The 53,583-nt window shown below is 39.7% G+C and carries 55 protein-coding genes, 3 riboswitches and 1 other annotated feature (1 of these 59 running past the window's edge); of the genes, 32 read left to right on the top strand and 23 right to left on the bottom strand.

The features are described from left to right. The 3 genes from FLK20_RS21950 to FLK20_RS13180 form a co-directional block, all read left to right on the top strand. Window positions 1–593 (top strand): HNH/ENDO VII family nuclease (locus FLK20_RS21950; RefSeq protein ID WP_227995031.1); only part of this gene is annotated, 593 nt, incomplete at its 5' end. A gap of 29 nt (window positions 594–622) precedes the next feature. Then, complete coding sequence (locus tag FLK20_RS13185) at window positions 623–1,198, top strand: suppressor of fused domain protein (protein WP_152657041.1); 576 nt, start codon at window positions 623–625, stop codon at window positions 1,196–1,198. Between the two features lie 164 nt (window positions 1,199–1,362). Beyond that, window positions 1,363–1,941 carry a phosphotransferase-like protein gene (locus FLK20_RS13180; RefSeq protein ID WP_152657040.1) on the top strand — a complete coding sequence of 193 codons (579 nt, stop codon included), beginning with the start codon at window positions 1,363–1,365 and terminating at the stop codon, window positions 1,939–1,941. Window positions 1,942–2,336: 395 nt separating this feature from the next. Here the strand turns inward: FLK20_RS13180 and FLK20_RS22130 are convergent, their stop codons facing one another. Next, on the bottom strand, window positions 2,337–2,471 hold the full coding sequence (locus FLK20_RS22130) for a hypothetical protein (RefSeq protein ID WP_255473829.1): 135 nt from the start codon (window positions 2,469–2,471) through the stop codon (window positions 2,337–2,339). A 114-nt stretch (window positions 2,472–2,585) separates the two neighbouring features. Next, on the bottom strand, window positions 2,586–3,167 hold the full coding sequence (locus FLK20_RS13175; RefSeq protein WP_152657039.1) for a TetR/AcrR family transcriptional regulator: 582 nt from the start codon (window positions 3,165–3,167) through the stop codon (window positions 2,586–2,588). Window positions 3,168–3,338: 171 nt separating this feature from the next. On the opposite strand from FLK20_RS13175, the gene FLK20_RS13170 reads away from it, so the two are divergent. Next, entirely contained in the window at window positions 3,339–4,544 is a 1,206-nt protein-coding gene (locus FLK20_RS13170) for an MFS transporter (protein WP_152657038.1), read from the top strand. A gap of 145 nt (window positions 4,545–4,689) precedes the next feature. On the opposite strand, the gene FLK20_RS13165 is transcribed toward FLK20_RS13170, so the two are convergent. From FLK20_RS13165 to FLK20_RS13135, 7 genes are all read right to left on the bottom strand, one after another. Next, entirely contained in the window at window positions 4,690–5,349 is a 660-nt protein-coding gene (locus tag FLK20_RS13165; RefSeq protein ID WP_152657037.1) for a TerC family protein, read from the bottom strand. A 189-nt stretch (window positions 5,350–5,538) separates the two neighbouring features. Further along, window positions 5,539–6,744 carry a M20 family metallopeptidase gene (locus tag FLK20_RS13160; RefSeq protein ID WP_152657036.1) on the bottom strand — a complete coding sequence of 402 codons (1,206 nt, stop codon included), beginning with the start codon at window positions 6,742–6,744 and terminating at the stop codon, window positions 5,539–5,541. A 45-nt stretch (window positions 6,745–6,789) separates the two neighbouring features. Beyond that, window positions 6,790–7,662: a MetQ/NlpA family ABC transporter substrate-binding protein gene (locus FLK20_RS13155; RefSeq protein WP_152657035.1), complete on the bottom strand. Its 873-nt coding sequence runs from the start codon at window positions 7,660–7,662 to the stop codon at window positions 6,790–6,792. A 28-nt stretch (window positions 7,663–7,690) separates the two neighbouring features. Next, on the bottom strand, window positions 7,691–8,353 hold the full coding sequence (locus FLK20_RS13150) for a methionine ABC transporter permease (protein ID WP_152657034.1): 663 nt from the start codon (window positions 8,351–8,353) through the stop codon (window positions 7,691–7,693). Beyond that, window positions 8,344–9,369, bottom strand: a complete 1,026-nt coding sequence (locus FLK20_RS13145) for a methionine ABC transporter ATP-binding protein (protein ID WP_152657033.1) — start codon at window positions 9,367–9,369, stop codon at window positions 8,344–8,346. Before FLK20_RS13145 ends, FLK20_RS13150 begins: the two co-directional genes overlap by 10 nt. A 122-nt stretch (window positions 9,370–9,491) precedes the next feature. Continuing rightward, a riboswitch (SAM riboswitch) is annotated at window positions 9,492–9,606 on the bottom strand. A gap of 206 nt (window positions 9,607–9,812) precedes the next feature. Then, window positions 9,813–10,109: a DUF2653 family protein gene (locus FLK20_RS13140; RefSeq protein ID WP_152657032.1), complete on the bottom strand. Its 297-nt coding sequence runs from the start codon at window positions 10,107–10,109 to the stop codon at window positions 9,813–9,815. Between the two features lie 238 nt (window positions 10,110–10,347). Beyond that, the gene (locus tag FLK20_RS13135; RefSeq protein ID WP_152657031.1) at window positions 10,348–11,382 is read right to left on the bottom strand and encodes a S66 family peptidase; all 1,035 of its coding nucleotides are present in this window, start codon (window positions 11,380–11,382) and stop codon (window positions 10,348–10,350) included. A gap of 116 nt (window positions 11,383–11,498) precedes the next feature. Next, a riboswitch (TPP riboswitch) is annotated at window positions 11,499–11,602 on the top strand. Window positions 11,603–11,816: 214 nt separating this feature from the next. Between FLK20_RS13135 and FLK20_RS13130 the strand changes: the two genes are divergently transcribed. The 3 genes from FLK20_RS13130 (at window position 11,817) to FLK20_RS13120 (ending at window position 14,551) form a co-directional block, all read left to right on the top strand. Continuing rightward, a complete protein-coding gene (locus tag FLK20_RS13130) occupies window positions 11,817–13,085 on the top strand; it encodes an acetylornithine deacetylase (protein WP_152657030.1) in 1,269 nt (422 codons plus the stop codon). 46 nt (window positions 13,086–13,131) lie between these two features. Further along, entirely contained in the window at window positions 13,132–13,800 is a 669-nt protein-coding gene (gene tenA, locus FLK20_RS13125; RefSeq protein WP_152657029.1) for a thiaminase II, read from the top strand. Between the two features lie 163 nt (window positions 13,801–13,963). Continuing rightward, window positions 13,964–14,551 (top strand): YpjP family protein, encoded by a 588-nt coding sequence (locus FLK20_RS13120; protein ID WP_152657028.1) that lies wholly within the window; start codon window positions 13,964–13,966, stop codon window positions 14,549–14,551. 82 nt (window positions 14,552–14,633) lie between these two features. Here FLK20_RS13120 and FLK20_RS13115 read toward each other — a convergent pair whose 3' ends face one another. Then, entirely contained in the window at window positions 14,634–15,344 is a 711-nt protein-coding gene (locus FLK20_RS13115) for an NAD-dependent protein deacylase (RefSeq protein WP_152657027.1), read from the bottom strand. Window positions 15,345–15,499: 155 nt separating this feature from the next. Between FLK20_RS13115 and htpG the strand changes: the two genes are divergently transcribed. The 3 genes from htpG (at window position 15,500) to FLK20_RS21650 (ending at window position 18,263) form a co-directional block, all read left to right on the top strand. Then, window positions 15,500–17,377 carry a molecular chaperone HtpG gene (gene htpG / locus FLK20_RS13110; RefSeq protein ID WP_152657026.1) on the top strand — a complete coding sequence of 626 codons (1,878 nt, stop codon included), beginning with the start codon at window positions 15,500–15,502 and terminating at the stop codon, window positions 17,375–17,377. A 164-nt stretch (window positions 17,378–17,541) separates the two neighbouring features. Then, window positions 17,542–18,111, top strand: a complete 570-nt coding sequence (locus tag FLK20_RS13105; protein ID WP_152657025.1) for an NUDIX hydrolase — start codon at window positions 17,542–17,544, stop codon at window positions 18,109–18,111. Further along, window positions 18,111–18,263 (top strand): hypothetical protein, encoded by a 153-nt coding sequence (locus FLK20_RS21650; RefSeq protein ID WP_194165620.1) that lies wholly within the window; start codon window positions 18,111–18,113, stop codon window positions 18,261–18,263. Before FLK20_RS13105 ends, FLK20_RS21650 begins: the two co-directional genes overlap by 1 nt. Before the next feature lie 188 nt (window positions 18,264–18,451). On the opposite strand, the gene FLK20_RS13100 is transcribed toward FLK20_RS21650, so the two are convergent. The 4 genes from FLK20_RS13100 to FLK20_RS13085 are packed head-to-tail and all read right to left on the bottom strand — an operon-like array spanning window position 18,452 to window position 22,232. Next, complete coding sequence (locus FLK20_RS13100; protein ID WP_152657024.1) at window positions 18,452–19,528, bottom strand: ABC transporter substrate-binding protein; 1,077 nt, start codon at window positions 19,526–19,528, stop codon at window positions 18,452–18,454. Further along, window positions 19,525–20,328, bottom strand: a complete 804-nt coding sequence (locus tag FLK20_RS13095; protein ID WP_152657023.1) for an ABC transporter permease — start codon at window positions 20,326–20,328, stop codon at window positions 19,525–19,527. The genes FLK20_RS13100 and FLK20_RS13095 overlap by 4 nt, the downstream gene beginning before the upstream one ends. Before the next feature lies 1 nt (window position 20,329). Next, entirely contained in the window at window positions 20,330–21,133 is an 804-nt protein-coding gene (locus FLK20_RS13090) for an ABC transporter permease (RefSeq protein WP_152657056.1), read from the bottom strand. After that, window positions 21,123–22,232, bottom strand: coding sequence for an ABC transporter ATP-binding protein (locus tag FLK20_RS13085; RefSeq protein WP_152657022.1), 1,110 nt, complete (start codon window positions 22,230–22,232; stop codon window positions 21,123–21,125). The genes FLK20_RS13090 and FLK20_RS13085 overlap by 11 nt, the downstream gene beginning before the upstream one ends. Window positions 22,233–22,773: 541 nt before the next feature. Here FLK20_RS13085 and FLK20_RS13080 point away from each other — a divergent pair. The 7 genes from FLK20_RS13080 to FLK20_RS13050 all read left to right on the top strand — a co-directional run bounded on the left by FLK20_RS13080 (window position 22,774) and on the right by FLK20_RS13050 (window position 27,872). Next, window positions 22,774–23,388, top strand: a complete 615-nt coding sequence (locus FLK20_RS13080; RefSeq protein ID WP_152657021.1) for a TetR/AcrR family transcriptional regulator — start codon at window positions 22,774–22,776, stop codon at window positions 23,386–23,388. Between the two features lie 44 nt (window positions 23,389–23,432). Then, the gene (locus FLK20_RS13075) at window positions 23,433–23,843 is read left to right on the top strand and encodes a Spx/MgsR family RNA polymerase-binding regulatory protein (RefSeq protein ID WP_152657020.1); all 411 of its coding nucleotides are present in this window, start codon (window positions 23,433–23,435) and stop codon (window positions 23,841–23,843) included. A 73-nt stretch (window positions 23,844–23,916) separates the two neighbouring features. Then, complete coding sequence (locus FLK20_RS13070) at window positions 23,917–24,219, top strand: hypothetical protein (RefSeq protein WP_152657019.1); 303 nt, start codon at window positions 23,917–23,919, stop codon at window positions 24,217–24,219. Window positions 24,220–24,723: 504 nt separating this feature from the next. Continuing rightward, entirely contained in the window at window positions 24,724–25,437 is a 714-nt protein-coding gene (locus FLK20_RS13065; RefSeq protein WP_152657018.1) for a hypothetical protein, read from the top strand. 150 nt (window positions 25,438–25,587) lie between these two features. Further along, entirely contained in the window at window positions 25,588–26,718 is a 1,131-nt protein-coding gene (alr, locus tag FLK20_RS13060; protein ID WP_152657017.1) for an alanine racemase, read from the top strand. A gap of 22 nt (window positions 26,719–26,740) precedes the next feature. Beyond that, complete coding sequence (locus FLK20_RS13055; protein ID WP_152657016.1) at window positions 26,741–27,049, top strand: MGMT family protein; 309 nt, start codon at window positions 26,741–26,743, stop codon at window positions 27,047–27,049. Between the two features lie 265 nt (window positions 27,050–27,314). Continuing rightward, complete coding sequence (locus tag FLK20_RS13050) at window positions 27,315–27,872, top strand: NADPH-dependent FMN reductase (RefSeq protein ID WP_152657015.1); 558 nt, start codon at window positions 27,315–27,317, stop codon at window positions 27,870–27,872. Between the two features lie 58 nt (window positions 27,873–27,930). Here the strand turns inward: FLK20_RS13050 and FLK20_RS13045 are convergent, their stop codons facing one another. The 6 genes from FLK20_RS13045 to FLK20_RS13020 all read right to left on the bottom strand — a co-directional run bounded on the left by FLK20_RS13045 (window position 27,931) and on the right by FLK20_RS13020 (window position 35,070). After that, window positions 27,931–28,584 carry a lysoplasmalogenase gene (locus FLK20_RS13045; RefSeq protein ID WP_152657014.1) on the bottom strand — a complete coding sequence of 218 codons (654 nt, stop codon included), beginning with the start codon at window positions 28,582–28,584 and terminating at the stop codon, window positions 27,931–27,933. 357 nt (window positions 28,585–28,941) lie between these two features. Further along, window positions 28,942–30,537 (bottom strand): glutathione ABC transporter substrate-binding protein, encoded by a 1,596-nt coding sequence (locus tag FLK20_RS13040; protein WP_152657013.1) that lies wholly within the window; start codon window positions 30,535–30,537, stop codon window positions 28,942–28,944. 116 nt (window positions 30,538–30,653) lie between these two features. Beyond that, window positions 30,654–31,475 (bottom strand): MetQ/NlpA family ABC transporter substrate-binding protein, encoded by an 822-nt coding sequence (locus FLK20_RS13035; RefSeq protein WP_152657012.1) that lies wholly within the window; start codon window positions 31,473–31,475, stop codon window positions 30,654–30,656. Window positions 31,476–31,500: 25 nt separating this feature from the next. Further along, the gene (locus FLK20_RS13030) at window positions 31,501–32,601 is read right to left on the bottom strand and encodes an iron-containing alcohol dehydrogenase family protein (RefSeq protein WP_152657011.1); all 1,101 of its coding nucleotides are present in this window, start codon (window positions 32,599–32,601) and stop codon (window positions 31,501–31,503) included. A 106-nt stretch (window positions 32,602–32,707) separates the two neighbouring features. Next, window positions 32,708–32,824, bottom strand: a riboswitch (SAM riboswitch). A gap of 357 nt (window positions 32,825–33,181) precedes the next feature. Further along, window positions 33,182–33,964 carry a YibE/F family protein gene (locus tag FLK20_RS13025; protein WP_152657010.1) on the bottom strand — a complete coding sequence of 261 codons (783 nt, stop codon included), beginning with the start codon at window positions 33,962–33,964 and terminating at the stop codon, window positions 33,182–33,184. Continuing rightward, window positions 33,961–35,070 carry a YibE/F family protein gene (locus FLK20_RS13020; protein ID WP_152657009.1) on the bottom strand — a complete coding sequence of 370 codons (1,110 nt, stop codon included), beginning with the start codon at window positions 35,068–35,070 and terminating at the stop codon, window positions 33,961–33,963. Before FLK20_RS13020 ends, FLK20_RS13025 begins: the two co-directional genes overlap by 4 nt. A gap of 437 nt (window positions 35,071–35,507) precedes the next feature. On the opposite strand from FLK20_RS13020, the gene FLK20_RS13015 reads away from it, so the two are divergent. The 5 genes from FLK20_RS13015 to FLK20_RS12995 all read left to right on the top strand — a co-directional run bounded on the left by FLK20_RS13015 (window position 35,508) and on the right by FLK20_RS12995 (window position 39,124). Beyond that, the gene (locus tag FLK20_RS13015; RefSeq protein ID WP_152657008.1) at window positions 35,508–35,708 is read left to right on the top strand and encodes a helix-turn-helix transcriptional regulator; all 201 of its coding nucleotides are present in this window, start codon (window positions 35,508–35,510) and stop codon (window positions 35,706–35,708) included. Next, window positions 35,692–36,249, top strand: coding sequence for a peptide deformylase (def, locus tag FLK20_RS13010; RefSeq protein ID WP_152657007.1), 558 nt, complete (start codon window positions 35,692–35,694; stop codon window positions 36,247–36,249). Before FLK20_RS13015 ends, def begins: the two co-directional genes overlap by 17 nt. A 31-nt stretch (window positions 36,250–36,280) precedes the next feature. Further along, window positions 36,281–37,219, top strand: coding sequence for an aminoglycoside phosphotransferase family protein (locus FLK20_RS13005; protein ID WP_152657006.1), 939 nt, complete (start codon window positions 36,281–36,283; stop codon window positions 37,217–37,219). 141 nt (window positions 37,220–37,360) lie between these two features. Beyond that, complete coding sequence (locus FLK20_RS13000) at window positions 37,361–38,428, top strand: ABC transporter permease (protein WP_152657005.1); 1,068 nt, start codon at window positions 37,361–37,363, stop codon at window positions 38,426–38,428. Between the two features lie 6 nt (window positions 38,429–38,434). Next, entirely contained in the window at window positions 38,435–39,124 is a 690-nt protein-coding gene (locus FLK20_RS12995) for an ABC transporter ATP-binding protein (RefSeq protein WP_152657004.1), read from the top strand. Window positions 39,125–39,191: 67 nt separating this feature from the next. On the opposite strand, the gene FLK20_RS12990 is transcribed toward FLK20_RS12995, so the two are convergent. Continuing rightward, a complete protein-coding gene (locus tag FLK20_RS12990) occupies window positions 39,192–40,040 on the bottom strand; it encodes an SAM hydrolase/SAM-dependent halogenase family protein (RefSeq protein WP_152657003.1) in 849 nt (282 codons plus the stop codon). A 92-nt stretch (window positions 40,041–40,132) separates the two neighbouring features. Further along, window positions 40,133–40,402, bottom strand: a binding site (T-box leader). A gap of 428 nt (window positions 40,403–40,830) precedes the next feature. Between FLK20_RS12990 and FLK20_RS12985 the strand changes: the two genes are divergently transcribed. The 9 genes from FLK20_RS12985 to FLK20_RS12940 all read left to right on the top strand — a co-directional run bounded on the left by FLK20_RS12985 (window position 40,831) and on the right by FLK20_RS12940 (window position 49,847). Continuing rightward, window positions 40,831–41,793 (top strand): PstS family phosphate ABC transporter substrate-binding protein, encoded by a 963-nt coding sequence (locus FLK20_RS12985; protein WP_152657002.1) that lies wholly within the window; start codon window positions 40,831–40,833, stop codon window positions 41,791–41,793. Window positions 41,794–41,873: 80 nt separating this feature from the next. Beyond that, window positions 41,874–42,818: a phosphate ABC transporter permease subunit PstC gene (gene pstC, locus FLK20_RS12980; protein ID WP_152657001.1), complete on the top strand. Its 945-nt coding sequence runs from the start codon at window positions 41,874–41,876 to the stop codon at window positions 42,816–42,818. A 1-nt stretch (window position 42,819) separates the two neighbouring features. After that, window positions 42,820–43,710: a phosphate ABC transporter permease PstA gene (gene pstA / locus FLK20_RS12975; RefSeq protein ID WP_152657000.1), complete on the top strand. Its 891-nt coding sequence runs from the start codon at window positions 42,820–42,822 to the stop codon at window positions 43,708–43,710. 65 nt (window positions 43,711–43,775) lie between these two features. Beyond that, entirely contained in the window at window positions 43,776–44,597 is an 822-nt protein-coding gene (pstB, locus tag FLK20_RS12970; protein ID WP_370453193.1) for a phosphate ABC transporter ATP-binding protein PstB, read from the top strand. Between the two features lie 143 nt (window positions 44,598–44,740). Next, entirely contained in the window at window positions 44,741–45,154 is a 414-nt protein-coding gene (locus FLK20_RS12965) for a GNAT family N-acetyltransferase (protein WP_152656998.1), read from the top strand. A gap of 234 nt (window positions 45,155–45,388) precedes the next feature. After that, the gene (locus FLK20_RS12955) at window positions 45,389–45,952 is read left to right on the top strand and encodes a GNAT family N-acetyltransferase (protein WP_152656997.1); all 564 of its coding nucleotides are present in this window, start codon (window positions 45,389–45,391) and stop codon (window positions 45,950–45,952) included. Window positions 45,953–46,222: 270 nt separating this feature from the next. After that, entirely contained in the window at window positions 46,223–47,476 is a 1,254-nt protein-coding gene (locus tag FLK20_RS12950) for an argininosuccinate synthase (protein ID WP_152656996.1), read from the top strand. After that, window positions 47,473–48,864 carry an argininosuccinate lyase gene (gene argH / locus FLK20_RS12945; protein ID WP_152656995.1) on the top strand — a complete coding sequence of 464 codons (1,392 nt, stop codon included), beginning with the start codon at window positions 47,473–47,475 and terminating at the stop codon, window positions 48,862–48,864. The genes FLK20_RS12950 and argH overlap by 4 nt, the downstream gene beginning before the upstream one ends. Before the next feature lie 116 nt (window positions 48,865–48,980). Then, entirely contained in the window at window positions 48,981–49,847 is an 867-nt protein-coding gene (locus FLK20_RS12940) for a Cof-type HAD-IIB family hydrolase (RefSeq protein WP_152656994.1), read from the top strand. 83 nt (window positions 49,848–49,930) lie between these two features. Here FLK20_RS12940 and FLK20_RS12935 read toward each other — a convergent pair whose 3' ends face one another. After that, window positions 49,931–50,992 carry an NAD(P)/FAD-dependent oxidoreductase gene (locus FLK20_RS12935; protein WP_152656993.1) on the bottom strand — a complete coding sequence of 354 codons (1,062 nt, stop codon included), beginning with the start codon at window positions 50,990–50,992 and terminating at the stop codon, window positions 49,931–49,933. A gap of 447 nt (window positions 50,993–51,439) precedes the next feature. Here FLK20_RS12935 and FLK20_RS12930 point away from each other — a divergent pair, with 447 nt between their 5' ends. After that, window positions 51,440–53,308, top strand: coding sequence for an ATP-dependent DNA helicase (locus FLK20_RS12930; RefSeq protein ID WP_152656992.1), 1,869 nt, complete (start codon window positions 51,440–51,442; stop codon window positions 53,306–53,308). Window positions 53,309–53,446: 138 nt separating this feature from the next. Here FLK20_RS12930 and FLK20_RS12925 read toward each other — a convergent pair whose 3' ends face one another. After that, window positions 53,447–53,583, bottom strand: partial view of an NUDIX hydrolase gene (locus FLK20_RS12925; protein ID WP_152656991.1) — the 3' end only. The gene runs 493 nt beyond the window's last position; only the last 137 of its 630 coding nucleotides appear in the window; its start codon lies beyond the right edge, outside the window — the gene reads right to left on this strand; its stop codon occupies window positions 53,447–53,449.

Raw genomic sequence — 53,583 nt, 5'->3', positions numbered from 1 at the left:
ATCAGTATGTAGATGATATCCCGGAAGCACGGGTAGAAGAGCCAGAGGAAGAAAAAGGATTTATAGATAAAGCTTTTGATGGAGTGAAGCAGGGTGCAAAAACAGGTTTAGACGCAGCGAAAGCAACGGTAGACTTTTTGTGGTTAGATGATGCAAGGACAGTTATGGATGGAAGTGCACCGATTACAGAGAGGCTTCTATCAGGAGTTTCGTTTATTCCTGCTGGGAAGATATTTACGAGTATTAGGAATGGTTATAAGCTTGGTAAGGGTAAGATTGATAAGACATATAGCCGACCGTCTGGTTATAGGAAAGGCGTTAGGGATGAGGCTTGGGAAAAAGCTAAAGGTGCAGACGGTAAAGTGAGAGACCCAGGAAATGGAAAGATAATGAATAAAGAAGAACCATGGGATATGGGGCATAAACCAGGATACGAATTTAGAAAGCATCAAAAAAGTGCACAAGAAAGAGGCGTTTCAAGAAAACAGTTTCTAGATGAACACAATAATTCAGACCACTATCGACCTGAGTTACCTTCTACTAATAGAAGTCATAAAGGTGAAGACTTGACTGACAATTATTTTGGAGATTAAGATTGTAATGAGGTATTAGGAGGGGTATTATGAGTATTTCAAGTGAAAATAAAATAATTGCAAAGTCAGCTTTACAAGCTTTTGGGGGTAAACCACAAGTTTCAAAATACTGGGATGAAGGTAATGTAAGTAATATTGATATGCTTTCAACCGCTGATAGACCTTATGAAGGTATTACATCATACTCAACAATTGGGCTCTCCGACTATTCAATTGAATATACTGTTGATGGAACTCCTTTACGAATAGAAATTGTTGGAACTAGTGCATCAGAGTATAAACATTTTCCGAATGTGTTGGCAACCTGTGCTTTTTGTGTTATAAATTCAAACTTTTTAGTATCCCATGGTAAAGTTCTTCGAGATATGTTAAAGATGTATTACCCTAATAGCGAAATGAAACATGTTCTATTTGTATCACCATTTTTGTGGGAAGATTTAAAGACGCTTGATTTTCTAAACAAGAAGGTAGCCTGGTTACTCGCTGTTCCAATTTCTGAGAATGAGTATATATTTGCCCAAGAAAAAGGAACAGATTCATTAGAGGAATTATTTGAAGAGAAAGAGATCGATATATTTGATTTGGAACGAAAATCTATATTGTGATTTTCTGTATGTTAACCTTGATTGGCTAAATGTCTTTCAAGGTTTTTATTTTAATTTATATTAAATCAGCTGATATTTGAGCAAGAAAATGATTAGTTAGAGAGTTAAGAGCTCATTTCTTTTATTAGAAAAAATTGAAGGAAATAACACCTGAAAAAATAAAAATGATCCATTTTTTATGGAACAAGGAAGTGATAAAAATGACACTGCCAAAAGGAATCTATATTATCACAGGTATGATGGCGTCTGGAAAATCGACCGTAGCGCAATTGTTGGCAGAGCAATTGGATAATAGTGTCCATGTTCACGGTGATATCTACCGCAAGATGATCGTAAACGGACGAAAAGAAATGACAGCAGAGCCTTCTGAAGAGGCGTTGGCGCAATTAAGGCTGCGTTATCATCTTACTGCCAATACTGTAAAAGCATATTATGAAGCAGGTTTCTCTGTAGTGGTTCAGGATAATTATTTAGGAAAAGAAACAAACACTTTTCTTCAAGAGTTCCAATCTCAATCCATTTATTTCATCACACTGAATCCGAGTATGGATGTTATTGTTGAACGGGAAATGCAGCGTAATAAAACCGGTTATCATTCGTGGCAGGTAGAGCCGCTTTATCAAGTATTCGTAGAAGAAAATCCACAAATCGGATTATGGATTGACTCGTCAGTACTGACACCGGAAGAAACCGTTGCTGAAATTTTAAAGCGGGTAGAAACGGAAGGGAGAATTGGTATCTGATTCCTTGACAGAATTCTGCCAGTTATTTTTTATCGCAGTATAATTGGCTGGGACTGGGACTGCGATTACTCGCCCCACCGAAAACCTTTTGCGATTACTCGTCCCATCGAAGAGCTTTTGTAAGACTCTCACCTTAAGGAATGGGCTGAGTATGGTTTAGTGAGAAGGCAGGAGTGTTTTAAAATTCATTAAAAATAGGGCTATTTCTTTCTTATTTTCGTTATCAACACCAGATTAATTATGGTAACAACAAGAGCTAATAATGAGATAACAAGAGCTATTAATCCCATATCAATAGACTCCTCCTTGTTTTTAATGTATAAATCAGCTATAATAAAAGTATAATATGAATGGTGAAGGAGAAATATTTCTCCTTCACCTGTGGTGACAACAGGCTATCGCTTTGCCGAGCGATGGTCTTTTTTCTTACTATTTTCTTTTGACGAACGGATCTGATCAATAGAAATAATAAGATTAACAACCGCTGTCGTCAAGCTCACCATGCTAGTAAGCAAGACCACAAATTCCATATTATACACCCCCTTTCTATAGGGGCATCTTTATTATAGCACATATGTTTTGTTATTTCTTTTAATTCACTGCAATAATTCGCATAAATTTTTTTAAAAATTTATTATCCCAGACTACGCCCTGACCCCACGCCAAAACACCTTCCACATCGACTCTCCATGCTTTTCAATAATATCCATACCATAATAGCTTGTTTCATAAGATAAACCATCCAATAAACCATAAAAAGCACGTGCAGCTTCCTCCGGGGAAACTTCCTCCGTAACAGCTCCTGTCTCTTGGGCCTTTGTAATTTCTTCTTTAAATACAGCTCTTGCCTGCTCTTCACTCTCACGCAATAATGCCAAAACTTTATTCTCAAAGCCTTTTGGGGGATACGAGGAGAAGCGATTATAAAATTCAATGCTACTGTCATGATTTGCCAAGTCCTTTACATGTGCCTGAAAAGAGAGATGAAGCTTTTCCTCCGTTGTTTGTCCTTCATTTTCAAAGGTTGACTTTACGAAATGCACATAATCAGAAGCAATCTTGGTAGTCACATCAAAAAATAATTCTTCTTTACTGTTGTAATGTGCATATAGAGAAGATTTCTGCAGACCAACTCGATCAGCAATTTTTGTCATGGAAGTCCCGTTATAGCCAAGGGTTGCAAAAAGCTCCATTCCTTCGAGTAATATTTTTTCTTTTGTATGCATGATGATTCTCCTTTGACAAAGTAGTTATTGTAAGGTAAAATTCTTCTGGAAACGAACGGTCGGTAGGGATTGTTATTTCTTAATTATAAAGCATGTTTTCCTGCATGTCATGTAAAAATAAAATAAATGCAGCGTTTGTTTCATCAATAAAAAGTTCGGAGGAAAGATAATATGGGAGCACAGCCCTTATTTCAAAATCGTACATTTGTGTTGCTGTTTGTTGCTGGGATTTTCGGTGTGGTCAGCTTCAGTATGTTTTTAACAACAACAACATGGTTTGTTATCAGTGAGAGCGGATCAGCCAGCTCGTTAGGACTGGTATTAATTGCTGCGACAGTTCCGAGAATCTCGATGATGATTTTTGGAGGTGTAGTGGCTGATCGTTATAAAAAAACAACGATTATGTTTTTAGCAAATTTTGTGCAGGCGGTTCTTTTGCTTGTTTTATATATTCTTATTAAAAACGATGGATTATCGTTGACGCTGCTGCTATTGATTGCTGCCGGGTTTGGGATGCTGGACGCTTTCTTTGGTCCGGCAAGCTCCTCGATGATCCCAAAAATTGTTGAGAAAAGCCAGCTGCAGCGTGCCAATGCGCTATTCCAGGGTGTTGACCAAATTTCATTTGTAGCAGGTCCAATTGTTGCAGGTGTGCTGATGGAGTCAATAGGTGTCAGCGGCAGTTATTTTGTGGCAATGATTTTAGCATTGCTTTCTGCGGTCATTATTTACCCGCGCTTTATCAATGAAGGTCCCGTTGCATTGCAGGAGAAGCAGAAGCCAATAAGGGAAATTAGGGAAGGTTTAGCCTATATTAGGAATTCAAGCTTTCTAATGACAGGCTTAGTCGTTTTAATTACCTTGAACTTCTTTGTATTTGGAACCTTGCATATTGCGATTCCATTCTTAGTGGAAAGCTATGGAGGATCACCGCTTAATCTAAGCTATATGGAAGCCAGTCTTGGTATCGGACTGGTGGCTGGTACAGGTGTGCTGAGCACCGTATTAGTGAAAAAGAAAGGGAGGACCTCTTTATTTGGATTATTGGGAGCGTTAATTGCATACGTTATTTTTGCGCTCGTTCCTAATTTAACGATGCTGACGATGGTTGTATTTTTTATCGGATTTTCCATGTCCTTTGTATTTATTCCATTCTTTACAGCTGCCCAGGAGCAAGCGGAAGATTATATTATGGGAAGGGTTATGAGTATCATATTCCTGGCTATGAATGGATTTGATCCGATTTCTTATGCGCTTGTTTCCGGATTATCCGCTGCTGATATCCCGATTCAGGCCATCTTGCTAAGCTTTGGTGCGATTGGCCTGATCATTACAGCGGTGTTATTTACAAAAGCAAAAACCTATCAAAGCATGTAACACTGCATCAAAACCTCTTATGCGGCATCACGTCACATAAGAGGTTTTTTACACTTTAAGAAAATATAAAGAATTTAAGGAAAAAAGTATAAGTGCAACTAAGGCAACCCTATGCCTTTTCAAGGCTTGACTTGCCAAGTTTTCTTTATATGGTCATCTCTGATTGGTTTCTGCGCCATTTTCCAAGAAAAAGGATGCAGATTGTTAAGAGGTTAAGAAAGATAAGCTGACCATATTTCAGAGAAGCAAAAAGCTGCTGTATAAAGGCTTCCTCCAGCATCATCTTGCCTGCTGTCCATGCAAGCAGACCTGCACCAATATAAATAATGATAGGAAAGCGCTGAATCAGTTTCAGGATAAATTCACTGGCGGTTAAAATAATCGGGATGCTTAAAATAATGCCGGCGATGATTAAAAGTAAATCACTATCTGCAATAGCAGCAATGGCCAGAACATTATCCAGGCTCATAATCACATCCGCAAAAATAATAATCGTGATTGCCTCCCGTAAGGAGCTGCCGCTCTTCATCTGGCTGTGGTCTTGTTTGTCCACTAATAATTTATATGCGACATACAGCAGGAGACAGCCGCCGATGAATTGGATAAAGGGCAGTTTTAATAGATAAATCATAATAAAGACAAAGAGAATGCGGAGTGCAATTGCTCCAAACGTTCCCCAGCGAATAGCTCTTTTCTGAAGATGTTCAGGAAGGTTTCGGCTTGCCATTGCGATAACAATGGCATTATCTCCGCTTAATAAAATGTTGATAAGGAGAATTTGCCCGACTGTCTGTATAAATTCCAACCTATCTCTCCTTTCTCCAGCAGGTCATTGGTTAAGTATATGAGCTTGTACGAAGAATCAGAACAGGAGTGAGAAAATAATGAAATGGCTGGAATATATTGGAGGCCTATGGAATTTATCCATACAGAAAACCTCTTATCACAAAGGCGCTTTGTAATAAGAGGCATGAATTGGTATCCTGCTATTCCATTAGTCTGCTTTCTTCGCTGCAATACCCCGTTCATAGTCCTTTTGGATATCAATGAACAGCTCTGTGTCCTGAAGCAGGCGATACCCCGTAGCAGCTAAGGCTTTTGCACCGGTAATCAATGCCTGATTGCCTTGTTCTGATTTTGCTGCTTCTCTAAATTCCACTGTATGTCCGATTAAAGATTCCGGACCAATTTTAATGTGACCGTGAGAGGTAGGCACTTCATAGCTGATATTCCCGGCGTCTGTGGATCCTTTTGCTTTCCGTTTTTCGGTATGGACATCTTCGCCTAATGCTTCTAATTCTTCTTTTAAAATAGCATCTAAAGAGGTATTGATGACAAAATCTTTTACTTCATTTTGAAAACGTCCTACTTTTACTGCTGTACCTGTTGCTAAGGCAGCACCTTCTGCCACTGCCCTTACCTTTGCTGATGTTTCTTCTGTCTTCTCCCAGGATTCTGCACGGATATAGAATCGGGCAGCAGTGTAATCTGGAATAACATTGGGTGCATCACCGCCATGTGTAATAATGCCGTGGATACGAATATCGTCTGGCAGCTGCTGGCGTAACAAGCCGATGCCGCTAAAGAATTGAATGATTGCATCTAAGGCATTGACGCCTTTTTCAGGTGCTCCGGAAGCATGTGCCGGCTTTCCATAAAACTGAAATTCAAGGGGATCAACTGCTAAAGAATCATTACTGAGACTGGTTTTTGCACCAGGATGAATCATTAATGCAGCATCGACATTTTTTAAATAACCATGTTTAACAAAGCTCCCTTTGGCACTGCCATTAGGTCCTCCTTCTTCAGCCGGTGTACCGAGAACGATAATTTTTCCGCCTGTTTCGGGAAGTACTTCTGCTAGTGCAATTCCTGCTGCAACACTCGTTGTTCCGATGATATTATGACCGCAAGCATGCCCAATCCCGGCTAAAGCATCGTATTCCGCTAAGAATGCAATCGTTGGCCCTTCTTTGCCGCTGTCTTTTTCTGCGTAAAAAGCAGTTTCATGTCCAGCCACACCTGTGTCTACTTTAAAACCAGCATCCTGCAAGGTGTTGACATGCAATTCACTTGCGAAAAATTCTTCGTTTCCGATTTCCGGGCGTGCATGAATAGCCTGACTGATTTCGATATATTTTTCCTTGTTTGCCTCAATGGATTGAAAGATCGTATCCTTTTTCTGTGCAACTATGCTCATCATTTCATTCCTCCCTGAATCACTTGGTTTGTAATGGATTTTCTTTTATTCCGCTTTTAATGCTTCAAAAGCTTTATCTAATTCTTCTTGAGTCAATTTGACCAAGAAGGAGCCTCCGTTTGTATCGTCATCAATGGCCTGCTCAATATCTTCTTCCTGGTAAAGTTCAACAATACGCTGGTAAACCTCGTTATTTTTGTCTTCTTCCCGTGCAGCGATGATGTTGACATAAGGATGTGTTGCTTCTCCATCTGCGCTTTCAATATAAATCGGGTCTTCTCCAGGGGACAGACCAGCCTGGCCGGCAACACCATTATTAATAATAGATGCAGTAACATCCGGTAATACATGAACGGTTTGCTGTGCAACCATTGGAACAATATCCAGATTTAAAGGATTTTCTTCAATTTGCGATGGATCTCCAAACATTCCGAAGCTGTCACTGAGTGTAATTAAATCTGCACTTTCTAATAAGCGCAATGCACGTGCCTGATTAGACGGGTCATCCGGGATAGCAATGGCTGCTCCTTCTTCAATTTCGGAGACATCATCAATTTCCTCCGAGTATAATCCGATCGGTGCCAGAACTGTAGAGCCAATAGGAACAAGTTCATTTCCGCTTTCTACGACGTATTGTCCAAGGAATGCAATATGCTGATAGGCGTTGATATCAATATCTCCTTGAGCCAAAGCGTCGTTAGGCAGGGTGTAGTCTGCAAATTCAATCAGCTCAATTTCAATTCCTTCTGCTGCTGCTTTTTCCTGAAGAATCGGCCACTGCACACCGTCAGCACCATTGACACCAATTTTTACATGCGTGGTTTCTCCGTTGTCAGTTGCATCTGCATCGCTGCTTCCGCAAGCTGCCAGGGTTATCAAAATAAGTGAAACAAAAGCAATCAATAATTTCTTGTTCATAAAAAACTCCTCCTTGTTGGTAAAAAATTTAGCGGCGCATAATTTTTTTTGAAATCGTATTTCCCAGCCATTGTGCAATTTGTACCATCACGATTAAGATAAGAACGGTGACAATCATTACACTGGCGTCAAAGCGTTGATAACCATAGGTCATCGCAATATGCCCTAATCCGCCGCCGCCGACTGTGCCGGCAACTGCTGAAAAGTCGATTAAAGCAATGGAAACAAAGGTAAGTCCTAAAATAAGCGGGCCCAATGCTTCAGGGATCAATACCGTAAAGATAATTCGCAAAGGACTTGCTCCCATAGCCTTCGCTGCTTCAATAACTCCCGGGTCAATGCTGACCAAATTATTTTCCACCACTCTGGCAATCGTGAAGCTGGCCACAATGGTCATCGGGAAAATGGCAGCAGCTGTACCAATGGTGGTACCCATCACAAGCCGGGTCAGCTGTGAGATGGCTACCAGGAAAATAATAAAAGGAATCGGACGGATAATATTAATTAAAAAGTTCAGCAGCTGAAAGACAACCTTATTTTCCAAAATATTATTTTCGCGAGTAACAAAAAGTAATAACCCAATAACAATCCCGAAGATAGAGCCAAAAATTAATGTTGCGATGACCATAATAAGTGTTTCTCCTGTGGCCTCCAAGATACGGGGCCAAAATGTACTCCAATCTACTGCCATGATGCATATACCTCCTTAATATCCACTATTTTTTCAAGCTCTTGAATGACTTGATTTGTTTTATCACTATCTCCAATAAAGGAGATGATCAAGTTTCCAAATAATCTTTCTTCCAGTTCCCTGACAGAACCATAAACAATATTAAAGTCAATATCATACTTTCTTGCTGTGGTGGACAGAATTGGATCGATGGCTGAGTCGCCTTTGAATAAAATCCGATATAGTGTGCCACCGCCGCTTTCTGTCCATTCTTTTAAGACTTGTTCTGATGGTAAATCTTGTTGAACAGATTGGATGAAGCGTTGCGTTGTTTCGTGCTGCGGGTCTGTAAAGGTATCAAATACCCTTCCTTTTTCGATTACCTCCCCATTCTCCATAATGGCTACTTTGTTACAGATGGACTGAATGACGCCCATTTCATGTGTGATTAATAGAATCGTAATTCCTAAATCAGAGTTCACCTTTTTCAGCAATCTGAGAATGTCCGCAGTTGTATTAGGGTCCAGTGCTGAGGTTGCCTCATCACAAATTAAGATATCGGGTGAGCTGGCTAATGCTCTGGCAATACCGACACGCTGCTTTTGACCGCCGGACAGTTGTTCCGGGTAATGCTTGGCTTTATCCTCTAAACCGACAAATTGTAAGAGTTCATTCACACGAGACTGAATCTTTGCTTTAGAAATACCGGCCAGCTTTAATGGATAAGCAATGTTCCCGGCAACCGTTCGGGATTGGAACAGGTTAAAGTTTTGAAATATCATGCCTATATTTTGCCTCTGAGTCCGCAGCTTTTTAGCGGGAAGCTTTCCGACGTCTGTTCCTTGAATATGTACAGTGCCATTTGTTGGGCGCTCCAGCATGTTTACGAGCCGGAGAAGTGTGCTTTTTCCAGCCCCGCTAAATCCGATAATTCCGTAAATATCTCCTTTATCAATTTGCAAGGAAACATTTTTAACAGCTGCTACTTCATTTTTACCGACTTTAAATGTCTTGGTAACATTTCGAAATTCAATCATGTTGTACCTCCATGTCGCTTAAGTTAGGTGAATTTTAGGGAATAAAAAAATCCCTCTTTTCTTGAAAGTCAAGAAAAGAGGGATTCCAGCTATATGTATATATGTGCTTAGAAGCCTGTCTTTTCTTATCTTTCAAATACATGTTGTATTTGCAGGAATTGGCACAGTGTTCTAACGATATAGAATCCGTTGCCGAGATGTCATAGGGCCTGATCCCTCAATCTCTCTGGATAAGAAAATAAAATATGAAATTTTTAATATGTTTGAATGTCATATTAGAGGGGAACTCCTAAAAAGTCAATAGGATTTTTAAAATAAAATAATTCTGATAAGTTCTATATCCTGATAAAACTTAGGTGGTCCCCCGGACTGGAAGGTTTTAAAACATGCAAAAATATGTAAATAAATTAAGAATGAAAATATTACCAAATATTTATAAGGAATTAACTATCATAACGAAGACGTGCATAAATACCGTTTCGTCGATCTAAATCCAGTTTTAGGCCTGCATATGGATCAGCATGAAGATTTTCTTTAATCCATTTTCTTAATGCGGTAATAATTTGTTTCGTAATTAATTCCTGTTTTCCGGATGGCGTAATGATTTCTGCTGAAAACCCTGTATAATCATCATAAAATAACTCCACCTGAACCTCATTTGTATTTATATTTTGCTCCTCAGCAATGTACATACATATAGCAAGCACAATATCCTCTTCAGGAATAATAAGCTTTTGCATACCTCAAATTCCTCCTGCATATGGTTGGAAGGCTTATATTCATTGTCAGCCTCTAGTAATAGATAATGCCGATTCTATTCTATCTTACTATAAACTCCCTATTTGCATGAAGCGGGAAGTAGTTATAGGGGCATAATCTTTCTATGAACGTTGTTAAACAGGAAGTGTGTCATGAATAGTATAGCACACGCTGTCTTTCTTGATTTCATAATTTTTCTCATAAGAAAAACAGCTGTTCTTAATCCGTAACAGCTGCTTCTATTATCGCAAAGGATGCTTGATGACAATCGATTTGAGCTAATCGTCCATATGGAATAGGTGTTTTGGGCTCGGTATGACCAAAAGAAATTCCATATAGAACGGGGAGCTCTGTCAGTCCGTTTTCTGCTAAAACAGACAGGATTGTTTCCTTGTAAGCATCGTAATGTGTCTCGCCATATGGTTTTGCAAAAATGATTCCGTTGGTTTGCTGGAGTATCCCCTGGGCTGCATAGTTTCTGAGCCAGCGCTGCACCTGTTCCGGATTCGGCTGTTCCTCTGATGTTTCAAAAAAGAGAATGCTGTTTTGCCATGCTTTCTGCTGCGGCCAGATTGCTGTCCCCTTAGCGAATTCAAGCACTTCAATACAGCCGCCGATAAGCCTTCCTTTTACGATACCATTTCCCTGCAGCAGTTCATAACCACGGTTAGGGTACATAGTTCTGGCAATCGATTTGTTGGAGATATTCCATTCCAGAAATTCACTTGTCCACTTTTCCGGTGCGGGAATGTCACCGGCTGCTTCCGCCTGAAAAATCATATTTTTAATGGTTTTCACGGTATAATCATCCATCGCAACATTTTCCGCAAAATCCGTCATAATTGCCGGACCGTAAAACGAGGACAGGCCTGCATGGAAGCAGAATAAATGAGCAATCGTTGTATCGGAAAAACCCATAAAAACCTTTGGATTCTGCCGGATAATCTCAAAATCAATATAAGGAAGCAGACGGATGCTGTCATCACCGCCAATATTAGAAATGATCCCTTTGATTTCAGGATCCTGAAAAGCAGTCATTAGATCTTCAGCCCGTGCCTCAGGATGCTCTGCTAAATAAGCTTGTCCTTTTAAGCTGTTGGGCATTGGAACAACTTCAAGGCCGAAGATGGACTTTAAGCGTCCCACCCCCTGTTGATAGCGCCAGTGCAGAGATGGCTCGCCTGCTCCGCCCCAGGAGAGGCTGACGGTTGCTACTTTATCGTCGGGGGATAGTTTTGGTGGCTGGATAAGCATAAGAGTTGCTCCTTTCTAAGCGGGTTATATATACCTATTCGATATGTATTTGTAAATTCCTGCTTTACGCTTACAAATCCTTATGTTAATCTATAGCTGATAAACTAAATACGTAATTGATCCACTAGGGGTGCTTATAAAGCTGAGAGAGGCATATGGTCTTGACCCTTATCAACCTGATCTAGTTCGTACTAGCGGAGGGAAGTGGGCGGGACATGCCTATAGGCAAATGAACAAAACTTTTCTGCCACTTTCTATATCAGGAGGTGGCTTTTTTGCGCGTTAGGAAAGGATAAAATTTTAGCTCGGAAGTAATTCGACGTAGTAAAAATTTTTAGGTACCAAGTATAAGCGCAACTAAGGCAATCCTGCGCCTTTCAGGCGTGGCTTGCCAAGTTTTCTTTACGTACTTGGAAGCAGAGGGAGTTTTTTGTATGGATAAATTGATTGAGGATGTTTGGAATCGGGAGGGGGAATTAATCGAGCTTCTCAGCGATTTGATTCGCTTCGAAACACCGGCGCCCCCTGCACGAAATACAGAGGGGATTCAAGCCTATATTTCAAAGTATCTGAAGGAAATGAATTTTGAAACAGAACAGTGGGATGTTTACCCGGGAGATCCCAATGTCGTTGGCCGTTTGCGTGGAACTGCTTCTGATACATATAACAGTTTAATTCTTAATGGACATGTGGACGTTGCTTCCATTGAGGAGGGGGAAAACTGGCAGCATGCGCCATTTCAGCCGGCAGTAGAAGGCCGTACTTTATATGGGCGCGGAGCAGCGGATATGAAAGGCGGTCTGGCTGCGTGTTTATTTGCGATGCGGATTTTACATGACCACCAGATGCAGCTGGGCGGAGATGTTATTCTTCAATCAGTCATTGGTGAAGAGGTTGGTGAAGCAGGAACAAAGCAATGCGGCGAGCGTGGCTATACAGCAGATTATGCTATTGTCGCAGATACAAGTCATTGTGAGATTCATGGACAGGGCGGTGTGATTACCGGCTGGGTTACAGTGAAAAGCCCGACCACGCATCATGATGGCACGCGCCGGCAGCTCATACATGCTGGCGGTGGTATGCATGGAGCGAGTGCGATTGAAAAGATGAATAAGCTGATTACTGCCCTGCAGGAGTTGGAGCGCCATTGGGCAGTGACCAAATCCTATCCAGGTTTTCCGCCGGGTACAAATACGATTAACCCGGCAGTAATTGAGGGAGGCAGACATGCTGCATTTATTGCCGATGAATGTCGTCTGTGGATTACGGTGCATTATTATCCCAATGAGACAGCTGATCAGGTTGCAACAGAAATAGAGTCGCATTTACGCAAAGCGGCTGAAGCAGATGTTTGGCTGCGGGATAATCCGCCGACCTTTGAGTGGGGCGGAGAGTCGATGATTGTGGACCGTGGTGAAATTTTCCCGTCTTTTTCTGTAGATGAGGAGCATCCAGCTTTTGAAATGTTACAGGATAGTCATCATGCGGAATTTGGAAAGGAAGCCGTTACCCGAATGTCTGAAACCGTAACAGATGGCGGCTGGCTGGCAGCATACGGTATTCCGACTGTCTGCTATGGACCGGGCGAATTAAAGCATGCCCATGCAGTGGATGAGCAAATAGATATAGATGAGTTATTAAATTATACAGCATCCTTACTGCGGTTTATCTTGAAATGGTGTCATACAGAAAAACAGAAATGATTAATTATTTACCATAAATTTTATATAGAAAAGGAGCGTCTATAACATGAAATTTTCAGAACGTATTCGCAAGTCAGCAGATTCTATTTGGGAGAAAAGCCATCAGCATCCATTTGTACAGGGAATTGGTGATGGAACACTCGATATCGAGGCATTTAAATTCTATATGTGCCAGGATTACAAGTATTTAATAGAATATGCTAAAGTAATCGCAATGGGAGCAGTGCTTGCGAAAGATTTAGATACGATGTCAGGATTTGCTAAATCATTGGATGAGACGTTAAATTTTGAAATGGATCTGCATCGTCAATATGCAGCACGTCTTGGCATTTCACGAGAGGAATTGGAGGCTACTGTTCCAGGCCCTGTAACGCTCGCCTACAGCAGTAATATGCTGGCAGAAGCACAGAAAGGCTCCTTGGCAGCATTGATTGCAGCCATCCTGCCCTGTGCTTGGAGTTATTACGAAATTGGCTTGGAGCTGGCGAAGAAGCCGGGTGCACTGGAGCATGAACAGTATGGAGAGTGGGTGAAAATGTACAGCTCAGATGAATTCGGTTCCATCAGCAAGTGGCTGATGGAAAAATTAGATGAGCTTGCGGAAGGCTGTACGGAAGCAGAGCTCACAGATTTGGAAGCTATCTTTCTGAATACCAGCCGCTATGAATATATGTTTTGGGATATGGCGTATAAGCGTGAAGGCTGGCCGGTTTAAAGACTGCTGCCTTCATATAAGACATCCAGAGTGGAACCTCATCCCGTGGGGAATTTTACGGACGTGTTCCTATGATAATATTCAAAAAAGTAGAATAGTTGGATAGACAGTAGGCGGATTCATGGTAAAATAAAGAAAACGGATACGAAAGATGGTGAAACAGATGAAGCTTTGGTGGAGAAGAATAGCAGTCATATTTATTACAATCTTAACATTAGGAATTTATACACCGACGAATCTTTTGGAAATAGATGCCGATAAACAGGAGGACAGCAGTGTATCTTCTTCACCAGATATAGAAGTAACATCTGTTCTTAAAGAGCCAACCTCATCATATATTGTCAAGGATGCAAGAGAGGCTTACCTGGAGCATCTTCATGAAGAGGCAAAAGAATTAAGCTTAGAAAAGTTTGGACCAAGGATTGCAGAAAAGCTGGAGAATGAATTTACTGCAGTGATTTTGCCACAGATTGAAGCAGTCTTGAACGATTTTGTAGGGCATTCTCAAGATTATAAGGATATAGCAATTACAGAAAAACCTTCGAGCGGGTATGGAGAGCGAATTTTTAATATTTCTAATCACAGCACGAATGAAACACTGGCAAAGTTTCATGTCCGCCGTGAAAATCGTCCCTTGGAAGGATATTATTTTAATTTTCATTATCATTTAAAGGAAGATGGCTTTCAAAAGCATTACAAAATAGGGGATATCTACTGGGATAAAAATACACCGCCAAAATGGATGGCATAAGGTCTAAACCTCCCGCTGATTGAAGTTTCGTTTTATACAGTGAAAGGCAAGGAGACGTTAAACGCTTCCTTGCCTTTCCGTTTTATAATAGTTTATTTGTTTCGTCTAAATAAGCCCCAATCTTCCGGTCAAAAACAACTAAATCTGCATAATTGTCTAACGGTGTTTTCTCTTGATTGACAATGACGAGCTTTGCACCATTCTGTTTTGCGATTTCCGGAAATTGATTGGCTGGAGTTACAGATAAAGAGGAACCCAGTACGATAAATAAATCGGCTTTTTTTGCATGTTCAAAAGCAGCGGAAAAAGCATCCTCAGGGAGCATTTCTCCAAATAATACAATAGAAGGTCTGAGTATCCCGCCGCAGGAACAATGGTAATCTGCATCTAAATAGGCGGAGCTGTCATAAATTTTCCCGCAGCTTTGACAATGCAGCTCCTGCAGGGTTCCATGCAGCTCATGAACGTGTTTACTTCCCGCAGCCTGATGGAAGCCATCAACATTTTGTGTAATGATCGACTGAACCAGGCCATTATTCTCCCAATCGGCAAGAATTTGATGACCTTTATGTGGACCGAATTCTTTTACTCCAAGAACGCGCTCCCGATAAAATTCGATAAAATCCTCTACGTGATGATTTAAAGCATTGACACTTGCGATTTTACTCGGGTCCTTCTTTCTCCAAATTCCTCGATTTGTTGAGCGAAAATCAGGTAGCCCACTCTCTGTGGACATTCCTGCACCGGTGAAAATAACGGTATGTTTGGAATCTTGTAACCATTCATGAAGCATCGAGACCCCTCCTCTTCTTATATATTCTATTATACAGGTTGTTGCGATGATATGCGACTAATATTGACAGGTAAAAAAGAATATGGTATTACATGTATAGAGGTTAGCACTCTTCGTAAGAGAGTGCTAAAACAGAAAAAAGGAGAGGAAATACCATGGCAAAGCGCAAGTTTAAAGCAGAATCACAGAAATTATTAGATATGGTGATTAATTCAATTTACTCACAGCGGGAGATTTTTTTACGTGAATTAATTTCCAATGCAAGTGATGCGATTGACAAAATTTATTATAAAGCATTGACAGATGATGCTTTAACATTTGATCAAAGCAGCTATTATATTAAATTAATCCCGAATAAAGATAAACGTACGTTGACGGTTATGGATACAGGAATTGGGATGACAAAAGAAGAACTGGAAAATAACCTTGGTATTATCGCCAAAAGTGGCTCGCATACCTTTAAATCTGAAAATGAAATTAAAGATGGCCATGATATTATTGGTCAATTTGGGGTTGGCTTCTATGCAGCATTTATGGTTGCAGATAAAGTAACCGTACTTACCAGATCCATTGATAGTGAAGAAGGCTATAAATGGGTTTCTAAAGGGTCTGATGGCTATACGATTACACCAATTGAACGTACAGAGGTTGGAACAGAAATTATCCTCGAATTAAAAGAAAATCAGGAAGAAGACAATTATGATGAATTTTTAGAGGACTTTACGTTAAAACAAATTGTGAAAAAATACTCTGATTTTATCCGTTATCCAATCAAAATGGATGTTACGGAAAGCAAATTGAAGGAAGGAACAGAAGATGAGTATGAGGATGTCATTGAAGAACAGACGCTGAATACGATGGTTCCAATCTGGAAGAAAAATAAGAGTGAATTAACGGACGAGGATTACAAGAACTTCTACCAGGAGAAGCATTACGGATTTGACCAGCCGTTACGTCATATCCATATCAATGTCGATGGAACTGTCCGCTATAATGCTATTCTGTTTGTTCCAGAGCAGGCGCCGTTTAATTACTACTCCAGAGAATATGAAAAAGGGCTGGAGCTTTATTCAAACGGTGTATTAATTATGGAAAAATGTGCCGATTTACTGCCGGATTATTTCAGCTTTGTGAAAGGGATGGTGGACTCGGAGGATTTATCTTTAAATATTTCCAGAGAAATGCTCCAGCATGACCGCCAGCTAAAGATTATTGCCAAAAATATTCATAAGAAAATAAAGCAGCAGCTGCTCAGCCTGCTTCGTGATGAGCGTGAAAAATATGAAACCTTCTTTAAAGCATTTGGTCAGCAGATTAAATATGGCGTCTACAGTGACTTTGGACAGCATAAAGAAGAATTGAAGGACTTGCTTCTATTCTACTCTTCTACGGAGAAAAAGCTGGTAACGTTAGAGGAATATGTATCACGGATGCCGGAAGATCAGAAATACATTTATTATGCTTCCGGGGATTCCAACGAGCGGATTGAAAAGCTGCCGCAGACGGAAATCGTTGCCGATAAGGGCTATGAAATCCTTTATTTCACAGATGAAATCGATGAATTCGCCATTAAAATGCTGATGCAATATCAGGAGAAGGAATTCCGTTCGGTTTCCAGTGGTGATCTTGGGATTGAAGCAGATGAGAAAGAGGAAGATAAGACAGAAACCGAAAGTCATAACGAGCTGTTCCAGGCGATGAAAGAGGTCCTTGGCGATAAAGTAAAGGATGTACGGGCATCGAAGCGTCTAAAATCACATCCGGTTGTTCTGTCGGCGGATGGTGAAATTTCTTTGGAAATGGAGAAAATTATCAATGCGATGCCGGATGACCAGCAGATTAAGGCGGATAAAGTGCTGGAAATCAATGTGGATCACAGTATTTTTAAAGCACTGGAAGCAGCGCAGGGAAATGATCAGGATAAATTAGAATTATATACCAACCTGCTTTACAATCAGGCGTTGTTGATTGAAGGACTGCCGATTGAAGATCCAGTGGCGTTTACGAATGATATGAGTAAAATTATGGTTTGATAGGATTATAAAATAGACTTTTTGAGCATCGTATAGTGGGATTATCCTTCTATACGATGCTTTTATTTACAAACTTTTTTGATTATCTGTTTATTTTACGAATTCATAATGTTACAATTAAATTAACATATTTTCTTTTATTTAACAATTAATAGGGGGATTTTATGCATAAAAGTTTAATCAAAGATGAAATCAAAAAACAGGTAGTAAACTATTTATCGCTTTATCCTAAGGAAAAAGAACGATTAACACCACTTATTGATCAGCTGCAAGAAAATAACACAGACATTTTTTCAAGAAATTCACTACCAGGGCATATCACCGCAAGTGCAATTATCGTAAAAAGATCCAATCCTGATTATATGTTAATGATATTTCATCAAAACTTGAAAAAATGGTTACAGCCAGGTGGTCATGTAGATCCAGGCGAAAGACCAATTGAATCGGCTGTTAGAGAGTTGAAGGAAGAAACGGGGATGGATGGTAAAGTGGATGCAGTGGATTCTCTTATCCCATTAGATATTGATATTCATGGAATCCCTGCTAATTATAAAAAAGAGGAAGGAGACCATCAGCATTACGACTTTAGGTACATAGTGACCGTGGACACGGAACTCATACCAGAAAACATAGAGAATAATAGAGTTGCTTGGATTAATATAAAAAATATTGATAATCCAAATCTAGAAGGTGTTATAAAAAAATTATATCATTGTAAAGCAGGTGGGGAATAATGATTGAATCAACTGTTGAAGTCAAAGATAAACGTTCTTTTTTCAATGAAATATTAAGTAACATTGAATTGGTTAAGGTTGAAAAGCTCATCATTGTCAGTCACTTAGTAACAGGAATTGATGATTATCTATTAGAACTAAAATTCAATTGATTATTATGATTTCCATTACTTTTCTTTCTGCAATCAGAATTATTTTTTAAAAGATTATTTATTTGAGAGTTAGTTTATTAGGTAACCATTGGTCGTAGATTGTTTTTAATCAGTTATTAGGAATTAGAATAATGAATAGGAGGTGAGTCACTTATTTAAAAAAGTGCTCACCTTTTATATATAGTCTCTTACTTCCGATACATCTTAAACTGCAAAAACAGCTCATTATAAAACGCCAGGTTTTCCTTACCGAGATTTTCGTACACCTCAAGCTTATCGGTTAAGGCGGCATCCGGATAGAAGCGTTCATCATTCACCATTTCCTCAGGCATATATTTCAATGCTTCTTTATTAGGAGTGGAGTAGCTGACATATTCTGTGTTCTGTGCAGAAATTTCCGGGTCGAGCATAAAGTTAATAAATTCATGTGCGCCCTCGATATTTTTAGCTGTTTTGGGAATTACAAAATTATCAAACCAAAGATTAGAGCCCTCCTCAGGAACAACATAATCCATTGCTTCATTTTCCCACATAATATCAGCAGCATCTCCGGACCAGCCGACTGCAACCATCGCTTCGTTACCCACCATCAGCATTTTATTCTCATCACCGACAATGGCACGAATATTTGGAGTCAGCTTTTCCAGATGATCCAACGTTTCATATAGATGCTCAGGATTTGTATCATTCAAAGAATAGCCAAGTGAATTTAACCCCATCCCCATAATCTCTCTGGCTCCGTCAACAAGGAGAATCTGATTCTCTAAGCGCGGGTCCCATAAATCATGCCAGCCTGTTATTTCCATCCCCTCTGGAAGCAGCTCCGGATTGAAAATAATTCCTACCGTTCCCCAGAAATAAGGAATGGAGTAGCGATTCCCTTCATCAAAAGGCAGATTTAAGAAGCGCTCATCAATATATTGCAGATTCGGGATTTTACTGTGATCCAGCTCATAGAGTAAATCCTCTTCTACCATTTTTTCAATGGTATATTCAGAAGGGACGGCGATATCATATGTTGTGCCGCCCTGTTGAATTTTGGTCATCATCGCCTCATTGGAATCAAAGGTTTCGTAAATAACGGTGATGCCTGTCTCCTCCTCGAATTGCTTAATAACATCCTGATCAATATAGTCGCCCCAGTTATACACGGTAAGCGTATTGTCGCCGGAAAAGCCTTGTGAAGCATTCAGTCGGTTGATAGTAATTAATAAGGCAATGGATATAACGAGAATTACCAGAAACGAACGGTTTAAAGCTTTCATCGTCTAAGATTCGCCCCCTTTGTTCCTGAGCGGGTTGCCAGGTAGTAATAGACAACAACAAAAATGACAGTAATAACGAACATCAGTGTTGATAAAGCATTAATGTTTAAAGAAACACCTCTTCTTGCCAGGGAATAGATTTCTACCGATAATGTTGAAAATCCATTTCCTGTTACAAAGAAGGTCACTGCAAAATCATCTAAAGAGTATGTCAGTGCCATAAAGAAGCCTGCAAAAATCCCGGGTGCTATATAAGGCAGGGTTACTTTCGTCAATACATTCCAATTGCTTGCTCCTAAATCGCGTGCTGCATCCTCTAAAGAAGGCGACATCTCCATCAGCTTTGGCAAAACCATCAGCACAACAATCGGTATGCTGAAGGCAATATGGGATAAAAGAACGGAATAAAATCCGAGCTGAATGCCTGCCATCGTAAAGAGAATTAAAAAGCTTGCCCCGATAATAACGTCAGGACTGACAATCAGCACATTATTTAAAGAGAGCAGTGTGTTTCTGGTCTGCCTCCGTTTATAGGAGCGTATCCCAATGGCGCCGAGCACACCTGTCACGGTAGCGATAAGTGCAGATAATAAGGCAATTACTAATGTGTTCAGGACGATAATTAACAATCTTGTATCCTGTAATAATTCCCGGTACCAATCAAGTGTAAATCCTTCAAAATGGCTCATCGTACCGCCGCTGTTAAAGGAATAGAAAATCAGATAGAAGATTGGTGCATATAAAATAACAAAAATAAACAGCAAAAATAGATTGGCAAACGAAGAAGATTTTTTCTCCATCCTACACACCTCTCCTTCTGATCGAAGTCAGCGCCATAAAGCCAACCATAATGATAATTAAAAATACAGCAATGGTCGCGCCCATCCCCCAGTTCTGTGTCACGAGGAATTGCTGCTCAATCGCTGTTCCAAGCGTAATCACCCGGTTTCCGGCGATCAGACGCGTAAGCATAAACAGGGATAATGCCGGAATAAAAACAACCTGACAGCCGGATTTGACACCATCTAATGTCAACGGAAAAATGACTCTCCGGAATGTTGTCCATTTAGATGCACCTAAATCACTTGCTGCATAAAGCAGGCTGGGATTTAATTTATCCAGGGCATTAAAAATAGGTAAAATCATAAACGGAATAAAAATATACACAGCAACAAATACAAAGCTGAAATCTGTAAATAACAGCTGTCTGGAGCCAATGCCGACCCACTCTAAAAATTGGTTGGCAGCCCCGTGTGTGCCGAAAATGCCAATAAACGCGTAGGCTTTTAACAATAAATTTATCCAGGAAGGGACAATAATCAGTAAAAGCCAGAGCTGCTTATGCCTGGTACGTGTCAAAATATAAGCTGTCGGGTAGGCAACAAGCAGGGAAATAACAGTGATTAAAAAGGCGTACCAAAAGGAATTCAGGGTCATCTGCAAATACGTAGCAGTAAAAAAGTTTTTATAATTTGTTAAAGAGAAATTTCCATGAATATCAAAAAAGGAAAAGTACACAACCAAAAGAATCGGTGCAATAACAAATAGAATAATCCATAGTGCATAAGGGAGCATAAACAAATGACGGAACGTTTTATTTTGCATCATTCTCACCCTCATCATAAGCGTCGAGGCGGCGGTCAAAGTCCTCCTCGGATTCATTTAATCGCATGACGTGAATATCCTCAGGTGTAAAGCGAAGTCCGATTTCCTCACCGATGTTTGCTTTTTTCGTGGATTGGACAAGCCATTCATTGCCTGCCTCATCTGTACAGGTAATTTCATAATGCACACCGCGGAATAATTGAGCCTGAACGGTTACACGGATACTTCCTTTTTCTACGGTAGTAATTTCCATATCCTCTGGACGAATCACAATTTCTACTGTTTCATTTGGATTCATCCCCTGATCTACACATGCAAATTGCTTTCCGGCAAATTCCACCAGAAAATCCTGAATCATCGTTGCCCTGACAATATTTGATTCTCCAATAAAGTCCGCAACAAAACGGTTGATCGGCTCATCATAGATATCGTTCGGCGTTCCGCTTTGCTGGATTTTCCCTTTGTTTAATACAAAAATCTCATCCGACATGGCAAGCGCTTCTTCCTGATCGTGTGTTACGAAAATAAAGGTAATCCCAAGGCGACTCTGCAGCTCTCTTAATTCATACTGCATTTGATAACGAAGCTTCAGGTCCAGGGCGGAGAGCGGTTCATCCAATAAGATAATAGCCGGTTCATTAACAATGGCGCGGGCAATCGCTACCCGCTGCTTTTGACCGCCGGACATCCCTGTAATTTCCCGGTTTTCATAGCCTTTTAAATTGACAAAGCTGAGTGCTTCTTTGACTTTGGCATCCATCTCTGCTTTTTTTACCTTCTTAATCCGTAATCCAAAAGCAACATTTTCATAGACATTGAGATGAGGGAATAAGGCATAATCTTGAAAAACCGTATTAATGGGACGTTTATTGGCCGGTACATGGTTAATCTTTTTTCCTTCAAAGAGAATATCGCCTGATGTTGCTTCGGTAAACCCGGCGATTAAACGGAGAATCGTTGTTTTCCCGCAACCTGAAGGACCGAGCAGCGTATAGAATTTACCTTTTTCTATTTCAAAATTGACGTGATCCAAAACGGGGGCATCATCATCAAATTGTTTCATTACATTATTGAATTGGATAATTGGTTTTTTTGCCATTTCAGACTCCTTTTTACATAAAGATATCTAATAAAAATTCCCGCACTGCTTTTCGTAACTAAATCATTACAGGATCCATTTTAATACCTGCTCAAACTTGAAGGAGCACGTTCATTCTTATCAGATTCGAAATAATTATACACGAAAATAAATCATTTGAAATCAATTTTTTTAGCATAGGTAGAAAATTTTAGGGATTATCTTAAATGGGAAGCTAATCATAAACAGGTGACGAGAAAGATTAGCAAAAGCTTTAAAAATTCCCGGTTTTATCCATCATTTCAGGTTATAAATTGTACAGAGAGGGAATAGGATGATGAAGTCGGAGTTCAAATAAGGATTTCTCATTATCGGGCGTTTACTAAACAGACAAATCGTGAATAATGCTTGAGAGGATAAAGCCTGTTTGTCATATAATAGTCACATTCTATAAAAAAGTGACACAGTGTCATGAAAATGATTGACTTATGACACCGTGTCACTTAATATAGAATTATAGAACATGACATTGTGTCACATTAGGTTTTGGAGGAGCAAGCATATGCCTACATCAACATTTTTTAATTTACATGACTCCAAACGGGTCAAATTATTGCAAGCAGCTGAAAAGGAGTTTGCAAGAGCTCCATTATCGCAAGCCTCCATTGCGAATATTGTCAAGCTTGCAGGGGTTTCAAGAGGAAGCTTTTATCAATATTTTGAAGGTAAGGAAGATGCTTTTTATTACTTATTAAAGCTCCATACCGATAAGCGCCGTGCCTATTTTTTAAAGAAGCTGCAAGAAGCAGATGGAGATTTGATGGCTGCGATGGATCAGGTTTTTCAGACAATGCTTGTGGAGCTGTCTGAGGAGGAGCATTTGCAGTTTTTGAAAAATGCCATCTTAAATGTCACACATGAAATTGAAGATTCATTTACCGAGCTGTTTTTAGGGAAGCAGCATGAAGTAGATGCCATGAACAAAGTAAAGGATTTAGTTGATTTTAAAAAGATAAATGTTGATAGTAAACAGGAGTTCTTCCATGTTATGCAAATTTTAACGTCTGTCACGTTTCGAAATATTGTCGATCAGTTATCAAGAAACCTTTCACGCGAAGAAGCTACCGAAAATTTTCGTATCGAAATGGATCTGTTAAGAAAAGGGTTATCAAAATAAGGTAGTTTTAAGAAAAGAAACTATATATAAATGGGGTATGATTAATGACAGTAACAATTTATGGTGCAGCATGTTCATCAACAAGGAAAGCAAAACAATGGTTTACGAAAAACGGAATTGAATATACAGAACGTAATGTAATTAGAGAGCCTCTGACAGTAAATGAATTACAAAATATTCTTCGGATGACCGTAGAAGGAACAGATGAGATCATCTCGACACGATCTAAGATTTATAAAGATTTAGACCTTGATATTGAAGCATTGCCGTTACAGGAGCTGTTAGAAATTATTCAGGAATACCCGCGTCTGTTACGCAGCCCGATTATGGTAGATGCCAAACGATTGCAGGTAGGCTATCATGAAGAGGATATCCGGCAATTTTTACCACGTAAAACGAGAGAAAATCAATGGCTGCAATGGAGAAGAAATCATTTGCGTGTTGCGGAAAACTAATGGATAAGAAAATGTTCAAAAGCGCATCTTACCGCTCTTTGGAACATGAAGTTTAAAACTAACGGAGGGGACAATGCAATTTATTGCCAAACAACCGTATGTAAAAGTAGTCCGTCAAGTAAGTGCATTGGAGCAAAAAGATATAGAAGAACAACGTTATATGTATCTTTATGAAGACAAAATTGTCACGCGATACAGGGAATTTCCGATTGAAAATGTCATGGATATTTCGTTTCGTCTTACTGGAAAAAAGACAAAAGGAATGCTTTATTTACACACGCTTAAAGGAGTTTACGCCTACATTATAAAATCTTCACCAGAACAATTTATTGATGCATTTAAAGCTCGGACACATAGTACTACCCATCGAGATTAAGAAAACCATAGAAACATAAAGAACAGCTCGAAGTTTTGTGAGATACTTTCTTCGGGTTGATTTTTCCGCTCTTAAAAATCTTAGCTCATTTTCCACAAAGCTAAATAATATCCATATTCCATGTGTAGAAAAAGGAAAGCCTGAGTGAATATCGCTCAGGCTTTTAAGTAGCTGATATGCAGTTTTAGAATTAGTGTGTTTATTTATCAGAGTAAAGAAAAATTATTACACGATGGATAAAGCTATTACGCAAATTATTCGTTTTGGAAATCAAGTCCTTATTATTTACCCTAAAGCAGTGATTCCAGTGTTTATTAAGTATTTAGATGATAAAAAAATTATATGAAGAGTAATCAATACAGAAGAAATAAAAAAGTTTTACGTTTTAAAATCAACAGAAGTGAGCAGATTTAAACGCTTATTTTTATTTGTTTAATCACCCCATCATATCAAATTAGGCGAATAACCAAAATTCGTCCTATTTTTTTCTTTGTGCATAAGCTGATGTTAGAGGTGATGGAAATGGTCTATCTGAACCGGCAAAAGCGCATTTATGCAGAGGATATAAAAGGTGCTTCTTCTAATCAGGAAATGTTTGTTTATGCACATGCAAGTGAGAGAGAACAGAAGCAGCTGGAAATGCAGAGAGCGTCTGCGGAAGTATTGGAGCAGCTTCAACGGGATACCTTTGCAAAAAATCAGCAGCTGGAGCGTATTGCGAGAAGATTAAAGGAAATGGACAAAAATAAAAAGCATCAGCAGCAGGTGCAAGAGAAGGTATTAAATCGATTGAATGTACTTGATGAAAATATAAAGGGTGAAAGCAGACAGCTTGATCAAGTGCTTGCCATTCAGGAGAGCGCAAAGGCAGAGGGGAATAAAATCAAGGCAGATCAGACAGCGATTCATGCAAAGCTTGAAAAAATAGATGAGGTCAATAAAACCATTACGAAAAAAGTGGCGGAACAAGGAAATAAATTGGATGAAATGTATCATCAAAGGGAAGAAGCATTCACCGTGCTTCATGAAAGGCTTGACACGCAGGAGGCACTGCTTGAAAAATTAATGCGGCAGGTCCATAATTTACGGGGAATTATTTATGAGAGAGCAGATGAAGTCATCAAGAAGATTGAAAACAGCATTCAGTTATTTGGGAACAAATGGAATGTTGTTCGTCGAAACGATACAGAATCCTCTAAAGAAACGTTAAAGAAGTGAGCTGTTTCATGAAGAAGCAGCTCACTTCTTTCAATAGCCGTATCTACCCAACCGAGAATGGAAATGGTAAAATGAGAATGATATATCATAGTAAATGGAAACATATCCAGTGAAGATAAGAACGATCAAGTTAGACAAGGTGGGAATCACATGATAACAACCAGTTTTCGTGATACTTGGGCAGAAGTATCTTTGCAAGCTTTAGCTTATAATGTCAAGCAGTTTAAACAGCATATCCGTAAAGAGGCACGATTTATGGCAGTGGTGAAGGCAGATGGATATGGTCATGGGGCTGTACCGATTGCACAGGAGGCGCTGGTTCACGGGGCTGACTATATCGGTGTTGCCTTCCTGGATGAAGCGCTGTCTTTGAGAGAAGCAGGAATTACTGCACCGATTTTATTATTGGGCTATACGCCTGCTCCTGCCGTTCATAAAGCAGTAGAACAAGATATTACCCTGACCATCTATTCAGAAGAGACCATCGAAGCCATTAGCCGGGCAGCAAAAATCATGCAGAAAAAAGCAAAAGTCCATATCAAAGTGGATACAGGAATGACTCGGATTGGTATCCGTACAGTGGAAGAGGCTTTGGTTTTATGTCAGGCTTTAAATCAGGAAGAAATAGAACTGGAAGGGATTTTTACGCATTTTGCAGAAGCGGATAATGGGGAGTCAAGTGACTATACGTATCAGCAATTTGAAAGCTTCCAAAAGATTTATCAGGCAGTAGAAGCGAAAGGCTATCCGATTCCGATTAAGCATTGCTGTAACAGTGCCGGTACGATTGCCTATCCGGAAATGCATCTGGATATGGTGCGTGTCGGGGTAAGTCTGTACGGTCTTTATCCGGAACCGCATCTTAAGACAATCCTGCCGTTAAAACAGGTGATGAGCTTAAAAACAAAGCCTGTACTCATTAAGACGGTTCCGGCTGGACAATCTATCAGCTACGGCAGAACCTATACAGCAACGGAAGAAATAAAGGTTGCTACGCTGCCAATCGGGTATGCAGACGGATTCTCACGTCTTTTGTCGAATCAGGGACATGTGACAGTCCGCGGGAAGGAATGTCTGATTGTCGGACGTATTTGTATGGATCAGACCATGGTGGATGTTTCCGGTGTTGAGGGTGTTAATGAGAATGATATTGTCACCATTTTTGGTGAGCCGAGTGAAGGATATATTTCACTGGACATTGTCGCAGAACAAATGCAAACCATTCACTATGAAACCGTTTGTTTAATTGGTAAACGGGTGCCGAGAAAATATGTGAATTAATATGGGATAGGAATGATGAAGGATGACACCTTTTACACAAGAAGTTATCAAAATCATAAAGCAGATACCCTCTGGAAAGGTGATGACGTATGGACAAATAGCGAGAGAAGCTGGTAATCCTAGAGCGGCGAGACAGGTTGTCCGGGTGCTCCATTCTATGAGCAGCAAGCATAGCCTGCCATGGCATCGTGTAATCAATGCGAAAGGTCAGCTGGCTATTCCGAATGAGGAGGCAAATTGGGAGCAGCGTCATCGCTTAGAAGCAGAAGGTATACAGGTAAGCTCCAGCGGATACATAGATTTAAAGAAATTTCAATGGCATATGGACTGAGCCTGCCCGCAAGCATCTAACTGTATTTCTGTTTGTTAACTAGGTATAATACAGATAAATCATTGCTTTGAGAAACGTTCTCATTCTTAAATGTTTCCATTCTGACGGCTATACTAGTATGGAAGAAGGCTGATTGTTAAAAAGTCTATTTTAATATACGTGGGCAAATAAGTAACTAGGTATTCATAAATGTGCATAAACGGATGGAGAATTAAATAAAGCTTTCCTAATACAGAATGGAGTCATAATACAGGGGGGATGCTCCGTGAAAATAGTTGGCATTTCTGGTTCAACAGTCGGCTCGAAAACAAGAGTTGCTGTGGATCATGCCTTGCAATATATAGAGAAAGAGCATACAGGGGTAGAGGTAGAGCTGTTAGATTTGAAGGACTATGATGTGGTATTCAGTGATGGTCGTCCATATAAAGATTATACAGGCGATACGAAAATATTATTGGAAAAAATTATGCAGGCTGATGGAATTTTGCTTGGCATGCCTGTCTTTCAAGCATCCATCCCGGGAACCTTAAAAAATATTTTTGATCTGCTGCCAGTGGATGCATTTCGGAATAAAATGGTCGCCATTACGGCAACAGCCGGAACAACGAAGCATTATTTAGTCCCGGAGCAGCATTTGAAGCCAATTCTGCACTATATGCATGCATGGGTAATCCCCAAATATGTATTTGTGGAAGAAAAGGACTATACCAATTATGTGATTACGAATCAAAATGTGATTGACCGTTTAAATAAATTATCAGAAGATCTGATTCATTATGTGGATATTTTAAAGAATCATCCGGAGATAACGTCATTTTTATAAACATATGAAAAGCCCTTTTATGAAAAATTTTTTGTAAGAGGGCTTTTGTAAATGGAGGTTACCAAGCCATTCCCTTTTGCGTGGGGTCAACTGTAAACAAACTGTGGGCGATAAGAAATTGTGCACTGTAATAAGTGAGCATAATGACTTCATGTGCACCTGTAAAGCTGGTTATAAACATATTCCAGGCAAGGATACTGTCAGAAATGATAAATAGAAGACTGCCGAGAATAGCCCAGCGGTTTCCGGTCATAATTGCTGTAAAAGCCATCAGCATGATTATGCCAATGTAGGCGATTACGGGAACGATAAAAGCTGCTTCGCCATCTGCTTGGAGGCTGCTCACAAGCTGATAGCCAAACCAAACAGCAAAAAGAAGAAGCGGTATGGCAGAGAGTCCTCTTGATAAAGAAAAGCGCCACTCTTTTAGAAAACCAATCGTGTAGAATACGTGTCCAACAAAAAAGGCAGCCAGACCGATGAGAAACCAATGAAGTGTAGCATCACCGATTAAACAGAAGGCGATACCGCCAATAATCCAATAATGTACGGCTTTTCGTTTGGGCAAAGACTTTTCAAAGGCATAAATCAAAATAAGCACCATTGGAATAACTTTAAAGAAAATACTGAATGCTAATGGTTCGGATGGTGAAATAAATATATAGACAATTCCTGTAGTGAAAATCAATATGGGCAGACGATAGAGTATCAAAATGGAAACATTCCCTTCATTCATTGAGATGAAAATTTTCAGATACCTTTAGTTTATCATAGTAAAAAAATGCTTATATCACAAATTCTAGATATGTCGGTGGATTTTTAGAATAAAGTATACTTATAACTGCTGTAATGAGATAAGTAATCGCAATAATTTTCGGTGGGATGAGACATCGCAGCCCTTTTTGAGCTGGGTAGCCTCAGACCTTACGAAGGTACTTATCCAGAAGTCTGGTACAGGTATATGTTAAATGATGGATGAGACTGATCAAATAAAAAAACACCTCTAGAATTAGATTTTCGGTCTAACTCTAGAGGTGCATACCACTATAAGGGGACAAGGGAAGATTTTTTATTGCTCAATAGAAACATCTTTTAAATTTAACAGCTGTGTCGGAGATTGTGTCAGTCCTTTTACACGATCATCGACACCTAATAGATATTGCTGATGATGAATATAAACCATCGGTGTAATTTCAGCCAGTAATTTCTGTGTCTGGCGATAAAGCTCTAAGCGTTCATCTGGATCGCCTTCCTGACGGGCTTGATCTAATAATTCGTCGAGCTCGGAATCAACAGTGAATGTACGATTTCCTGATTCTCCTAGATTATCAGAGTGGAATAAAGGGTACAAGCCGTTATCTGCATCACCAGTAACTGTTGTCCAGCCAAAGACAAACATATCATGTTCCCCGTTAGCTGTCTGTTCAAGCATTGCGCCCCATTCCACCGTTCTTACTTCTGCATTAATACCAATTTCTTTCAACTGTGCCTGGATGTTCGTTGCTGTATCGATTCGTTGACGGTCATCATTTGTCCAAATCGTTGTAGAAAATCCATTTTCATAGCCTGCTTCAGCAAGTAAATCTTTTGCTTCTTTCACATCGTATTCATGATCACTTACATCCTCACTATAACCAAATACACTAGGAGCAATCGGTGTATGTGCAGGGATACCAACATTATCATAGATACCGGAAAGAATGTTTTCTTTATTGATAGCTTTTGCGATTGCCTGGCGTACACGTTTGTCATCAAACGGTTCTTTCTCCATATTAAAGCCTAAGTAGGATACTGCCAGGCTATCTTGAGACTGGACAGATAAATGATCAGAACTTTCAATTTGCGCTACATCAGATGGACTGAGCGCATTAGCGACATGGGAATCACCTGTTTCCAGTTCCGCAACACGAGTCAAATCTTCTGTAACTACTTTGAATGTTACCGAATCGAGCAAAGCTGGTTCCCCCCAATAATCATCATTTTTGACTAAACGAACTTGCTGACCAGGCTGCCATTCATCGTATTTAAAAGGTCCGGTGCCCTGTGGATTTGCGCTGATCACAAATCCTGCTTCTTCTCCATTTTCCATGGCAGCATAGTCTTCTTCAATCTGATTTTTTGAAATCATCACGCCGCCTGGGTGAGCAAGGTGAGCCGGTAATGCCGCAAAAGGATATTCTGTTTTAAAATGAACGGTATACTCATCGATAACCTCTACTTCGGAAATCATGTTATACATAATTGCCCGTGGAGATCCTACTTCTGCATCCAGTGTACGGTCAATGTTCGCCTTTACAACTTCCGCATTAAATGGAGAGCCATCATGAAATGTAACGTCATGACGTAATTTGAATTCCCAGGTAGTATCATCAATTTGTTCCCATTCTTCTGCAAGTAAAGGCTGATTTTCCATGTTTTCATCCTGCGTAACAAGTGTTTCAAAGATATTTCTTTGCACATCACTGGATGGCGTATCATTCGATGCTGCCGGATCAAGGGATACCGCATCGGATGGTGTTGTGATAATTAAATCGCCGCCTTGTGCTTCTGCGCCCTTATCATTGCTGTCAGATGCGTTCTCATTTGGCTCACTGGCGCAAGCGGCGAGAACCAAGCTTAGCAGAGTAGTAAATACAAGCGCATATATTTTTTTCTGTATTCTCATGGATTGTTCTCCTTTTTTTCTATTGTTGACTGTAATAGCCTGTTTAAAATGAGGCTAAATGAAAGCCTGATTATATTGAGTATAATCAGGCTCAGGATTATCTGGAAGTATGCAATTTACCAGCTCGGAACAACAGAACCATCAAAGGTTTCTTCAATAAATTCCTTTACTTCGTCTGTATGGTAAAGATCAATAAATTGCTGCACCACTTCGTCATCTTGATTTTCTGTACGCGTTGCAATCAAGTTAACGAATGTAGAATCTTGCTCGATAAAGAGAGAATCATCATTAGGTGAAAGGCCAGCTTCGATTGCGAAGTTGGAATTAATTGCTGCTGCATCTACTTCGCCAAGCTGCCTCGGAATTTGTGCAGAATCTAATTCAAGTAATTCCAGATTTTTAGGGTTATCAATAACGTCATTAACTGTTGCGTTAACTCCTAAGCCCTCTTCTAATGTGATAAGCCCGGCTTGTTCAAATAACAATAAAGCACGTCCGCTGTTGGTAGGATCGCCAGGAAGACCTAATGTTGCACCGTCTGGCAGGTCGTCAAGGGAATCAACAGATTCTGAGTAAACACCCATTGGGAAAGTTACAGTATCTGCCACCTTCATAATATCTAAATTTCTCTCTTCAATCATCGCATCCATAAATGGCTCTGTCTGGAAGCTGCTGATGTCAATTTCACCTTCATCCAGCGAAACGTTCGGCATAACATAATCACTAAAAACTACTGTTTCAATTTCTAATCCGTCTTCTGCTGCAATTTCAGCCACTTTTTCAACAATTTCTTCATGTGGACCAGCTGTGACACCTACTGTCAATACACCATCTTCAAGCAGATCTGAACCGCTGCCCTCCTCATTCTCATCTCCGCCGCAGGCAGCAAGGAAAAGGAGCAATAGAGCTGTTATACTAAGTAAATATTTCTTTTTCATGATTGATTTTCCTACTTTCTTTTTATTAGTTAGTAAAATTTTCAAGCTGTAAAAATGCTTCAATAACTGTATTTACATTGATTTCTTCTTTCATCAAATGAATGGACTCTTCTGTGCGGGTGACTTTTGCTGCAATGATCTCCAGCAGCTCCCGATCATCCGTATATATGGAGAAGTCCGCTAAACTGGTTGGAAAGCCCCATATCTCGTAATAGCCTAATAGCTTGCGGAGCTCCTCTGTATCCTGTTCGATGGCCAGCTGAGCCAAAATGCCATAGGATACAATTTCACCGTGAAGTGAATGAGCGGTTTGCGGAGCAGCTGTTAAGCCATTGTGAATAGAATGTGCACCAGCAATCCGTCCAGCTTTACCACCAAAGCCGCCAACCATACCGCCAGTCGCAATAATAGCTTCAATAACACGAATGAGTGCATCGGTTACCTGGTCATTTTCGCAAGCTTGGATTGCTGCTTCACTGTCATCCAGCAAAATATCTTTGCAGGCGCGGGCGGCAAATTGCGAAATCTGCAACCAGACCGGAAGTGTACCAGCAGGGTAAAAGGCTTCGACTAAGGAGCGGGCTTCGTAGAATTTTGCCAATGTATCGCCAATACCCGCTTTTAAGTATTTTACCGGCGCTTCTGCAATAATGGCCGGTTCCACGACAACCAGCGTATTTGATTCAGGAAACTCTGTATAATGAGAATGAGCTCCGTCTTCCTGGTAAAAAACACTTAATGGTGTCCACGCTGCACAGGTTGCGGCAATTGTTGGAATGAGGATGCTTTTTAATTGTGCATTAGCAGCTGCTGCTTTAGTAATATCTAAAGCTGTTCCGCCGCCAATACCAATGACAGCATCTATTTGCTTTTCTTGATAAATTCTCGCAAGTTTGTCGGTTCGCTCAACGGTACAATGCCCGTCTGCAAAATGTATATCTTTTTCTCCGACCTTGTCGATAAATGCGGCAGGAAGGTATGGCTTTGCTTTTTCCCAAGCTGTCCGCCCGGCAACAACGGCAATCCGTTCCACATGCAGATCATTCAGATTTTCCGCAAGGTGTTTTAGAGCACCTTCGCCAATTTGATAATGGCTGGGCGATCCTTTTACAGTAGCTATTTGCATGATAAGATATCCCCTTTTAAATATGTCGAAATTCTTAAAAGGCTACATAAAAAACCTCTCTATTTCGTGCTAGAGAGGTTGAAAAGATTCATTTACGAAATGTCCTCTCTTATTTTCCAAAGTAGATTGTACACTTTGCAGGATTTAGCACCTTTTTTAGAATCTTTTCTAGAAAGGTTGCCGGGCTTCATCGGGCCAGTCCCTCTGCCGCTCTCAATAAGAGTTCTTATGTAACTGTCGCTATATTTTAATATGAAATATAGGAAAAGTCAATCTTTTTCGGAATGAGTTGAAATGAATACTCCCGCCCCTTCATTTTTAATAAAAATTTGGAGAGGGGGTTTTTAATGTATCGAAGAATGAACGCTTCACGTTAGCTCAGTTGTCACAGCGATGTGCTGCCAACAATGAATCTCCTCTGTTCTTACTTTTGTGCCTCTAGGATTCTTTTCAGCCTATCTGGATTCACTATGATTGGGAGCCCTCTCGCTTAATTATGTTAAAATTAGAGAAGCCCAAATGTATTTCATGCGGAATCATCATTTGGACTTCTCTAAGACTTACATTCATTTACTTCTATCTATTCTTTATCATCCACTATAATATCTTTCTTTTCCTTCTTTAAATAATAGGCACTCATCAGCGAAGCAATAGGAATAACCAAGGCAATCCCGACACCGGAAATAAGAATTGTCAGCATTTCATCATTAAATACTTTTGCGTTGATAATATCGCCTATCGAGTATTCTAAATCTTTAAACCAAATTAACAGCCCCATATAACCGCCAAAAAATGCGAAGAATAATGTATTGGTACTGGTACCTAAAATATCTCTGCCGATGCGGATGCCGGCTAAAAATAAATCTTTTCTGGAAAGCTCCGGATTCTGTTCATGGATTTCCCGCATTGGGGAGGTAATAGAAATAGCCGTATCCACAATCGCTCCAATGGTGCTCATAATAATAACAGCTGTAGCGATTTGGACAAAATTAAGCCCGATATGCACATTGAATGTTGTTATTTCCCCGGATTCCTCTTCTCCAAGTCCATAAATCATCGATTGCTCGGTTAAAATAATAATGAAAGAGATGAGGATAACCATGGTTGCAATTGTTGCTAAAAAAGCGAGCATGGTTTTATTATTTACCCGATTAATAAAGAACAGGCTGACTGCGCTGATAAAACCACAGGCGATAAGTGCAATAATCATTGGATTTCCAGACGGATCATTCATGACAAATACAGCCATCAGTACAATGATAAAGTTGATAAAGAGTGCAATAAAAGAGCGTACACCCTTCATCCCGCCGATCCAAGCCATAAGTATAAATAAGATGATTGCCAGTAATACAAGTACATTCATAATCTCGCCTGCTTTCTGCGGATAAAGAATATAGATAGGTAAATCGCAATTGGAATAGTCAGGACAATACCAATTCCGCCGACCAACGCACGTGTCAGTTCCAGAGATAGATTCATGGATACGGTAAAGCCAAATGGAGCCGCATTTTTAAAATAAATCAACAGCATCGGAATCGAACCGCTGACATAGGCAAAAAATAAAATATTTGTCATCGTACCCATAATATCCTTGCCAATTTCATATCCAGCCTTTTTTAATGTTGCCAGGCTTATATGGTTATTTTTCTCATACATCTCAAACATAGAAGCAGATAAAGTAATCGCAACATCCATTACAGCTCCGAGAGAACCAATCAGGAGCCCGGCCATAAAGATCGTTTGCGGATTCCGGGTTAAGAAAGCCATTTCTTCGTAGCGCAGCCCCTGTTCACCTGTAAATTGAAGCGCGGCATAAGCAATTACCAGGGATAGCCCTGTTCCCAGCAGTGTTGTGAGAATTGCAGTATACGTTTTCTCATTAAAGCCTGTTGCCATCAGTAAAGACAATATTGTAAAAATGATAATACTGATAAGTGTAATAAGCGATAAGCTGATACTTGGGTTTTGGATATAGATGTCTAATGCAAATGATAAAATCACGGCGTTGACGAGCAGGCTCAGTGCAGATAAAGCTCCTCTGGATTTACCGACAGCTAATAAGATCATTAAAAATATCCATGCTACAAATACAAAATACTTATCCCGCTTTATATCTCCTGTTGCTTCACCATCCTGAGCAAGGAAAATCTCATCTCCTGCAGATAACTCATAATCTATTGCCAGGGACTGGGTATATTCATTATGAAAAGTAGTGATTTCCCCTCTATCTGGTCCATTCTTTATTTCTCCTTCGATCTGCTGTATGACACGCTCATCTTCATTACCATGTGTATCTGTTTGTGTCTCCCTGCTTATTTCCTGTATATCGGTTATATGGACAATGGTCCGATCATATAATTCATAATTATTATTGATAAAAATCATCGATGCGATAAAGCCGGTTAATAAAAGACAAACGGTAATTATTTGTGCCTTTGTCCGCTTTTTCAACCATGTCTTCAATATCATCACTCCTAAAGGAAACTTGGCAAGCCGAGCCTGAAGAGCGCAGGATTGCCTTCGTTGGGGCTGGAAGTGGGACTGCGATTACTTGCCCCATCAAAACCCGTTGTACGTATACTAGGTACTTTAAAATTTTTACTAGGCAGAATTACTTCAAAAGCTGAAATTTTATCCTTTCCTAGCGTGCAAAATAGAATGTGCCTATTTGTATTTCTGAAAACATATACTATGATACCACTTTTAAGAGGAAGGAGACACGTATAGCTCCGGAAAATTTTTGGATGTAGTGCACGATACAAGAGAGTAGAATTTGTCTCATCCTTCTCCCGCTAGTATGCACTAAAAAGGAATAAGATATCTTATTTTGTCAAAAAGTTTGGACATTTTGTGAGGGGATATGCTACAATTTTGTCAAAAAGATTTGACATAAAGGAGCTTAGAAAATGAAAAATCTGATAAAAGTATTAAGAAAACAATCGAATATAACGCAGGAAAAACTATCTAAGCTTTGCGGTGTCTCCAGACAAACGATTAACTGTGTAGAAAATGACAAATATGATCCAACCTTAGAGCTTGCTTTTAAAATATCGAGAGCACTCGATAAAAATCTGGAAGAGGTGTTTATTTATGACGAAATTTCATAGAGGGTACCGGATTACAATGAAGGATATAAAAAAAGAGGGAGCTTCTATTTTAAGAAAACGGTTGAATCCTGTCAGCATGCCAGTTTCAGAGGAAACCAAAACAGAGCTGGAGTGTATGCTGACGTATTTAAAAAACAGCCAGGATCCGGAAATGGCAAGAAAATATAAACTAAGACCGGGTTCCGGGCTTTCAGCAAATCAAGTCGGTATCAATAAAAGGATGTTTGCCGCACTATACCAGACAGAAAAGGGCGAGACAATCGAATTAAAGCTGATTAATCCTAAGCTGCTCAGCCATTCCGCAAATACGATTTACCTTCCGGAGGGGGAAGGGTGTCTGTCAGTAAATAGAGAAATACATGGACATGTGCCGCGTTATGAAAGAATAAAGGTGCAGGCTTTTGATATAGAGGGAGAAAAGCGCACTTATACCTTCAAAGGATATAGTGCCATTCTGGTTCAGCATGAAATGGATCATCTGGATGGGATTATGTTTTTTGACCGTATTGATAAAGAAAGGATCTTTTTGAACTTGCAATAGGACTCAAACTTTTCTGAAAAGAGGTATCGAAATGAATAAATGGAATACAATGCTACAGGCAGAATACGGTATTGAACCGATTCAAATCCAGTCAAAACAGGGTGGATGGGCATCGCTTGCCTTTGAAATAAAAGCAAGGGATGCTATTTATTTTTTGAAAGTATATGAAAAGCACCGGGCTTCCACATCAAAATTAACAGCATTGATCGACCAATATGTACCCATTGTCGTCTGGCTGGAAAATAATAGTGATTTAAAAAGAAAGATTTCTGTTCCGTTACAAACAAAGGAGGGGAATTACAAATGGGAAGATGAGGAAAATATTTATTTGCTGTATCCTTTTATTGATGGGGAAACAATTGGTGAACGGGATTTAACAAAACAGCAGGTAGATGAATTGGCACATATCATTGCTGCACTCCACGCATTTGGTAAGGAAATCCCTTTTCCAACGGGAGCTCTGACAGAAAACTTTGTGGTATCCTTTTTAGAAGAATTGGAGGAGGTGCTTCATGACAAAGCGGAGCATGTTCCGGGAGAGTTATCTTTATTTCTGCGTGAGCATCGGGAAAGAATAGCCAGATGGATCAGAAGCATAAAAGAGCTATCAGAAAAGCTGCAATCGGCTTCTATGAGCAAGGTGCTATGTCATACAGACCTCCATCATTGGAATTTGATGCAGTCGGAAAATCTGTTGTTAATTGATTGGGAAGGTTTAAAATTGGCTCCTGCTGAAGCGGATATAATGTCTCTCGTAGATAAGCCTTATTTTAAGCGTTTTATGGAAGTCTATCGGCAATATCATGAAAATTATCAAATAAATGAAGATGCTCTTGCTTTTTATCAATTGAGGCGGAGACTGGAGGATATTTGGGAGTTTACGGAGCAGCTGTTATATGAAGAGCTTGATACACAAGAAAAAGCTAAAATTATCGGTTACCTGACAGAATTAACAAACGACAATAACTAAAGTGAAGCTTCATTCAATAGGGGCTCGACGCACAAATGTTTCCGGTGGAATTGCGATAAAATTTTGTGACACAAAGTTAAAAATGTGCTGAAAAGGAAATAAGCAAAGGTATTTGTAAAGAAGATAAAGGGAAGTGAAGTCATGTTTTTAGCTTGGAATGAAATAAAGAATAACAAGCTGCGTTTTTTATTGGTTACTGGTGTTTTGGTGCTTATTTCTTATCTTGTTTTCTTTTTATCTGGTCTGGCCAATGGGTTGGAGCAACTAAATCGGGAAGCTGTAGATAAATGGGAAGCGGATGGAATTATTCTGACAGAAGAAGCGGATTTGCGTTTGCAGCAGTCCATCCTGTCTGCAGATGATTTTGATGGCAATGGAGTTGATGAATATACGGAGTTAACGCAATTAAGTGCGATTGCGAGTAACGGAACTGAAAAAGAAAATGTATACATCTTTGCAGTAAAAGAAGATTCCTTTATCATGCCAGCCGTTACAGAAGGAAATGTTTTTATGGATGCAGGCGAGGTGATTGCTGATGATACCTTAAAAGAAAATGGCTTTGCAATAGGGGATGAGCTTTCTTTATCTTCCACTGATGAAACGTTAGAAATTGTCGGATTTACGGACAAAGCACGATTTAATGCAGCGCCTGTACTGTTCACAGACCGGAATACACTGGAGACACTTCAATATGGGGAAACGGTGGAAGAAGCAGACGATGCAGTGAATGCCTTTGTTATTCGTACAGATAACTTAGGCAGGGTAGAGACAGATGAAGCTTTACAGGTTGTCGATACAGAAATATTTATCAAGAATTTACCGGGCTATACGGAACAAAATTTGACACTGACATGGATGATATATTTTCTATTTATTATTTCTGCCGTGGTACTGGCAATTTTTCTCTATGTGCTTACCATTCAAAAGATAAGTATTTTTGGAGTGATGAAGGCGCAGGGTATATCATCCGGATACTTGGCGCGTTCTGTGATAGGGCAAACGTTTTTACTTTCTTTAGCTGGTGTATGGATTGGAGTGGTTCTTGCAGTAGTGACGGGATTATTCCTGCCGGCAGCCGTTCCGGTGGCCTTTAATTATATCGAAATGTTGATTTATGGAATTGTTTTGATTGCTGTTTCGGTAATTGGAGCATTTATCTCTGTACAGACCATCGTAAGAATTGATCCGTTAAAGGCAATAGGAGGTTAAGGAAGCATGTCTATTCTGGAATTAAAAAAAGTGCAGAAAATCTTTGGTTCTGGCAGAACAAAAGTGGAAGCTATGAAAAAAACGGATTTTGAAGCTGAGAAAGGGGAATTAATTGCTGTAATTGGTCCCTCTGGCTCGGGAAAAAGTACATTTTTAAGTCTTGCCGGCGGATTGCAGACACCAACGAGTGGAGAAGTGATGATTAATGGTACAGCTTTGGCGGATTTGGCAGAGAAAAAACGTGCGAAATTAAGATTGAAGGAGATCGGCTTTGTTTTACAAGCATCTAATCTGGTTCCTTATTTAAATGTCGGTCAGCAGATGCAGCTGCTAAATAAGGTAAAGAAAGGAAATATGCGGAAAGAGGAAGCAGAAACCCTTTATCAAACCTTGGGAATTGAGCATCTGCTCCACCATTTCCCGAAGGATTTATCCGGCGGGGAAAAACAGCGGGTTGCAATTGCCAAAGCACTTTACACCAATCCAAGTATTATTTTAGCGGATGAACCGACTGCTTCCCTTGATTCTGATCGTGCATTTGAAGTAATGAATATGCTGAAAGAAATTACAAAAGAAAAGCAGAAGGCAACCATTGTTGTGACACATGATACACGGCTGATCGATGATTGTGATAAAGTATATAAGATGATAGATGGTAAGCTGGAATTGCAGGAAAAAATACATCATATGATATAATGACCACAGAAAAAGTGCTGCGATTTCCAGTTTTCTAAAAAACGCAGCACTTTTTACATATTTCACTTTATATTTTTGAAGCTTTACGAATAATAATTCGCCAATGAGGGCCTGTTTCAACATGATACGCATTAGCAAAGGAGCCCTGGTTGATAGCTACTCCTAAATTATCTAATGAATTCACATATAATAATGGCTCGCCAAGCCGGATTTCGGCAAAGGAATGTCTGTATGTCATAATATTTTTGTATATTTGCTGGCGGTTGGTGGCGATAGTGACTTCAAAAGCATCCCCGTGCGCAACATTAATTTCCTGGAATAATTCTCTGCTGATATTCGTCCATAGATTACCAAAGCGAATATCTAATATATCGATGTTACCGTGGATAATCTCATCTTCTATATATGCTTCCGGTTTGGTTAATTCAACAATATCGTCTACATCCATAGCAGGTCCGACTTCTTCAAAGGTAATGGTGTTTGAGGCCAGTCTGGCTCCAGTGTACGCATAAATATCACGGCCATGAAAAGTATAAGATTCTCCTGATTTGGGTAAGCGATTCGTTTTTTCATCAATAATTCTTGCTTCCTTAATTCCGATATCCTTTTTAATATGTGTAAGTGTCCCATTATCTGGTGTCACAACATATTGATTATCAACCGTTTTTACGACAACACTTAATCTGGAGGTTCCAACTCCAGGGTCGACAACAGAGATAAAAACAGTCTCTTCCGCCCAATACGGTAAAGTTTGATATAAACGATAAGACCCCTCCCAAATATTGTATTGCGGAATATCATGTGTCAGATCGAATACCCGAAGCGAGGAATCAACGGAAAGTGCCACTCCATACATTGCACTGACTGCTCCATCACTAATACCAAAGTCTGTTTGAATTACTAAATTTCTGCCCATTTAAATCCTCCTAATTTACGCTAGTCTGCTTTTTTGGCGATGAGTGGCTGCTTCTTTAGAAACTAAAAAAAACACGTCCATATCGAAATAACGATAAGGACGTGGTTGGAATTTACGTGGTACCACCTTATTTTACCATATGCTCACACATACAGCCTCATCAAGTACGAAAGCATAAAGCTTTTATACTGTGGTATGGATAACGAGTACCAAATCTCGTCGGAACCTACTCATATCTATAGATACTTTCAGTACGAAGCTCAGAGGCCATTGTTCAGATTCTTATTTTTACTTCTTTTCAGCTGCCGAAGTTCTCTGTGAAAAAATAGATGAACCTTACTTTTCCTCTTCAATGCCTTTTCATAAATAACAAAATGCGAATTATTGTCATTATAAGTAATGTAAATCTAAAAAGCAAGCGCTTTTTAGAAAAATGATAAAAGTCGAAATAGCTGGTTTGTTTTATCTATTATATATCAAGATACTTCTGAGGTTTGTGGATTTGAATGATAAATGAAATATCTGTGCATAGGATAGTTAAGAGAAGTAAATAGCTCTTTCATTCATTAAATAGGACAAGCATTAAAAGGAATAAGTCCCCCATGATGAAGGATGAGTACCGAATAAGTTATTCTAATTCCCTAATAGCCCCTAAAAATAATTTACATACTCTTTACATTAACAACAAACTATATTAATAATTCTTCTCTATACTTCAAAGTAAGGACAGAGAAGAAATGTCCAGTAAATCATACTAATTAATGCAGATAATTTTAAGGGGGATCCTTTGATGAGCTTTAAACGTTTTACTTTATTCTTTTTTGTTTCTACTTTAATTTTCTTAGCAGCATGCGGCGGTTCAGATGATGCAGATAGTGCAGGGGATTCTGAATCTGGTGGAAGTGAAGAGTTATCTGGCAGTGTTGCAATTGACGGTTCAGGTACTGTATACCCGTTAATGGCGCGTTTAGCTGAAGAGTATATGATAAATGAGCAGCAAGGTGTTTCCGTGGAAGTAAGTCGTGCCGGGACAAGCGCAGGCTTTGAAAAATTCCTGATCGAAAATGGGACAGACTTTAATGATGCATCAAGAGAAATAAAAGAGGAAGAACAAGCAAAAGCGGATGAATTAGGTATTGAAGTTCAGGAGCTAAAGGTTGCTCTGGATGGTTTAACTATTGTAACGCATCCAGGTAATGACTGGGCGACAGAGTTAACACCAGAGCAGGTGCAGGGGATCTTCCTTGGTGAATATAAACAGTGGTCAGATATTGACGATTCCTGGCCAAGCGAAGATATTAAGACGTATGGTCCAAATGAAAATCATGGGACATATGAATTCTTTTACGAAGAAATTTTAGAAGAGCAAGACCTGGCAGAAGGGATTGACCTTCAACAGGATTATTCAACATTAGTAACACTGATTTCTGAAGATGAGAATGCGATTGGATTCTTCGGGTTTGGTTACTACCAAAGCAATCAGGATACGATTAATGCAGTATCTATTGATTTTGGAGAGGGAGCAGTTGAACCTTCTCTGGATACCATTGCAGAAGATGGACCTTATGCAGATTATACGCGCCCGGTGTTCACTTACTTGAATGTAAATCATGCCCAGGAGAAACCGGAAGTGCTTGATTATGCAAAATATGTTTTAGAAAACACAAATAATTTTGCTGGTGAGACTGGATTTGCACCGATTCCTGATGAGGAAGCAGCGTCTCAGCTGGAAGCTTTAGAAGGAATTGAATAAAAAAGGAGATAGATGAGGGGTTTGTGATTAAAGCCCTCATCTTCCTCTTATTTAAAGAAATGGAAGGTGGCTGTCGTATCATGGCTACAAGTAATAAGAACCGTATGTCGGTTAGTGAAATGATTGAACAACAAAAAAAGAAGCGTAAATTCTTTAATCAATTGGAACGGTTGATACCAAGCCTGTTATTAATTATTGCTTCGATATCGGTTCTTACAACAATTGGGATTGTTTATACTTTATTTGCTGAATCGGTTGCGTTTTTCCGGAATGTGCCTATTCTTGATTTTTTTACAGGAACGATATTAAAGCCGTTAAGTCAAAATCCGGAATTTGGTGTACTTCCTTTGCTGAATGGAACCATTATCTCGACCGTTATTGCCATGCTGGTAGCTGGACCGATCGGGATGATGTCGGCAATTTATTTAAGTGAGTATGCTCCTGATAATGTACGAAGAGTGTTAAAGCCATTGTTGGAAATTTTAGCCGGCGTGCCAACGATTGTTTATGGTTTTTTTGCATTTACATTTGTAACACCTTTACTAAGAATGATCTTTCCTTCTATTGAAGCGACAAATATTCTTAGTCCGGGAATCATCATGGGTGTGATGATTATTCCAATGATTGCTTCGCTGTCAGAGGATGCGATGTCCTCTGTTCCGAATTCTATCAGAGAAGGAGCCTTAGCACTTGGATCGACGAAGCTTGAGACAACCTTTAAGGTCGTTATTCCAGCAGCGTTGTCAGGAATTATCGCCTCCTTTGTGCTTGGTATTTCCCGGGCAATAGGAGAAACGATGATTGTAGCTATTGCAAGCGGAAGCTCTAAGAATTTCACCTTTGATATTACACAGTCTATGCAGACAATGACTGCTTATATTGTAGAGGTAGCCGGCGGGGAAGCGGCAGCAGGAACAACGATTTATTACAGTCTTTATGCCGTTGCTTTCACACTATTTGTTTTCACGCTAATCATGAATTTATTGGCAAAGTATATTTCACGTAAGTTTAGGGAGGAATACTAAGATGACAACGAAATATATGGATGCACAGCTTGTTGAAAAGCGTATGTCATCACGCGTGAGAAAAAATACAGGCTGGAAGGGGCTTTTCTTCGCCTCCACATTATTTGGCCTGGTGGTACTGGCAATATTACTCGTTCGTATTTTTACACAGGGAATGGAATACATCAATATTGATTTTTTGATGAATCATTTATCCACTGATGCAAGCAGAGCAGGGATTATGGGAGCTATTTTAGGAACAGCATGGCTGATGGTGGTTGTTATTCCCGTAACCATGATCATTGGTGTAGGCACAGCAATTTATCTGGAGCTTTATGCAAAGAAAGGCAAGCTTCAATCCTTTATTGCTACAAATATTTCAAACCTAGCGGGTGTTCCATCGATTGTATATGGATTATTAGGCTTGACATTATTTGTCCGTGCTTTAGAGTTTGGCAATGTTATCCTGGCAGGTGGATTAACACTATCTTTACTTGTCCTGCCAATTGTTATTGTGGCAGCACAAGAAGCATTACGCGCTGTGCCGGGACAGCTTAGTGAGGCATCCTATGGCATGGGAGCAACAAAGTGGCAGACAGTACGCCGCATCATTCTTCCAGCAGCTTTACCCGGAATTTTAACAGGAGCGATTTTAGCTTTATCGCGTGCGATTGGGGAAACAGCTCCATTAACCGTTCTTGGTATACCAGCTTTATTAATTCCGTTTCCATCGGGTATTTTTGATACATTTACAGCATTACCGATGCAAATTTATTACTGGACGATTGATTCATCTCTTGTAGCAGAATATGCAAATTTAGCAGCAGCAACGATCATTGTGCTATTGATTTTACTGTTCTTGCTAAACTCGATTGCTATCCTGATTCGAAATAAATTTCAGCAGCGTTACTAAACAAAGAGGATGATACGGAATCTGATTGGTTAAAAAAGAGAGGAGACTATTTTATGAGTACGGTAATGGAGAAAAAAATAAATCTAAAGCTTGTAAGAAATCCAAATGAAAACAACGAACCGGAAGCAGAAAAAGAAGTGGTTTACGATACAAAAGGTTTAAACTTATGGTATGGAGAAACACATGCTTTAAAAAATATTAATATGGAAATTAAGGAAAAAGAAGTGACCGCAATTATTGGACCATCCGGATGTGGAAAGTCGACGTATTTGAAGACGTTGAACCGCATGGTTGAATTGGTGCCGATTGTAAAAACATCCGGTCAGATCACATATAAAGGGAAAAATATTTTAGATAAATCATTTCGTGTAGAAGATTTGCGAACGCAGGTAGGTATGGTTTTTCAAAAAGCAAATCCATTTCCGAAATCCATTTATGAAAATATTGCTTATGGCCCTAAAATCCATGGCATTAAAAATAAAAAAATTCTTGATGAGATTGTTGAAAAAAGCTTACGCGGTGCATTTATCTGGGATGAGTTAAAGGATCGTCTTAATGATAATGCCTACGGGTTATCCGGTGGACAGCAGCAGCGTTTATGTATTGCCCGCTGTTTAGCAGTTGAGCCGAATGTTATTTTAATGGATGAGCCGACATCAGCATTAGATCCAAAATCAACCTTACGCATTGAGGAGCTTGTACAGGAATTGAAGAAGGATTATGCTATTGTTATCGTAACGCATAATATGCAGCAGGCAGCGCGTATTTCGGATAAGACAGCATTCTTCTTAAACGGGGAAATTATTGAATATGATAATACCGACCATATTTTTAATAACCCGACAGATGAGCGTACTGGAGATTACATTTCCGGACGTTTTGGATAAGTGAATAGAATAAAGACTGCTTAAGAATGGCTTTTATGGGTCATTCTTTTTTGTTTTATAAATGTAAGCGGATTCTTTTCCGTTTCATACAACTTCTTATATACTGAAAGAAAGGATAAGAAAAGTGGGGAGGGTGACAAGGAATGAAGGTTCATTATTTGGAAATTAAACAATTAGATAAACAGTCTCTAAAAGCACTCTATGCAGATGTCGGCTGGTCTGCTTATACAAAGGATCCCGATAAGCTGCAGCAATCCGTAGCGAATTCACTCTATGTTTCAACTGCCTGGCATGAAGAGGAATTAATTGGCTTGCTGCGAGCAGTAGGAGATGGGCTATCTATTCTTTATATTCAAGATATTCTTGTGAAAAAAGCATACCAAAATCAAGGAATTGGATCGAATTTAATGCGGGGTGTGCTGAAAAGATATGCAAATGTGCGTCAGACCGTGTTATTAACAGAGGAAGCCCCTAATACAAGACGTTATTATGAAAAGAATGGTTTCCAGTCATGTGATCAGGGGGACGCGGTCGCCTTTGCAAAGCTTAATACTTAATGTGCAACATGAGGTGACGGCAATGGTACGAAAAGAAGAACAGAAAAAAGAGCTGGAAGCAAAAAATACGTATCAAAAAGGCTTTGATTTAATCGCCGGAGAAGATTCGGAAAGTAACGCTGTCGGGAAAATCTAAATGCTTATGCAGGCGCTCTGTTTAGGGGCGTCTTTTTTCCATTTTAATAATATGGAGCTGAAAAAAGTATATTTTTGATAGCGAGAAAAAAGAAAGGAATGATGCTCAACCAGAAAGAAAATATAAAAATTGGTTATTTTTACAGTGATGATCCAGATATGGAAAAAATCGCAGAACTATATTGTATGACTTTTTTAACAGAGGAATATTCCCTTGCGGATAAGAAATATGCTATGAAAAATATTAGAAAGCATGCCGCTTATGAAGGCTTTATCGGATTGAAATCCAAAGATGAACAAGGGAGCATAATCGGTTTTGCATATGGCTATACAAGCTTGTCAAAACAGTTTTATAGAGAAAAAATTGCCGGTCAGCTCTCAGAAAATAAAATAGATAGCTGGCTATCTGACTGCTTTGAATTTGTTGAGCTGGCAGTAAATGATTCCTATAAACGCCTCGGTGTTGCAAGTAAACTGCACGATGCGTTATTGGTGAAAACAAATTGCAAAACTGCTGTATTAACAACTGGTATGAAGAATAAGCCTGCGATGAATCTGTATTCAAAGAAAGGCTGGGAATGTATTAAAAAGGATGCTCCAGTTATTTCACAGGATAACCTGCAAGTAATCATGGGGAAAAGATTAACTGGAATTAACTTCTGATTTTTTAAGAACTATCAATTTGTAACGCAAACCTAGCCTATTCAGAAAAATATACATAAATTAATTGCCCGTAACAGAATATTTTTCTGAACAAACGCTCATCTATCTTTCTGTAAAATAAATAAAAAAGCCTGAAACTACGTGTATTGGCTGGACAGGAGTAGAATTCCGCAAAAAAATAAAAAAAATTCAAATTACCTATTGCATTATTATACATAATGATGCATAATAATTCGATAATAGCACATTTATCGAGAGGGGATTTTTTAAGTGGCAAAAGACAAGATCGTTTTAGCTTATTCTGGAGGATTAGATACATCTGTGGCGGTGAAGTGGCTACAGGATAAATATAATTATGATGTCATTGCAGTAGCATTAGATGTAGGAGAAGGAAAAGATTTAGAGTTCGTGAAGCAAAAAGCGCTGGACGTTGGTGCTATTAAATCATATGTGATTGATGCGAAAAAACTTTATTCGGAGGAATATGTACTGCCGGCATTGCAGGCCAATCTGCTTTATGAAGGAAAATATCCTTTAATCTCCGCATTATCCCGTCCGTTGATCGCAAAAATACTGGTGGATATTGCAGCAGAAGAAGGAGCAGTCGCTGTAGCACATGGCTGTACTGGAAAAGGTAATGATCAGGTTCGTTTTGATGTTGCCTTTACTGCATTAAACCCTGAGTTAAAAATTGTTGCACCGGTTCGTGAGTGGGCAATGTCAAGGGAAGAAGAAATTGAATATGCGAAAGAACATGGTATTCCGGTTCCGATTAAAAAGGACAGCCCATATAGTATTGACCAAAACCTGTGGGGAAGAAGTAATGAATGTGGTATTTTAGAGGATCCATGGGAAGAAGCACCAAAGGATGCATATGATTTAACACAGGATCCAGTGGATGCACCAGATGAACCGCAAACGGTACAAATTACATTTGAACAAGGGAAGCCTGTTTCATTAGATGGAAAGAAATTAGATTTAGATGAACTAATTCTTACATTGAATGAGATTGCCGGAAAACATGGTGTTGGAAGAATTGACCATGTGGAAAACCGTTTAGTAGGAATTAAATCAAGAGAAATTTATGAGGCACCAGCTGCGATGACATTAATCAATGCACATCAGGAGCTGGAAGCATTGACATTGCCTCGTGAAGTAGCGGAATTTAAGCCGATTGTTGAACAAAAGCTGTCGCAGGCTGTTTATTACGGCTTATGGTATTCTCCATTGACAGAAGCATTAAAAGCCTTTATTGACAAGACACAGGAGCATGTTTCTGGTACAGTAAAAGTAAAGCTGTATAAAGGTCATGCACAGGTTGTCGGCAGAGAGTCAGAAAACTCTTTATATGACTTTGACTTAGCAACTTACAATAAAGCTGATGCGTTTGATCATGATGCAGCATTAGGATTTGTTAAGCTATGGGGACTGCCGACACAGGTACACGCATCTGTAAATGGACCTCAAGAAAATAACTCGATTGAGAAAGTAAAACTTGAAGTAAAGGAAGCTGTTAAACCGTGAAATTATGGGGTGGAAGATTTACAAAACCAACGAATGAACTAGTCGACGAGTATACCTCGTCGATTCGTTTTGACCAGAAGTTAGCAAAATATGATATTAAAGGAAGTCTGGCTCATGTAGCGATGCTGAAGAAATGTGATATTATTCCAGCAGCTGATGCAGAGCAAATCACAGAAGGCTTAAAAAAGGTTCTGAGCAAGATTGAAGCAGGAGAAGCTGTGCTGTCTGAAGCAGATGAAGACATTCATATGAATGTGGAGAGACTGCTGATTGAAGAGATTGGTCCTGTGGGAGGTAAGCTTCATACTGGACGCAGTAGAAATGATCAGGTAGCTTTGGATATGCGTCTGTATGCACGAGAGGCAATTTCAGAGTTAATTGTGCTGTTAAAGTCTGTTCAGCAGGCGCTTATCGGTCAGGCTAAGACAAACATTGATACGATTATGCCGGGATATACGCACCTGCAGCGTGCGCAGCCGGTCTTATTTGCGCATCATATGATGGCATATGTATTTATGTTTCAGCGTGATGTAGAGCGCCTGGAGGATAGCTTGAAGCGTGTTAATAAATCGCCGTTAGGTGCCGGAGCATTGGCAGGGACAACATTCCCGATTGATCGCAGCTTTGTAGCGGATCAGCTTGATTTTGATGGAATTTGCGAAAACAGTCTGGATGCAGTCAGTGATCGTGATTTTGTAGTGGAATTTCTCTCCAATGGCTCTTTAATTGGTACACATTTATCACGTCTCTGTGAAGAATTGGTACAGTGGTCAAGCGCCGAATTTAATTTTGTCGAGCTGGATGATTCCTATACGACAGGAAGCAGTATGATGCCGCAAAAGAAAAACCCGGATGTAGCAGAGCTTGTCCGCGGAAAAACAGGACGCCTCTATGGCAATCTGCTTGGGATGCTGACGACGTTAAAAGGCTTGCCGCTCGCATATAATAAAGATATGCAAGAGGATAAAGAAGGTATGTTTGATTCTCATGAGACATTGAAAGGTGCATTGCAGCTCTTCGCCGGAATGATTGAATCCATGGCAGTAAAGAAAGAAAGCATGTACAAGGCAGTTTCAAATGATTATTCTAATGCCACAGATTTAGCAGATTATCTGGTGAATAAAGGGCTGACCTTCCGTGAGTCTCATGCTGTTGTCGGACAGGTTGTTTTAAACTGTATTCAAGCAGGTAAGTATCTGCTCGATTTGAGCCTGGCGGAATTCAAACAATATTCGGATGTTGTTGAAGAGGATATTTTTGAAGCGCTGAAGCCGGAAACAGTAGTTAATGCAAGAGCAGCTGCCGGCGGTACGGCAAAACAGAGTGTATTAGATCAAATCGAAAAGGCAGAGCAATTATTGGAATCATCTGGTGCAGATAAGGTATAGTGAATATGAAAAGTAAAATGAATGGAACTCATAAAAATAACGGATGAGTTCCTTTGTTTTACGTTAAAATGCTACGAATCTAAGTTTTTCTAATGTCGAAAAGGCGGTTATGTATAATGAAATTAATTGCATCAGATATGGATGGAACCTTACTGAATGAAAATGGTGTAATCAGTGAGGCGAATGCGCAAGCAGTGAAAAAAGCAATGGAGCAAGGAATTGAGTTTATTGTAGCGACAGGCAGGTCTTATCCGGCTGCCAATATTCCACTGCAAGCAGTCGGAATTACTTGTCCGATAATCAGCTTAAATGGGGCAGTTACGTATCAGGAAAATGGAAAAGTAATCAATAGTATCCCTATGGATAAGCAGGTAGCTGCACGAATTGCTGATACATGCACGAAGCTGGGGATGTATGTAGAATTGTTTACCGATAAAGGTATCTTCTCAGAAAGCAGGGAGCATTTTTTAGATGTGCTTATTGATTTGCTGCATTTATCCCATCCAAATATGTCAGAGCAGGAAATTCGTGAAATGGTGGAGCAGCGATTTCAATTAGAAGAAGTTTCTTTTGTGGAAGATTTACAGTTAGTATCTAGCGATAAGGATATAGAAATTTATAAAATTCTTACCTTTGCTTTTGAAGAGAAGCAGCTGGAGGAAGCAAAAAGAAAGCTTCGCGATGAGACTGGAGCAGTGATTACTTCCTCTGGAGAGATGAATCTGGAATTTAATCATCCGAAAGCTCAAAAGGGACTGGCTATTCAAAATTATATTGAGGATAGCGGCTGGTCTATGCAGGATGTGATGACAATGGGTGATAACTGGAATGATGTGAGTATGCTGGAAATGGCTGGCCGTGGAGTAGCGATGGGCAATGCTTCGGATCAAATAAAGAATCTATGTCAATATGAAACGGCGACAAACCATCAAGATGGTGTAGCGAAAGCCATTGAAGAAATGCTGGAGCAATTAAATAAATAAGAAAAATGCCGGGCAGGAACAGAAGCCGCTCGGCATTTTTACACGTCAGGAAAATACTTGGAAATAATTGGACCCGGTAAAAATTAATGACGTTTGCTTAACCACAGTACACCAGATTTTGCGAGTCTCGGCAACAAACCTGTCATTGGTTTTTTAGCCATATTTCCAAAGCCGTCTGATTTACCAAGGGAGCCCAGGGTTCCTTTTAATTTTAGCGGTTTTGGCTTCTTCGGCTGTTTTTCGTTTAAAACAGCGAGAAGAACCTCTGCGATTTGCTCGCCCTGCAGTCCGGCAAGCTGCGCACTTGGTGAATATTCACTGGATGCACAATCTCCCAGAACATATACCGAGGGGTCCTCTGGAACCTGATAAAAATCATTAACAACAATTTTTCCATGTATATCTTTTCTATATGGAAGTGCGCGTACAAGCCAGTTGGGCTGTACGCCTGCTGTCCAGATAGTTACATCATTTAAATAGCATACGCCATTATTGCATACACCATCCTGTTCTACATATTCTACGGTTGAATTATGGATCACATCCACATTATTTTCGGCCAGCCATTTTTCTACATAGGACTGAATTTTGCTGTCCAGCGTTTTTAAAACGGTATTTCCCCGGTCAAGAAGGCGGATATTTAAGTCTGGCCGGCTTTCCCGAATTTCCGAAGCAACCTCAATTCCGCTTAGTCCTGCACCAATCACGGAAACTTTTCCATAAGCCTTTAAATTTCCTACTGCAACGCCTGCTTTACGAGCTTTTGCAAAGGTTTGGACACTCTCTGTGAATTCTTCTGCCCCTGTGATTCCATGATAATTGTCCTCGCAGCCCAGTCCGATAACTAAATAATCATAAGGAACAATGGAATCTTCATCTTGAATCATGATCTGTTTATTTTCTACATCAATTTTTGTGATTTCCCGAAAGATATATTTCACGCGGGAATCTTCGGGGAAGTCAACACGAACATCATGATCTGCTGAGGTCCCGGCTGCAATTGCATAGAACTCAGTTTTTAGTGAACGAAACGGATTACGGTCAATAACAGTTATGTGTATATCATCGGACAATGTTTGGCTTAGAAGGCCAAGCAGCGTTTTGACACCGCCGTATCCACCTCCAACAAGAACAACTTTTTTCATTATGTACACCCCTTATTCATATAAAACACATTCTTTTTCCAATACTAGCGTAACAAATTATGAAGGCGATGTCATCAGGAATAAGACAGTAGTTCTCAAATGATAAAAGGATAATTTATTCAGAAAAATTGATTTATTTTTAAACGTTAGGAATGTATAAAATTTTAGCAATGGTTTTGAGGGGGCGAGTAACGGCAAAAGCGCTTCGGTGGGACGAGTAATCACAGTCTTGGTCTCAAACCTGACTAGGATTGTCACCCTGAGAGCTTGGTGACAACTAAGCTTTCTTTAGCATCATGCTCTTAAAATGGAGCATATATGATAAAATAATTTCATAGAAAAAGAAAAGAATAACTTGCTAGAAATTTAGATATAATGGTACGATGAAGAGTATGCTTTAATTCATAAAATAATTTTAATAGATACAGAATAGAAAAGGAGTTGCCTATGGCAGGAATGAAATCAATCCCATTTACCGTAGCAAAAAACGAGCAATTTTTTGATCGTCTGGGAGATTATATCGGCGATGTTTTTTATGATATTTTACCGGAACAAGGCTTTGAGCTGCGTGATGAACAAATTTATATGGCATTTCAGCTGGAGCAGGCTTTTAAACATAAAAAGACCATTTTTGCAGAGGCTGGTGTTGGCACGGGGAAAACCATTGTCTATCTCTTATATGCCATTTGTTATGCCCGTTATCTGAGAAAGCCTGTCATTATTTCCTGTGCCGATGAAACGTTGATTGAACAGCTGGTTAAAGAAGGCGGAGATATTGATAAGCTTGAAAAAGCACTGGACTTAAAGGTAGATGTCCGTTTGGCGAAAGCGCGTGAAAACTATTTGTGTATGAAGAAGCTGGACCCGTTGTCCGAATATACAGAGGATGAAGAAATTTTAGATGTATATGACGCTGTTCCGGATTTTGTTTTTGATCAGGGTATCTCCATGCAGTCTTTTTATCCTTATGGAGATCGGAAGGATTATCCTTGGCTTTCTGATAAACAATGGGAACAAATTGGCTGGGATCCATTGAGACAATGCACAACCTGTGACTTTAGACATCGCAGCGCCCAGACATTGCATCGTGATTACTATCGCCATGCACAGGATCTGATTATTTGTTCGCATGACTTTTATATGGAGCATGTTTGGACGAAGGAATCACGAATCAGGGAAGGTCAGCTGCCATTGCTTCCAGAAGCAAGTGCTGTTGTGTTTGATGAAGGGCATTTATTAGAGTTCTCCGCACAAAAAGGGTTGACCTACCGCTTTAACTATCAAAATATCACAAATGTCTTAACGGGGTATCAGGGGCAGGATGTCCGGGAAGAGTCTCTGCAATTGGCAGAAGATATTATGGCACTCCATGATGACTGGTTTGATTATATAGCAGAGGCAGCTGTTCGTGTAGAAGGATCGAATCGACTCGAAATCCCAAGAGATACAAAAATGAAAGAAATGGCTGTTCAATTGGAGAAAATGGTCCAGGAATTATTAGAACAGCTTGTCTTTGATGCGGAGCTATTTACAATGGACGCATATCACACAAAGATTATTGAGGAGTATCTGGAATTTTTCACGTATGGTTTATCGATTTTCTTGAAGGACGATGAAGGAGTTTACTGGTTAGAGGAAGACGGTGATGAAAGCAGTCTGGTCATCATGCCGAGATTGGTTGAGGATGTTCTTCGGGAAGAAGTATTCCAGAAAAATATTCCGTTTATATTTTCTTCAGCAACCCTTTCACAAGATGGAGACTTTTCTTATATTGCCAAGAGTTTAGGGGTGGATGCGTATGAGTCGTTTTCTGTCGAATCCCCATTTGCTTATGAGGAAGTCCGTACGATAAAAGAACATACCTTTACGGATGAAGCAGAAAAATATCAGGGTATTGCCAAACAGCTTCAGGATAACGGAGGGCACAGCCTGATTTTATTCCGTTCCGAAGAAGAGATGCAGGCATTCCGAAAATGGGCAGAGGTGGGAAGCTGGTCCTTTGACTTATTGTTTGAAGGGGACAAAGAAATCAGTGAAATTGTGCGTGATTTTCAGCTAAATGAGCCATCTACCCTTTGTGCCTATCATTTATGGGAAGGGCTGGATATACCGGGAGAAGCATTAACGCAGGTTATCATCGCTTCTCTGCCATATCCTCCCGATGATCCGGTGTTTAAAGCAAAACGTAAGCATGTAAAAAATGCATATGAAGACATTGATTTACCTTATATGCAGCTTCGTTTAAAGCAAGGCATCGGCCGGTTAATTCGTACAGAGCATGACAAAGGAATTGTTCATATTTGGAAAGAAGCATAGGAATGAAAAGCTCTATTCAGCAATGTATAGCTGAGTAGAGCTTTTTATTGTGGATAAAACAAATAAAGCGTGCTGACAAGGCTCAGGAGCTTTTCCTTTTTGATAATATTCATTTTAATAACTGCTGTTAAATTCGTATTAGCGGTCCTTTTCCGTTTTGATCAAGCTGATAAAGTGCGTTAAAATCTTAGCGGTCAGCCCCCAGATTGTTTTGTCATTATAGCGGTAGAAAAGCTCTTCCAGGGCTCTGACTCGCCATTCATAGTCCTCTCCGC

This window comes from Oceanobacillus sp. CFH 90083 (genome assembly GCF_009389585.1).
In the GTDB taxonomy this organism is placed as follows: domain Bacteria; phylum Bacillota; class Bacilli; order Bacillales; family Amphibacillaceae; genus Oceanobacillus.
This window is presented reverse-complemented; position numbering and strand designations above follow the sequence as displayed.

What these genes read in the sequence shown, in the direction of transcription:
- FLK20_RS13095 (WP_152657023.1), bottom strand. Translation starts at nt 20,328, where the DNA reads ATGGAGAAAAAATCTTCTTCGTTTGCCAATCTATTTTTGCTGTTTATT.
- FLK20_RS13105 (WP_152657025.1), top strand. Translation starts at nt 17,542, where the DNA reads ATGCATAAAAGTTTAATCAAAGATGAAATCAAAAAACAGGTAGTAAAC.
- FLK20_RS12940 (WP_152656994.1), top strand. Translation starts at nt 48,981, where the DNA reads ATGAAATTAATTGCATCAGATATGGATGGAACCTTACTGAATGAAAAT.
- FLK20_RS12995 (WP_152657004.1), top strand. Translation starts at nt 38,435, where the DNA reads ATGTCTATTCTGGAATTAAAAAAAGTGCAGAAAATCTTTGGTTCTGGC.
- FLK20_RS13040 (WP_152657013.1), bottom strand. Translation starts at nt 30,537, where the DNA reads ATGAGAATACAGAAAAAAATATATGCGCTTGTATTTACTACTCTGCTA.
- FLK20_RS13160 (WP_152657036.1), bottom strand. Translation starts at nt 6,744, where the DNA reads ATGAGCATAGTTGCACAGAAAAAGGATACGATCTTTCAATCCATTGAG.
- FLK20_RS22130 (WP_255473829.1), bottom strand. Translation starts at nt 2,471, where the DNA reads ATGGAATTTGTGGTCTTGCTTACTAGCATGGTGAGCTTGACGACAGCG.
- FLK20_RS13115 (WP_152657027.1), bottom strand. Translation starts at nt 15,344, where the DNA reads ATGCTTCATGAATGGTTACAAGATTCCAAACATACCGTTATTTTCACC.
- FLK20_RS21650 (WP_194165620.1), top strand. Translation starts at nt 18,111, where the DNA reads ATGATTGAATCAACTGTTGAAGTCAAAGATAAACGTTCTTTTTTCAAT.
- pstA (WP_152657000.1), top strand. Translation starts at nt 42,820, where the DNA reads ATGACAACGAAATATATGGATGCACAGCTTGTTGAAAAGCGTATGTCA.
- FLK20_RS13075 (WP_152657020.1), top strand. Translation starts at nt 23,433, where the DNA reads ATGACAGTAACAATTTATGGTGCAGCATGTTCATCAACAAGGAAAGCA.
- alr (WP_152657017.1), top strand. Translation starts at nt 25,588, where the DNA reads ATGATAACAACCAGTTTTCGTGATACTTGGGCAGAAGTATCTTTGCAA.
- htpG (WP_152657026.1), top strand. Translation starts at nt 15,500, where the DNA reads ATGGCAAAGCGCAAGTTTAAAGCAGAATCACAGAAATTATTAGATATG.
- FLK20_RS13090 (WP_152657056.1), bottom strand. Translation starts at nt 21,133, where the DNA reads ATGCAAAATAAAACGTTCCGTCATTTGTTTATGCTCCCTTATGCACTA.
- FLK20_RS12955 (WP_152656997.1), top strand. Translation starts at nt 45,389, where the DNA reads ATGATGCTCAACCAGAAAGAAAATATAAAAATTGGTTATTTTTACAGT.
- FLK20_RS13035 (WP_152657012.1), bottom strand. Translation starts at nt 31,475, where the DNA reads ATGAAAAAGAAATATTTACTTAGTATAACAGCTCTATTGCTCCTTTTC.
- FLK20_RS12935 (WP_152656993.1), bottom strand. Translation starts at nt 50,992, where the DNA reads ATGAAAAAAGTTGTTCTTGTTGGAGGTGGATACGGCGGTGTCAAAACG.
- FLK20_RS13005 (WP_152657006.1), top strand. Translation starts at nt 36,281, where the DNA reads ATGAATAAATGGAATACAATGCTACAGGCAGAATACGGTATTGAACCG.
- FLK20_RS12985 (WP_152657002.1), top strand. Translation starts at nt 40,831, where the DNA reads ATGAGCTTTAAACGTTTTACTTTATTCTTTTTTGTTTCTACTTTAATT.
- FLK20_RS12930 (WP_152656992.1), top strand. Translation starts at nt 51,440, where the DNA reads ATGGCAGGAATGAAATCAATCCCATTTACCGTAGCAAAAAACGAGCAA.
- FLK20_RS13140 (WP_152657032.1), bottom strand. Translation starts at nt 10,109, where the DNA reads ATGCAAAAGCTTATTATTCCTGAAGAGGATATTGTGCTTGCTATATGT.
- FLK20_RS13100 (WP_152657024.1), bottom strand. Translation starts at nt 19,528, where the DNA reads ATGAAAGCTTTAAACCGTTCGTTTCTGGTAATTCTCGTTATATCCATT.
- FLK20_RS13185 (WP_152657041.1), top strand. Translation starts at nt 623, where the DNA reads ATGAGTATTTCAAGTGAAAATAAAATAATTGCAAAGTCAGCTTTACAA.
- FLK20_RS13145 (WP_152657033.1), bottom strand. Translation starts at nt 9,369, where the DNA reads ATGATTGAATTTCGAAATGTTACCAAGACATTTAAAGTCGGTAAAAAT.
- pstB (WP_370453193.1), top strand. Translation starts at nt 43,776, where the DNA reads ATGGAGAAAAAAATAAATCTAAAGCTTGTAAGAAATCCAAATGAAAAC.
- tenA (WP_152657029.1), top strand. Translation starts at nt 13,132, where the DNA reads ATGAAATTTTCAGAACGTATTCGCAAGTCAGCAGATTCTATTTGGGAG.
- FLK20_RS13055 (WP_152657016.1), top strand. Translation starts at nt 26,741, where the DNA reads ATGACACCTTTTACACAAGAAGTTATCAAAATCATAAAGCAGATACCC.
- FLK20_RS12965 (WP_152656998.1), top strand. Translation starts at nt 44,741, where the DNA reads ATGAAGGTTCATTATTTGGAAATTAAACAATTAGATAAACAGTCTCTA.
- FLK20_RS13085 (WP_152657022.1), bottom strand. Translation starts at nt 22,232, where the DNA reads ATGGCAAAAAAACCAATTATCCAATTCAATAATGTAATGAAACAATTT.
- FLK20_RS13000 (WP_152657005.1), top strand. Translation starts at nt 37,361, where the DNA reads ATGTTTTTAGCTTGGAATGAAATAAAGAATAACAAGCTGCGTTTTTTA.
- FLK20_RS13065 (WP_152657018.1), top strand. Translation starts at nt 24,724, where the DNA reads ATGTTAGAGGTGATGGAAATGGTCTATCTGAACCGGCAAAAGCGCATT.
- FLK20_RS13180 (WP_152657040.1), top strand. Translation starts at nt 1,363, where the DNA reads ATGATCCATTTTTTATGGAACAAGGAAGTGATAAAAATGACACTGCCA.
- FLK20_RS13025 (WP_152657010.1), bottom strand. Translation starts at nt 33,964, where the DNA reads ATGAATGTACTTGTATTACTGGCAATCATCTTATTTATACTTATGGCT.
- FLK20_RS13150 (WP_152657034.1), bottom strand. Translation starts at nt 8,353, where the DNA reads ATGGCAGTAGATTGGAGTACATTTTGGCCCCGTATCTTGGAGGCCACA.
- FLK20_RS13015 (WP_152657008.1), top strand. Translation starts at nt 35,508, where the DNA reads ATGAAAAATCTGATAAAAGTATTAAGAAAACAATCGAATATAACGCAG.
- FLK20_RS13120 (WP_152657028.1), top strand. Translation starts at nt 13,964, where the DNA reads ATGAAGCTTTGGTGGAGAAGAATAGCAGTCATATTTATTACAATCTTA.
- FLK20_RS13155 (WP_152657035.1), bottom strand. Translation starts at nt 7,662, where the DNA reads ATGAACAAGAAATTATTGATTGCTTTTGTTTCACTTATTTTGATAACC.
- FLK20_RS13135 (WP_152657031.1), bottom strand. Translation starts at nt 11,382, where the DNA reads ATGCTTATCCAGCCACCAAAACTATCCCCCGACGATAAAGTAGCAACC.
- FLK20_RS13020 (WP_152657009.1), bottom strand. Translation starts at nt 35,070, where the DNA reads ATGATATTGAAGACATGGTTGAAAAAGCGGACAAAGGCACAAATAATT.
- FLK20_RS13130 (WP_152657030.1), top strand. Translation starts at nt 11,817, where the DNA reads ATGGATAAATTGATTGAGGATGTTTGGAATCGGGAGGGGGAATTAATC.
- FLK20_RS13080 (WP_152657021.1), top strand. Translation starts at nt 22,774, where the DNA reads ATGCCTACATCAACATTTTTTAATTTACATGACTCCAAACGGGTCAAA.
- FLK20_RS13070 (WP_152657019.1), top strand. Translation starts at nt 23,917, where the DNA reads ATGCAATTTATTGCCAAACAACCGTATGTAAAAGTAGTCCGTCAAGTA.
- FLK20_RS13030 (WP_152657011.1), bottom strand. Translation starts at nt 32,601, where the DNA reads ATGCAAATAGCTACTGTAAAAGGATCGCCCAGCCATTATCAAATTGGC.
- FLK20_RS13170 (WP_152657038.1), top strand. Translation starts at nt 3,339, where the DNA reads ATGGGAGCACAGCCCTTATTTCAAAATCGTACATTTGTGTTGCTGTTT.
- FLK20_RS12990 (WP_152657003.1), bottom strand. Translation starts at nt 40,040, where the DNA reads ATGGGCAGAAATTTAGTAATTCAAACAGACTTTGGTATTAGTGATGGA.
- pstC (WP_152657001.1), top strand. Translation starts at nt 41,874, where the DNA reads ATGGCTACAAGTAATAAGAACCGTATGTCGGTTAGTGAAATGATTGAA.
- FLK20_RS13175 (WP_152657039.1), bottom strand. Translation starts at nt 3,167, where the DNA reads ATGCATACAAAAGAAAAAATATTACTCGAAGGAATGGAGCTTTTTGCA.
- def (WP_152657007.1), top strand. Translation starts at nt 35,692, where the DNA reads ATGACGAAATTTCATAGAGGGTACCGGATTACAATGAAGGATATAAAA.